Origin of the sequence: Prevotella sp. oral taxon 317 str. F0108, from assembly GCF_000162415.1 — a bacterium.
GTDB lineage: Bacteria > Bacteroidota > Bacteroidia > Bacteroidales > Bacteroidaceae > Prevotella > Prevotella conceptionensis.
The window spans coordinates 917,508-958,967 of the sequence record NZ_GG740072.1 but is presented as its reverse complement, the minus strand read 5'-3'; the positions used below and the strand labels follow the sequence as shown (position 1 = coordinate 958,967).

At 55.1% G+C, this 41,460-nt stretch carries 47 protein-coding genes; 37 read left to right on the top strand and 10 right to left on the bottom strand.

Features of this window, described 5'->3' with window-relative positions:
- Positions 1 to 514: 514 nt before the first annotated feature.
- Positions 515 to 739, top strand: coding sequence for a hypothetical protein (locus HMPREF0670_RS03500; protein WP_009229789.1), 225 nt, complete (start codon positions 515 to 517; stop codon positions 737 to 739).
- 435 nt (positions 740 to 1,174) lie between these two features.
- Here HMPREF0670_RS03500 and HMPREF0670_RS03495 read toward each other — a convergent pair whose 3' ends face one another.
- Positions 1,175 to 1,849 carry a helix-turn-helix transcriptional regulator gene (locus HMPREF0670_RS03495; protein WP_009229788.1) on the bottom strand — a complete coding sequence of 225 codons (675 nt, stop codon included), beginning with the start codon at positions 1,847 to 1,849 and terminating at the stop codon, positions 1,175 to 1,177.
- Between the two features lie 101 nt (positions 1,850 to 1,950).
- On the opposite strand from HMPREF0670_RS03495, the gene HMPREF0670_RS03490 reads away from it, so the two are divergent.
- From HMPREF0670_RS03490 to HMPREF0670_RS16185, 12 genes are all read left to right on the top strand, one after another.
- Positions 1,951 to 2,166: a hypothetical protein gene (locus tag HMPREF0670_RS03490; protein WP_009229787.1), complete on the top strand. Its 216-nt coding sequence runs from the start codon at positions 1,951 to 1,953 to the stop codon at positions 2,164 to 2,166.
- Positions 2,167 to 2,179: 13 nt separating this feature from the next.
- The gene (locus HMPREF0670_RS03485; RefSeq protein WP_009229786.1) at positions 2,180 to 2,638 is read left to right on the top strand and encodes a hypothetical protein; all 459 of its coding nucleotides are present in this window, start codon (positions 2,180 to 2,182) and stop codon (positions 2,636 to 2,638) included.
- 43 nt (positions 2,639 to 2,681) lie between these two features.
- Positions 2,682 to 3,083: a hypothetical protein gene (locus HMPREF0670_RS03480; protein WP_009229785.1), complete on the top strand. Its 402-nt coding sequence runs from the start codon at positions 2,682 to 2,684 to the stop codon at positions 3,081 to 3,083.
- A 9-nt stretch (positions 3,084 to 3,092) separates the two neighbouring features.
- The gene (locus HMPREF0670_RS03475) at positions 3,093 to 5,105 is read left to right on the top strand and encodes a hypothetical protein (protein WP_009229784.1); all 2,013 of its coding nucleotides are present in this window, start codon (positions 3,093 to 3,095) and stop codon (positions 5,103 to 5,105) included.
- Between the two features lie 147 nt (positions 5,106 to 5,252).
- Entirely contained in the window at positions 5,253 to 6,128 is an 876-nt protein-coding gene (locus tag HMPREF0670_RS03470; RefSeq protein WP_009229783.1) for an ATP-binding protein, read from the top strand.
- Positions 6,128 to 6,790, top strand: coding sequence for an AAA family ATPase (locus HMPREF0670_RS03465; protein ID WP_009229782.1), 663 nt, complete (start codon positions 6,128 to 6,130; stop codon positions 6,788 to 6,790). Before HMPREF0670_RS03470 ends, HMPREF0670_RS03465 begins: the two co-directional genes overlap by 1 nt.
- Before the next feature lie 276 nt (positions 6,791 to 7,066).
- Entirely contained in the window at positions 7,067 to 7,372 is a 306-nt protein-coding gene (locus HMPREF0670_RS03460) for a DUF4406 domain-containing protein (protein ID WP_044077860.1), read from the top strand.
- A complete protein-coding gene (locus HMPREF0670_RS03455; RefSeq protein WP_009229780.1) occupies positions 7,369 to 7,989 on the top strand; it encodes a hypothetical protein in 621 nt (206 codons plus the stop codon). The genes HMPREF0670_RS03460 and HMPREF0670_RS03455 overlap by 4 nt, the downstream gene beginning before the upstream one ends.
- A 13-nt stretch (positions 7,990 to 8,002) precedes the next feature.
- Entirely contained in the window at positions 8,003 to 8,275 is a 273-nt protein-coding gene (locus tag HMPREF0670_RS03450) for a hypothetical protein (protein WP_044077859.1), read from the top strand.
- Positions 8,276 to 8,306: 31 nt separating this feature from the next.
- Positions 8,307 to 8,789, top strand: a complete 483-nt coding sequence (locus HMPREF0670_RS03445) for a hypothetical protein (RefSeq protein ID WP_009229778.1) — start codon at positions 8,307 to 8,309, stop codon at positions 8,787 to 8,789.
- Positions 8,770 to 9,417, top strand: coding sequence for a DUF3164 family protein (locus tag HMPREF0670_RS03440; RefSeq protein ID WP_009229777.1), 648 nt, complete (start codon positions 8,770 to 8,772; stop codon positions 9,415 to 9,417). Before HMPREF0670_RS03445 ends, HMPREF0670_RS03440 begins: the two co-directional genes overlap by 20 nt.
- A 187-nt stretch (positions 9,418 to 9,604) precedes the next feature.
- The gene (locus tag HMPREF0670_RS16185; protein WP_009229776.1) at positions 9,605 to 9,895 is read left to right on the top strand and encodes a hypothetical protein; all 291 of its coding nucleotides are present in this window, start codon (positions 9,605 to 9,607) and stop codon (positions 9,893 to 9,895) included.
- On the opposite strand, the gene HMPREF0670_RS03435 is transcribed toward HMPREF0670_RS16185, so the two are convergent.
- The 7 genes from HMPREF0670_RS03435 to HMPREF0670_RS03405 form a co-directional block, all read right to left on the bottom strand.
- Positions 9,837 to 10,328 (bottom strand): hypothetical protein, encoded by a 492-nt coding sequence (locus HMPREF0670_RS03435; protein WP_009229775.1) that lies wholly within the window; start codon positions 10,326 to 10,328, stop codon positions 9,837 to 9,839. The genes HMPREF0670_RS16185 and HMPREF0670_RS03435 overlap by 59 nt on opposite strands.
- A complete protein-coding gene (locus HMPREF0670_RS03430) occupies positions 10,309 to 10,884 on the bottom strand; it encodes a phage virion morphogenesis protein (protein WP_009229774.1) in 576 nt (191 codons plus the stop codon). Before HMPREF0670_RS03430 ends, HMPREF0670_RS03435 begins: the two co-directional genes overlap by 20 nt.
- Positions 10,885 to 10,960: 76 nt before the next feature.
- On the bottom strand, positions 10,961 to 12,316 hold the full coding sequence (locus HMPREF0670_RS03425) for a phage minor head protein (RefSeq protein WP_009229773.1): 1,356 nt from the start codon (positions 12,314 to 12,316) through the stop codon (positions 10,961 to 10,963).
- A 68-nt stretch (positions 12,317 to 12,384) separates the two neighbouring features.
- Positions 12,385 to 13,722, bottom strand: coding sequence for a DUF935 family protein (locus tag HMPREF0670_RS03420; protein ID WP_009229772.1), 1,338 nt, complete (start codon positions 13,720 to 13,722; stop codon positions 12,385 to 12,387).
- A gap of 24 nt (positions 13,723 to 13,746) precedes the next feature.
- Positions 13,747 to 14,187, bottom strand: a complete 441-nt coding sequence (locus tag HMPREF0670_RS03415; RefSeq protein WP_009229771.1) for a phage protein Gp36 family protein — start codon at positions 14,185 to 14,187, stop codon at positions 13,747 to 13,749.
- A 1-nt stretch (position 14,188) separates the two neighbouring features.
- Positions 14,189 to 15,730, bottom strand: a complete 1,542-nt coding sequence (locus tag HMPREF0670_RS03410; protein WP_009229770.1) for a hypothetical protein — start codon at positions 15,728 to 15,730, stop codon at positions 14,189 to 14,191.
- Positions 15,727 to 16,176, bottom strand: coding sequence for a YfeC-like transcriptional regulator (locus HMPREF0670_RS03405; protein ID WP_009229769.1), 450 nt, complete (start codon positions 16,174 to 16,176; stop codon positions 15,727 to 15,729). The genes HMPREF0670_RS03410 and HMPREF0670_RS03405 overlap by 4 nt, the downstream gene beginning before the upstream one ends.
- Positions 16,177 to 16,344: 168 nt before the next feature.
- Here HMPREF0670_RS03405 and HMPREF0670_RS03400 point away from each other — a divergent pair, with 168 nt between their 5' ends.
- The 24 genes from HMPREF0670_RS03400 to HMPREF0670_RS03295 all read left to right on the top strand — a co-directional run bounded on the left by HMPREF0670_RS03400 (position 16,345) and on the right by HMPREF0670_RS03295 (position 37,297).
- Entirely contained in the window at positions 16,345 to 17,454 is a 1,110-nt protein-coding gene (locus HMPREF0670_RS03400; RefSeq protein WP_009229767.1) for a head maturation protease, ClpP-related, read from the top strand.
- Positions 17,455 to 17,494: 40 nt separating this feature from the next.
- Positions 17,495 to 18,400 carry a hypothetical protein gene (locus HMPREF0670_RS03395; RefSeq protein WP_157579535.1) on the top strand — a complete coding sequence of 302 codons (906 nt, stop codon included), beginning with the start codon at positions 17,495 to 17,497 and terminating at the stop codon, positions 18,398 to 18,400.
- Between the two features lie 14 nt (positions 18,401 to 18,414).
- Positions 18,415 to 19,599, top strand: coding sequence for a DUF2586 domain-containing protein (locus HMPREF0670_RS03390; RefSeq protein WP_009229765.1), 1,185 nt, complete (start codon positions 18,415 to 18,417; stop codon positions 19,597 to 19,599).
- A gap of 54 nt (positions 19,600 to 19,653) precedes the next feature.
- Positions 19,654 to 20,061 carry a hypothetical protein gene (locus tag HMPREF0670_RS03385; RefSeq protein WP_009229764.1) on the top strand — a complete coding sequence of 136 codons (408 nt, stop codon included), beginning with the start codon at positions 19,654 to 19,656 and terminating at the stop codon, positions 20,059 to 20,061.
- Between the two features lie 21 nt (positions 20,062 to 20,082).
- Entirely contained in the window at positions 20,083 to 20,367 is a 285-nt protein-coding gene (locus tag HMPREF0670_RS03380) for a hypothetical protein (RefSeq protein WP_009229763.1), read from the top strand.
- 11 nt (positions 20,368 to 20,378) lie between these two features.
- Entirely contained in the window at positions 20,379 to 20,540 is a 162-nt protein-coding gene (locus tag HMPREF0670_RS16180; protein ID WP_009229762.1) for a hypothetical protein, read from the top strand.
- Entirely contained in the window at positions 20,533 to 22,302 is a 1,770-nt protein-coding gene (locus HMPREF0670_RS03375) for a tape measure protein (protein WP_009229761.1), read from the top strand. Before HMPREF0670_RS16180 ends, HMPREF0670_RS03375 begins: the two co-directional genes overlap by 8 nt.
- A 93-nt stretch (positions 22,303 to 22,395) precedes the next feature.
- The gene (locus tag HMPREF0670_RS03370; RefSeq protein WP_009229760.1) at positions 22,396 to 23,022 is read left to right on the top strand and encodes a DUF6046 domain-containing protein; all 627 of its coding nucleotides are present in this window, start codon (positions 22,396 to 22,398) and stop codon (positions 23,020 to 23,022) included.
- A gap of 25 nt (positions 23,023 to 23,047) precedes the next feature.
- Positions 23,048 to 24,001, top strand: a complete 954-nt coding sequence (locus tag HMPREF0670_RS03365; protein ID WP_009229759.1) for a hypothetical protein — start codon at positions 23,048 to 23,050, stop codon at positions 23,999 to 24,001.
- A 62-nt stretch (positions 24,002 to 24,063) separates the two neighbouring features.
- Complete coding sequence (locus tag HMPREF0670_RS03360) at positions 24,064 to 24,528, top strand: hypothetical protein (RefSeq protein ID WP_009229758.1); 465 nt, start codon at positions 24,064 to 24,066, stop codon at positions 24,526 to 24,528.
- A 3-nt stretch (positions 24,529 to 24,531) separates the two neighbouring features.
- A complete protein-coding gene (locus HMPREF0670_RS03355) occupies positions 24,532 to 24,837 on the top strand; it encodes a hypothetical protein (protein ID WP_009229757.1) in 306 nt (101 codons plus the stop codon).
- 12 nt (positions 24,838 to 24,849) lie between these two features.
- The gene (locus HMPREF0670_RS03350; RefSeq protein WP_009229756.1) at positions 24,850 to 25,341 is read left to right on the top strand and encodes a phage holin family protein; all 492 of its coding nucleotides are present in this window, start codon (positions 24,850 to 24,852) and stop codon (positions 25,339 to 25,341) included.
- On the top strand, positions 25,338 to 25,781 hold the full coding sequence (locus tag HMPREF0670_RS03345) for an N-acetylmuramoyl-L-alanine amidase (protein WP_009229755.1): 444 nt from the start codon (positions 25,338 to 25,340) through the stop codon (positions 25,779 to 25,781). The genes HMPREF0670_RS03350 and HMPREF0670_RS03345 overlap by 4 nt, the downstream gene beginning before the upstream one ends.
- Before the next feature lie 11 nt (positions 25,782 to 25,792).
- Positions 25,793 to 26,242, top strand: coding sequence for a hypothetical protein (locus tag HMPREF0670_RS03340; protein ID WP_009229754.1), 450 nt, complete (start codon positions 25,793 to 25,795; stop codon positions 26,240 to 26,242).
- A complete protein-coding gene (locus tag HMPREF0670_RS03335; protein WP_044077660.1) occupies positions 26,227 to 26,502 on the top strand; it encodes a hypothetical protein in 276 nt (91 codons plus the stop codon). The genes HMPREF0670_RS03340 and HMPREF0670_RS03335 overlap by 16 nt, the downstream gene beginning before the upstream one ends.
- Positions 26,503 to 26,512: 10 nt before the next feature.
- Positions 26,513 to 27,361: a hypothetical protein gene (locus HMPREF0670_RS03330; protein WP_009229752.1), complete on the top strand. Its 849-nt coding sequence runs from the start codon at positions 26,513 to 26,515 to the stop codon at positions 27,359 to 27,361.
- Positions 27,351 to 27,860: a hypothetical protein gene (locus HMPREF0670_RS03325; RefSeq protein WP_009229751.1), complete on the top strand. Its 510-nt coding sequence runs from the start codon at positions 27,351 to 27,353 to the stop codon at positions 27,858 to 27,860. The genes HMPREF0670_RS03330 and HMPREF0670_RS03325 overlap by 11 nt, the downstream gene beginning before the upstream one ends.
- Positions 27,853 to 28,677 carry a hypothetical protein gene (locus tag HMPREF0670_RS03320; RefSeq protein ID WP_009229750.1) on the top strand — a complete coding sequence of 275 codons (825 nt, stop codon included), beginning with the start codon at positions 27,853 to 27,855 and terminating at the stop codon, positions 28,675 to 28,677. Before HMPREF0670_RS03325 ends, HMPREF0670_RS03320 begins: the two co-directional genes overlap by 8 nt.
- Positions 28,678 to 28,679: 2 nt before the next feature.
- Entirely contained in the window at positions 28,680 to 29,399 is a 720-nt protein-coding gene (locus HMPREF0670_RS03315; protein WP_009229749.1) for a hypothetical protein, read from the top strand.
- A 3-nt stretch (positions 29,400 to 29,402) separates the two neighbouring features.
- Entirely contained in the window at positions 29,403 to 29,570 is a 168-nt protein-coding gene (locus HMPREF0670_RS15550) for an MFS transporter (RefSeq protein WP_083786783.1), read from the top strand.
- Positions 29,571 to 29,572: 2 nt separating this feature from the next.
- Positions 29,573 to 35,344 carry a hypothetical protein gene (locus tag HMPREF0670_RS03310; protein ID WP_009229748.1) on the top strand — a complete coding sequence of 1,924 codons (5,772 nt, stop codon included), beginning with the start codon at positions 29,573 to 29,575 and terminating at the stop codon, positions 35,342 to 35,344.
- 11 nt (positions 35,345 to 35,355) lie between these two features.
- Positions 35,356 to 35,652: a hypothetical protein gene (locus HMPREF0670_RS03305; protein ID WP_009229747.1), complete on the top strand. Its 297-nt coding sequence runs from the start codon at positions 35,356 to 35,358 to the stop codon at positions 35,650 to 35,652.
- 174 nt (positions 35,653 to 35,826) lie between these two features.
- Positions 35,827 to 36,687, top strand: a complete 861-nt coding sequence (locus tag HMPREF0670_RS03300) for a DNA adenine methylase (protein ID WP_009229746.1) — start codon at positions 35,827 to 35,829, stop codon at positions 36,685 to 36,687.
- Positions 36,659 to 37,297 (top strand): thymidylate synthase, encoded by a 639-nt coding sequence (locus HMPREF0670_RS03295; RefSeq protein ID WP_044077855.1) that lies wholly within the window; start codon positions 36,659 to 36,661, stop codon positions 37,295 to 37,297. Before HMPREF0670_RS03300 ends, HMPREF0670_RS03295 begins: the two co-directional genes overlap by 29 nt.
- A 160-nt stretch (positions 37,298 to 37,457) precedes the next feature.
- Here the strand turns inward: HMPREF0670_RS03295 and HMPREF0670_RS03290 are convergent, their stop codons facing one another.
- Together HMPREF0670_RS03290 and HMPREF0670_RS03285 are read right to left on the bottom strand one after the other, a co-directional pair.
- Complete coding sequence (locus HMPREF0670_RS03290) at positions 37,458 to 38,243, bottom strand: RagB/SusD family nutrient uptake outer membrane protein (protein WP_009229744.1); 786 nt, start codon at positions 38,241 to 38,243, stop codon at positions 37,458 to 37,460.
- A gap of 10 nt (positions 38,244 to 38,253) precedes the next feature.
- Positions 38,254 to 41,343, bottom strand: coding sequence for a SusC/RagA family TonB-linked outer membrane protein (locus HMPREF0670_RS03285; protein WP_009229743.1), 3,090 nt, complete (start codon positions 41,341 to 41,343; stop codon positions 38,254 to 38,256).
- Between the last annotated feature and the right edge of the window lie 117 nt (positions 41,344 to 41,460).

Genomic DNA, 41,460 nt, shown 5'->3' with positions numbered 1-41,460 from the left:
TTTACGGGGCATAAAACGAAACGTACATAATACGAGGATGCCGTAAAATCGTGATTAGCGTTGATTGATAGAGAGTTAGGGATGTAAAAGGGCGTTGGGCGAAAAAAAACGAAGCGTATATAATGTAACATTGATGCGACATTCGTGTTACATGCGAAGGGTGGATGATAGGGTTTGATGGGGCGAAATGTTACATGGGGATGATTTAGGGGCGTTTTGGGGCTGTTTTTAGGGGGTGTGAGGCTGTTTTAGGGGCTTTGGGGCATTTCCTTTGCGGCTTTGGGGCGTTTCCTTTGCGGCTTTGGGGCGTTTCCTTTGCGGCCTTGGGGTGGTGTTTGAATGGCCGTAAATGGATGTAAGAGTGAAGGGGGATGGTGCTTTTTCACTCTTTTTTATTGGTGCTTTTCGCTCTTTTCTTTTGTCGAAATGTTCTATATAAGTATTATTTGGTATATTTGCATTGAAAAAGTGCCGTTACCTGGCAAAGGTTAAACGAATAAATAAAGGAGACGATATGGCAAAGGTTATACATGTGCACTTGTTGCAACAAATTGATGGCGTAAAGCGGCGTGACTGGTATTTCAGCAGCTTGTCGGCCGTGTTTACCGTATTCACCCCCGAGCAGGTGGGTGTGACGAAGAATTATCTGTTGCATGCGGGGTTGTCGGGAGGTGGCGTAATCATCAATAAACGCGCTGTTATACGGCAATCTACGCTTATCGGGTGCAGTCGTGGATGAGTGCTTGGGATGGTGTTTTTAGGGCATTAGAACGCCATTAGAGGGGCGTTTTGGTGTGGGTGACTATTGGGCGGCTTTCGGGCCGCCTTTTTTGTGCCTTTTCGGGTCGTTTTTGGGTCTTTCTTGGGTTAGGAGGGACATTAGGGGGGACAGTTAGGGGGGACAAAATAAAAAGTTAGGGGGGACAAAAACGCGTATTTGCCTAGCTAATGTTGAAACGGAGTTAAATACCCTGTTCGTGTGTTTCGGGGCAAAAACGTGTGAATTGATGTTGAGTTAAACCCCCACCCTTTTAAGCGTTGGCATTTTTATACGTGTTGATTATCAAGTATTTAGCGTTTTTACTGCCTGTTTCTGAGGGAGGGGACACCTAAAAGGGGGGCGCGGGCGTGCTGGGAGGAGGTGGCGAGGGGTGTCGGGAGGTGCTTATTGTGGCTAAAAGAACTTAGCTACACCACCCAGGACTTCAAAAATGTTTATAATATCTGTGATGGGGAATTCCTGCTCGTCAAATCCCTTATCGTTTATGGGGACATAGCGCAACATCTGTGGGTTATTCGATTTCCGTAATATCTTAACCGTGCGTTTGGTCTTCAATACCACGGCGTATATCTTTCCGAACTGAATATCCTGAACTAGGCATTGGCGCAGCCCTATAATGTCCTGATGCCCTATGCGAGGTTCCATTGAGTGCCCAGAAATGTTACACCACACCTGCACACGTTCGAACCCTGGTATATATATGTGTCGGTCAGGATAGATGGTTTGGTCATTAAAAGAGTCTGTGAATCCACCTTGGAATTCAACATCGTAATAGGGCGCACCTTCGTTAGAAGAAATGGGTTGCTCAGTGGACGAAACTAACTCATGTGTATCAGATTCTGATTTGAGCATATTGCCCTCGCCAGTAAGAAGCCACCCTACATTTACATCTGGGGCGTAAGCGAGAAATCTTGAAATATTATCCTCGCTTATGCCATTATTCTGGCCTAATATGCCTCGGGTTGTACCCGATTCTTTGTAAAATTCATAGGGTGTGATACCCTTAGAAGATAAATAAAGCGAGATATTTCGCTTTACAAGTGATTTTTCTTGCTTATTTTCTTGCATAGTCGAGAAATCTTGTTTATCTTTGCAACGTGTTCAGAATAGAACACGCGCCAAAGATACTAAAAAAGGCGCGATTGTACAAATTTTAAAACTTAAAGAAGATGAACGGAAATATCGAGATAAAGGAATGGTCAACCAACGACTTCAAGGGGAAAGTGGCCCAAAGGCTGATGACGGACCGTGTGCGGTTCTGCTACGACCCCGAGCAGGGCATCGTTTTCACCGCCCCCGAGGAATACGTGAAGGAACTCATATATAAGCTGATGGTTTGCGACGGCGTGAAAAGACGCCCCAATATATACGAATACAACAAATAAAGGAGATACGAATATGAATACAGAAAGACAAAACAGCAAGTTGGCTATGCTCGCCAAAGACGTGGAGGGCAAGCTGGCAACCATCACCGCGACGATGCAGAGGGTAAAGGGCGTGATGGAAGTGGACTACGAGCGGTTCTTCCGCTGGCATTCCGAAGAGGCTTACAGGATGAACATGTGCCGGTTCGAATACGGCCGGCTGCACGCCTGCCTGCTGACCGGCGACCTGGACAAGGTGCGCCAGTGGCTGCGCCAAAATGCGGACTGCATAAAGGAACTGCTTTTGGCCGAGGGTGCCAGAGGTTACAGCGTGAGCGCATCGGGATTGGCCAACGTAAACGCCTTGGAGGCCAAGCGCGAGCTGCGCAAGCAATACCTGTCGATGCTTGACTTTATCGGTAATGGGGCAGAGAATGAGAGAGACGGGCTGAATAGGGAGTCGTGGCTGGATGCCGCACTTAAAGAGATATAGGCTCAACGCTTAATATTGAAAACAAAATAAAAAGGAGCAGGATATGAAAAGGAAGATAGTGGTGACCGCCGAGGTTAAGCAGAAGCTTATGAAACAGTTCGGGGCTGGGGAGCGTAGCTTGTTCAACGCACTTACGTACGACGAACGGCGCGGCAACTCGCCCACGGCCAAGCGCATCAGGGAGTCTGCCATGAAGAACGGCGGCGTGGCGATGGCCGACGACTGCCTGGACATGGAGACCATCCACCTGGCCGACGGCACGATGCGTCAGTTTTTCCCGCGCGGCACGGTGATGACCGTTTTTCGTAACGGGGTGGTGACGATAGAGAAGAACGGCCGCCTGGTGAAGAAGGAGCAGTGCCCCGGACTGATAGACGATTATGAGGAGCTGCAACGCCTGGCCGCAAAGGTGGACGGCGCGGAACGCGTTACGGTGCTGAGGTAAAGGAGGCGCATGGCTATGGTAGAGTATTACGAAGGCCGGCTGTGCATCCCTGCGAAGGAGCTGGTGGAGCGGGGACTTGTGAGCGAGGCCAACTACAAGAAGATGGCGATACGCAAAAAGTTCGACGTCGCCCGCACCGCCCGCGGCCTAGGCAACTACGCCCTTGTGGCCGTGGACACGCTGCCGGCTGCGATGAAGGAGGCCGTGAAACGCGCCTACCCCAACCTGCGCATCGTGCGGCTGGTGAACTGGGTGCGCGAGAACTACGACTACGACCAGCACGCATACGCCTTTTTCTCCGACCCCGCGCAATGCGGCGTTGAGCTGCCCCGGCGGCACGTGAGGGAGTACACCGTGAACGCGGGCGTGATAAGCGCGGCCGTGGCCCTGTACAACAGTGCGAAGGCACAGCACACGGTGATGGGCGAGGCCTACGACTGGGACATGATGGCCGAGGCCATCGACGTGCTGAAACAAGAGTACGGCCACACGTTGCCCACATCCACCCTGCGATTTCGCAAAAAGGTGGCCGAGTTCAAGAAGAAGGGCTACGCGTGCCTGATAAGCGGGAAGTTCGGCAACCAAAGCGCGCGCAAGGTGGACCACAAGACGGAGCGGCTGATACTGGGGTTGGCAATTTTGCCCAACAAGCCCTTCAACAGCAACGTGTACGAGATGTACCTGAGCTTTGTATGTGGCGAACTTGACGTGTACGACCCCGATACGGGCGAACTGTTCTGCCCCGACGACTTTACGCTGAAGAACGGCGAGCCGAAGACGCTAAGCGAGGGCACCATCAACAACGTGTTGAACGCACCTAAGAACAAGCTGATTGTGGAACATGCGCTATCCACCTATACCACGTTCATGCACGAGCAGATGCCCCACATGCACCGCCACAACGGGCAGTTCTCGCTTTCGCAGATAACGATGGACGACGTGGACCTCACGCGCAAGCTGAAAGACACCAAGCAGCGCGTACACGCATACTACGCCTACGATGTGGTGAGCCAGTGCGTGCTGGGTGCTAGCTACGGCCGAAAGAAAGACGAGAACCTCGTGGTGGATTGTTTCCGCGACATGTTCCGCACCATAGCTCGCCACGGATGGGGCATACCGGCAGGCATCGAGGTGGAAAACCACCTGATGAGCCAATACCGCGACGGATTTCTGCGGGCAGGTGAAGTATTCCCATTCGTACACTTCTGCGCCCCGCAGAACTCGCAAGAGAAGTACGCCGAGCCGCTGAACGGAGCAAAGAAACGCAGCATCATACACAAGAACCACACGGGCATCGGCCGTTTCTACGGCAAGGGCAAGTGGAGGCAGGAATACAAGAAGGTGAGCGACGAATGGAACGACACCTACGAAGACCGCGAATACTTCACATGGGAGGAGCTGGTGGCCGACGACCGCGCCGACAGCGCAGAATGGAACAACACGCTGCACCCCGACCAGAAACGCTACCCGGGCATGACGCGATGGCAGGTGCTGGTGGCCAACGTGAACCCCACGCTACTGCCATACGACGCACGGACGTTGGCACGGCACATCGGCGCGGCTGTTGAGACGAGCATCCGCCGCAATTCAACCGTGCGCGTAGCTCACGAAGACTGGTGGCTTAGCAGTACAACGGCACTGGAGCGGCTTGCCCCGAACAACTACAAGGTGACGGCGCACTACCTACCCGACGAGGACGGAAGGGCAATGGACGTGTACCTTTACCAGGGCGACCGCTATATAGACAAGGTGGAGCGCGTGGAGACCTTCAACCGCGTGATGGCCGAGCAGACAGACGAAGACGTGGTGAAGTTCATCGAACAGCAGAAGAAGGTGGCAGGGTTTAGGAAATACGTAACCGACAACGCCATCCGGCGCGTGGGCGTGATGAAAACCAAGGTGGAACTGACGGTAGAAGACGAGGAGGATTTGGAAGTGGCCACGCCGCAGGCAGAGGAAGAGCTGCCGCTGCCCCCGATAATGGCAACAGACTGGAGCAGGGCGGGCGTGGATGCCACATGAAAAGGTGATGCGCGACTGGCCAGGCAAGTCAGACAGGTCAGACACGTCGGGCAACCCAACCTTAGAACCCCATTATAACGGCATTGGAACATGCCCCGAAAGAACTCAACTAAGAACTCATCAACTAAGAAATAAAAAAGAATAACGATGATGACAAAAGACACCAAACAGCGGATATTGGCAGCCGTGGCCGCCAACCGCACCAATTACCCCAGCGACGCCAAGCACGCCGCAAGCCTGGGAATTAGCACGAGCGTGTACAGCGCGCTGAAGAACGGCCAGACCGACCGCACATTGAGCGACGCCAACTGGATATCGATAGCCCGCCGGCTGGGCGTTGAGCTGCGCGCCAGCATTGAGTGGAAGGCGGCACGCACGCCGGTATACCAGTTCGTGATGGCACAGTTGGAATTCTACCAGCAGAGCGGCACAAGCGGCATATTGTGCGACATGCCCAATATAGGAAAGACGTTCACCGCACGACTATACGTACAAAACCACGCCAACTCCGTGTACATCGATTGCAGCCAGGTTAAGACCAAGCTTAAGCTGGTGCGCAAGATAGCAGCCGAGTTCGGCGTGAACGCCCGCGGACGATATGCTGACGTGTACGACGACCTGGTGTATTACCTGCGCTCCATCGAGCAGCCCCTCATCATCCTCGACGAGGCGGGCGACCTGCAATACGAGGCCTTCCTCGAATTGAAAGCCCTGTGGAACGCCACCGAGCGCGCCTGCGCCTGGTACATGATGGGTGCCGACGGATTGAAGGAGAAGATAAACCGCTCCATCGAGTGCAAGAAGGTGGGCTACACCGAGATGCTTAGCCGGTATGGCGACCGCTACTCGAAGGTTACGCCCGACGACGGGCGCGAGCGCGACGCCTTCCTAGCCGAACAGGCCCGCATCGTGGCCAAGGTGAACGCTCCGACAGGCACGGACATTGCCGCCATCGTACGACGAACGGGCGGAGGGCTGCGGCGCGTTTACACAGAGATTGAGAAACTAAAACGGGCAAACTGATGGCCAGGACAAGAGCGTACACACCCCGCGAAGTGGGTGAGAAACGATACAAGACCCTGCCCTGGGATGGCGAGTGGCAACGCGTGTTCGGTCGGCCTGCACTCAATGAGCTGTGGTTCATCAGCGGCGCGTCGGCCCAGGGCAAGAGCTCATTTGTTATGCAGCTAGCTAAGAAACTGTGCGAATACGGCCGCGTGCTGTATGTGAGCGGCGAGGAGGGCATACGCCAGTCGTTTCAACGTCGCCTCCAACTTTTCCACATGGAGGACGTGAACCGCCGCTTCTTCATCATCGAAGACACAAAGATAGAGGCACTCACCGAGCGGCTGGCCAAGCACAAGAGCCCCCGTTTCGTGGTGATAGACAGCTTTCAGGTGGCCGAATGGACATACGAAGAGGCAATGGCACTGAAGGCGCGTTTCCCACAGAAGACGTTTATATACGTATCGCAAGAGCACAAGAGCGCACCGATGGGCAAGCCTGCCGTTCGTCTTCGTTACATTGCCGGCGTTAAGGTGCGCGTTTCGGGCTTCGTTGCGCTCTGTATGGGGCGTGAGAACGAGCACCACGGGCAAGGCTTTGTGGTGTGGGAAGAGGGAGCGGTGAGGTATGGGAACGGAAGCCTCACCCCACAGCCCCTCTCCAAGGGGAGAGGGGAGTGAATAGCCTTGTCGCGCACATGGGATTAACAATTAAATAAAGGAGTTATGGGAAATATTCTATACAACATCATTCACCGTGAGCAGGACAAGACAATGACATCTGCCGAACTGAAGGAATACCTGGAAAAGGTAATTGCCGACCTGCCGGAACAGGAGAAGGACATAAGCGTCGATATTACGCTCTGTTCAGATAGTGGAATGATCCGTATAATACGGGGATTTCCAGCGTTTAATGACACATCAGAACGAATTCAACAATATTTAAATAAGAAGAAGATGAATAACAAGATCTACATTAGCGGTGCAATTGCGCACCATGATATCGACGAGCGCAAGGCGGCATTCGCCGCGGCCGCCCATAAGTTGAGAAAGGAAGGCTTTACCCCGGTCAACCCCTTCGAGAACGGACTGCCCGACAGTGAAGATTGGCGACGCCACATGCGCGTGGACATTGGCATGCTGCTGCAATGCGGCCGCATATACATGCTGCGCGGATGGGAACTGAGCAAGGGCGCGAAGCTGGAACTGGACGTGGCCAGCAGCTGCGGAATAGAGGTGATGTTTGAAACGCACAAGCCATGATACGCGGGAAGTGGGGAAAATGGACGCTCACGGACGAGGAGCGGGCGTGGATGGAAGAGCACTTCGCCCATACGAAGAACGAGGAGGTGGCCCGCCACCTCGGGGTGTCGCGGCGAACTGCCGTGCGGCTGGCACGCGGAATGGGTTTGGAAAAGAGCGCGGAGTTCGTACGCACGATGCAGGCCAATGCCGTGCATCATGCCGCACGAGCCAACCGCGGGCAGGGTAATGCAGGCAAGGCCAATCTGCTGAAATACGGTAAGGCCTACCAGTTTAAGCCTGGGCAGGGCGGCAATAAGCGGTTCATGTCGCCCGAGGCGTTCAAGGAGATGCACCGCCGCAAGGGCATCATCAGGCGCGAGACGGTACGTGCCGAACGCCGCCGCGTGGCCTTCGGGCTGGAACAGAGAACCGCCCTACGCGTGGTTAAGGCACCAAAAGCGAAAATATACCTGCGCCACGAGCTTCGCAAACGTGGTTATGTGGTGGCCCACGCATCGTCGGATGCCACGATAACCACCAACACGCGCAGGTCGGCCATATTGGAGCAGCGGGCAGAGAAGATGGGAATTAGGTTTTATCCAACAGAGAAACAGAATGATAAAAAAGTTTTTTAAAAGGAACAAGACAATGAAACAGACATTCGAAACGATGATGGCGCGCCTGCAAGCATGGCACGAGAGGCGCGCAAGGAGAATGGAGGCGCGGCTCGTGAAGCGGCTCGACAACGAATCGCGACGCCGCCTGCAGCTGATAGAGCACAATGGGATAATATATTTGAGTGTAGACGGCATACCCCTCTTGGGGGCAGCCGACTTGGCCTGCGGCCTTACCGAAAGCCTGGCGCAGGCAAGGGCCAACTACGCCGACTACCGTGAAGAGGGGATATGGGCTAAGAGGTAGACACATTCAAACAACATTAAAAGCAAGCAATATGCCCCCCGAATTCAATTACCGCCAGTTCTATGCGCTGCTCGCCCGAATGCCCTACGCGGATAAGGAGACGCTCGTGTACCAGTACACCAAGGGCCGTACCGATCACCTCGGGCAGATGCACCTCGACGAGTACCGCGTGATGTTGCGCGACATGAAACGTGTGGCGGACGACGAGGACACTACACGCGAGCTGAAAAAGCGGCGCAGCGCGGTGCTCAAGCTGATGCAACAGCTCGGTGTGGACACCACCCAATGGCCTTGCGTGGATGCCTTCTGCCTGCATCCGCGCATCATGGGCAAGCGCTTTTGCCGCATTTCAGTCGACGAACTCGAAGCTCTGGCCGTAAAGCTGCGCGCCATCAAGCGCAAGGGCGGGCTGAAAGACGAGAGCCCCAATGCGGCACAACCAACGCTGAAAGTGAAATACAAGTTTACAATTAACAACAAAAACAACAAGAACAATGAAAAAGGAAATGCTTGAGGGCTTATCGCCCGAGGAAAAAAAAGAATTGCTGGCCACGTTGCAGAACGAGGCCAACGAGGAGAAGAACAACCGCCGACAGGCCTACGAAGAGCTGCGTGAGAAGTTCGCGCAAGACGTGCAGGCACGGCTGAACGATGTGGTGACGGCCGTTACCGCGTTCCGTGAATGGCTGGAAAACGAGAGCCGCGCCTTCCGCGACGTGATGGCCGAGTACGGTCAGCTGCGCAGCGAGAGTCAGGGCGGTTTCACGATGACCGTCGCCGATTTCCGCCTGACGGTGGCCGCCAACAAGGTGAAGGGCTTTGACGAGCGCGCCGACATGGCAGCAGAGCGTTTGGTGGACTACCTCAAGCGTTATGTGCAGCGCACGGAGAAGGGAACGGACGATCCCATGTACCAGCTTGCCATGACGTTGCTGGAACGAAACAAGAGCGGCGACCTCGATTATAAGAGCATATCGAAACTGTACGACCTCGAGACACGATTCGATGCCGAATACGCCGAGATTATGCAATTGTTTAAAGAAAGCAATGTGATTCAGCGCAACGCGCAGAACTTCTACTTCCACCGGCGCGACGATGTCGGAGTCTGGCGTAAAGTGGAGCCAAGCTTCTGCCGGATGTAGTAATGGTGAAAGGGTGAAAAGGTGAAAAGATGGCTCACGCCTAGTACTCGTCAACCTGTCAACTCGTCAACTTGTAGGCTTATCGCCCACAATTCTTTATATACCAACGAAGAAAGTCCCCACAACGCTTGCTGTTGCGGGGACTTTTCCGTAATTTTGCATATTATTGTTAACGCGCACAACGATTATGGCAAGGGGTAGAAATAAGGAACTTATATTGGAACGCGACCGCAAGTTGTTCGAGCGGTTCTACTATTGGAGCGAAGTCCGCCGACTTCGTTTCGACGACACGATAGCGAAACTCTCGCACGAGGAGTTCTTCCTGGCCGAGGCCACCACGCTGCGCATCGTGCGCCGCATGCTGATGGATGGGGCGACCGTAGACGGTAAGGCCGTGGAGAAGAGCCGGCGACAGGGGTTCAGGTCTTCAACCGCACGGAGAGAGCCGTGCGGGCAATTGTCCTTGTTTCCCGAGTAGCCTCCGAGAGGGCGCAGGTGTAAGTCTCCTCGTACACCTTGATGCCGTGGTTGAATGTGAAGAACCGCGAGCGGGTGCGTATCAACGCCCCCTCGCCCGATGGCCGATAGCCCTGCAACAGCGCGTGCAGGGCTTTTCTTTTTTCCTCGCGCTGCATGATGCGGTCTGTCGTATGGCTGCCAGCGTGCGTGTCGTCGTAGCAGTCGAGTATGAGGCGCACGCGCACCTCGCACGTGCCGCGTTGTGTGAGGTCGCCCGTGTCGGTCCAGTCGGTGCCGGGCAGGTCGATGAGTACGGCGGGATATGTCAGCGGATACATGTCCAGGTTATCGTTGTCCAGAGCCTCCAGCTGTCCGTAGTCTTCGTCCACCGTTCGTGTCCACGGCAGTTCGTGGGCAATGTGGGCGATGGTGTTAGCGAGTATCGATTCCATTTCCTATCTCCATTAATGCGTTGAGTATCATTTTCTGTATTTTAACGTTGAGTTCGTGGCTCGGGCCGATGAACTGACGGCGCGGGATGTGTATGGCCGTCTTGCGCGTCAGGGCCAACGCACGCCACGCCTGCGCCATCGGCGGCAGTTCTTTCGGCATTTTCTCGCCCTTCTTCACTTTGGCCAGCGAATACACCATGTGCCAGGCATAGCGGCGCATCTTGGGCGTGATGCCGATGTTGCCGCCCTCGTTGTGTATGAGGGCATAGGGCCTGGGGTTGGTTACCATCACCGCGCCTGGCATGGCCACGGCATCTATGCTGCGCATCAGGTTGTCGGTGGCCGAAGTCAGCGGCTTGTATGGCGAGCCCGCATCCTGCCGCCGTGTCTTCTTCCACGGGTGCAGGCCGCCGTTGGTGAAACCGCCATTGCGAAAGTTCTGCCGAAAGTGGTTCTTGGCTAGAACCGCCGCCTTGCGGGGTATGTCGGTTCGCATGGCCTGCTCCACCTGCTGTGGGGCGCGGGCGATGATGTCGGCTATTTGCTTGGCGTTCATTATTTTTCTTGTTAAAAAGTTTGTTCGTAACGAATAAAGTTGTATCTTTGCAACAGCCCATTAGGGTTAGCATGTGCTACGGCACGTTGCCTCGCGGGGGAACTTCGGTTTCCCCGTTGTTATTTACAAAGATTCCATCCTTGAACATTAATCTCATTTTACCTTTCTCATAAACCCAAACCTCCCGTATGTCTGCCTTAACGTTCCGCCTGGCTATGATGTTTTTCCTGATGAACCTGTCACTACATCCTTTCGTGTTGTTTATCACAATGTATGGCGATTGTTCCATTCCATGCGACAACATCCTCCCCACTTTCTTCTTACTCCACGGTCTGACAAAGCTTTCGTATTCATAAAAGACACCATCTACACGGAAGTCAGGGCACTTGCGTTCATACTTTGTGCCGATGAGTGACCCATATATCTGCTTGTATTCTTCCGACTTGAAATGTACAGACGGCGTTATTTCCACCTTGTGACCATCTTTAGCGAAAGATTGGGCAACTTCAATGATGTCGTGGTAGTCGGTCTTTTGCTTGTCCACCAGTTCATGAATAGATAGTGTGCCGCCATTCTTATATTTGTTTTTCAATATAAAACCGTTGCTGCCGGGCAGTTTCCCATCAATGTACGGACAATTAAAGCAATCCTTCTTGTGCGCCACGAACACGGCCCGAATGCGGTTCTTAACCCCACGCGGCTTGTAGAATGGGCATTGGGCGCACTTTTCGGGGAAGTACGGGTGCGTGTCGTTGATTAAGTGCCCGTCCTTGCCGGGGTTGTTGTCCAACCCGCGCTGCGGCTGCGGTGCGGGCATGTCCTCCACCACGTCGGCAGGCGTGGCGGGGTCGTCCGTAGCTTCGAGCATGCACTTGCAGTTCCAGCGGTCTTGCGGATGGTGTTTCTCCCAAAAGGGATGCTCGACGGGCAAGGTGAGTTTCTTTTCCCAATATGAGCGGTGCGAGGCCTCGGCATCGGGCGACGTGGTGGGCATCCAACGGAGGTTGGGGAAGATGTCCTTGTTCTCAACGAACTCCTGCCAGTCGGCCGCGGCATGTGCGCGCAACACGGCCGTATTGTATTCGGTGCGCAGCCACGCGCCCGTGTGGTGCGAGGCAATCGTCCGAACGTCGTTCGACCATTGTTCGAATGGTTTTATATTGCCGTTCGAATCCCGCAGTTTGTCGGCCATCGCCTTGCCCATAGCGTGCACCTTGAAGGCGGCGAATACTTCATTGCCGTGGCGCATGGCATCAAGAAAGCGGTCGTTGTGTCGCGGTTGGTATTCTCCACGCGTCAGGCCCTCGGCTGCCGCCTCGTTCATTGTGCGTTGCAGTTCGCGCCACATCTTCGGTTCGATTTCTTTGGAGGTGTCAAAACCCTCGTAAATGGTGTGCAGGAAGTCGCCCAGCAGGTCGGCCGAAACCTCCACGCCACCATCGGCATTATGGATATGCGCGTGGCATGCGCACCGTCCGCCACCATAGTAGAGGTTGTCGATTAGAAGTCGTTGTCCGCCCCGATGGGTGTCGGGGCTAGGCCGAAAAAACGGCGCAGGGCGTTTGTTGGGGCTTTGCGTGTGGGCGGTTCGGGAGTTGTGGGTTCTTCGCCCTGGTGTGCAAGCTGCTGACGCAAGGCCGTACGTTCCTCTTCCTTCTTCGCCTTAAGCTCGTTGTAGTTCTCGGGTTTGGCAACGCCGAATGTCTCGTACAGGTAGTCGTCGTCGATAGGCAGCCCCATGTTAGATAACTTCTGCACGATGTCAATCTGCTGCGCGGTGTCCACCTTCTCTTTCTTGGCGTAGACGAACTCACCCCCGTCGGTGTTGAAACCAAGTTGTGCGAAGATGTCGCGCATCTGATAATTGAGAATGTCGAGGATGAAATCGCGGTCGTCGGCGTTCATCTCGTCCTCCTCCTCCTTATGTATCGTGCCAAGGGCCTGCGTGCCGGTACTCTTGGCGTCGGTGGTGAGGGTGTTGCCCAGCACGCGGATGCTAATCTTGCTGTCCCAATATTCAGCAAAGGTGCGGTACAGCTCGCTGCTGCCGGTCTTGTTGCCCGCCTCGATTAGGTTCAGGTCGCTGTCCTTCGGATGGATGTAGACGGCATTGGTTCCCTGTTGTCGCGCCTCGCGGATGAGCGTGCGGCGTGCCTCTTCGTCGCCGGCATCATAGGTGTACTCGCGTATGGGCATGCCGAAAATGTTGCAGAAACGGGCCCAGTCGCCCATGTTGCCCTTCTTGTACAGCACGGCGGGCAGAATCTCGGCGAATATGCCCAGTCCGCGCTCGCTTCCCACGAACAGCGTGTGGCCGTACTCCTCGACGGGCACTCCACTGATGTCGCCCTGGTGGCGAAGCACCAAGCCGCGGATGGGGTCGTAGTTCTTGCGGCTGATGCTGTCAAATCGGATATTGCCGTCGTCTTCTTCCATCCGAAACTGTACGAGGGTGAATCCCCAGAACTCGGATAGTATGAGTTCCTTGCGCAGCTCCTTGAACCAGGGCGAGCGGAGTTGCCTGTTTATCTCCTCGTCGGGTTTCCCATCGCGCTGAAATTCGATGGGTATCTGCGTCACTCCACGCAGCCGTTTGGCCATCACGCCCGTGAGGTGGAGGTCGAAGTTCGCGCTCTCGTACATGTCGTACAGGCGCACGCGGTTGCTGTAATCGATGCCGCGCGCCGAGGTGACGGCATTCATGTAGTGCTGCAAATTGAAGTGGAACAGCTCGGGCATCTGCAGCACCACGTCGGGCTGGCGTTCTCCAGGTGCGGCGAGCATCCCACCCTGCGTTATTCGGCGGCCTTGTGCGCGCCTTTGTTTCAATGTCTTCATCTTGTAATCCTTTTGATTGTCCGTTTATAAGAGCGTGGGGCGCACTTCGTCGGCCTTTATCTGCCATCGGCTCTTGTCCTCAATCTCCTCGGCTGGCAGCAGCGGTGCGCCGTCGATGGTCACGTCTCCGCGCATCACGCCCTTGAGCCACTCCACCGCCCGGTTGTAGCGGTCTTCCCTACTCTTGGATATCTTGTAGGGGTTGTGCTGACAGAAAATGTGGTAGATGGCGATGTCCAGCGCGAACATCAGCACCAGGGCGTGGCGGTCGGTGCCGCGTGCGGAGAAAATCTTGTCGCAGTCGTACTTTTTGTTCAAGTACGACCGCATTTCCAGCACGGCGCGGTCTTCGCATATCTCCACAATCTGCGGGTCGTAGTCGGCCGTGCCTTGGCGCAACAGACTGTCCAGTATCTCGCGATGTATGCTCGCGTCGTAGTCGGTTATGTCTATGAAATTGCTCATGTTACATCATAAATGGGTTGTCCTTATTCATATCCTCATCGTTAAGCGCGATGGTGTAAGTGGGTTCCAGCTCGCCCGTCTTCTGGTCCACCGTCGTCACCCCGCCCTCCACGGCGTCGGGGCCGTCGGCAGGGTATGGCAGGGTGAGCTCGAAGAGCTTGAACTGGTTCATCAGCTCCTGCATGTGGGGGTTGTCCTTTTCTTCCTCATTGAAAACCCACGTGCCCAGACGGTCGAGCGGCTCCAGGTTGGCCTCGATGCGCGTTGCCTTGTCCGTCTTCTTGCGCGTGTCCTCGCGAATGAAGAGCTGCACCTTACGCTTGGCGCACTCGTCGCGCAGCAGGGGCTTGAACACCTGCTGATAAAAAGGGTCTTGCAGCTTGTTGTTCTCGATATACCAGTACACGTTGGCTCGGCCCGCCACATACTTGTCCAACTCAAAGTACCAGCCTATGAAGTTGGCGTTGGTCTCGCGAGCGAGAAAGCCCTTTATCACGTAATAAACGCCCTTGTACTTTCCAACGAGCCACAAGGCTTTGGTGCTGCTCGCCTTCTTACGGCTGTCCGAATAGGCCGGGTCGCCGTAGCCTATCAGGAAGCGGAACTTCTTCAAGGGCGGCACCTTGCCCCAGGGCAGGTTCTTGAATATCTTGCCCTCTGCCACGGGGTTGTTGAAGTACTCGCCCTGCTGGGCGCGCACCGAGATCTTCGAGAGGCTTCGGTCTATCTGTTCCTCGGTATTCTTCTGCGGCCAGGTGCTGTGCCCGTGCTTGTCGCGTATGTTCACGATGTCCCAGCTGTTGGCCAACGCTCCTGCGCGCGTTATGCAGCAATCCTTAGCGATGATGTTGCCGCACCACAGCACCAAGGTCGGCTCGGATATAGAGCGCGTTGGGTATAGTGCCCGCTCGGCCCACTGCCATTTCTTGTCTAGTGTTGCTGGGTTTCGGCAGTCCTCATCGGTATCGTAGTCGTCGAAGTACAGCACGTCGGGGCGTATGGCCTCGTTGCGCATGCCACGCGGCGCAGAGCCTGCACCCAGGGCGATGAACTTCGCCCCGCACGCGCAAGCGAATTCCGTGTTGGTCCACGCCCCGATGGTTTCCTGCTTGCCGTAAAACTGCATCAGGCGCGGGTTCTTCTCAAAATTGGCCTTGTAAGGTGCGAGCAGGCGTTCGGCCGCATCGATGGTGGCCGCCGCCAATGCCACGAACCGCTTGCGTTTGGTGAGCGTGAGGTACATCAGCACGAACATCACCACGGTGCTCTTGGCCAGCTCGCGGCTCCAAGAGAGCACCTCGTACCATTCGTCATTGGCTATGATGCGCCGTATGGCCTTGATGTGGAAGGGTGCGAACTCGTATTTGGCGTACGCCGGGAAGAAATAGCGTATCCACTCCACGGGGTCGCGTTCCAGTTCCTTTCGCCGGCGTTCTACCTCATATCGCGACAGACCCTCGTCCACCGGCACGTCCTTGGCCAGCCCCTCATGAAACCTGCGCCACAGTTCCAACGCCTGCTTGTCCGTATGTTTAGCTTTCATCCGCGTGTGGTTTGGTCTTTAATGAACGCGTCGAATAGGTTGTTGAACTGCTTGGCCGCCTCGACGTCTAGCGGGCGCAGCCATGTTAGGAAGCGCATGCCCACGGACACGCAGTCACTCACGCCAACATCGTTCTGCAACTTGTTGATGGCATTGGCCAGCTTGGCCAGCGCGTCGGCCTCGGCGGGCGTGGCGTAGCGTTGTCCCTCATCACGCGCGGCGATGGCGTTGTTGACCTCTATTATCTGCCTGTTCCATTGTGAGATGATCTGCGCGGGGGTGATGGCCACTGATGCCTTCACCTCCTCCCAGTTGCCCTCGCGTATCCATCGGCTGACGGTCTGACGGGTGGAGCCAACCTTATCGGCAATTTCCTCTTGGGTGTAATTTCCGTCCAAAAATAGTGAGCGTGCAATGCTCTTCTTATCGATATTTGTCTTTGCCATCCATTTCTAATTTTGTATGCAAATTTCCCCCTTTTTTCACTAATCGTAAAATTGCAAATTAACCATATACGCCTGAATTGCAATGGTGTACGTTCCGTATTACACCATATTTTTACGATTTTTTAGGCTCGTTTTTTCAGTTTAATTTTGCCGAAAAATCAAAATACGGTGCAAAAGAAATTCTTCAATATAATCCCAGGTGACGGAGAGGTCGCCATACTGCTCTACGGTGATGTGGGCGACGGGCAGCGCGTGGACAGCGGCCGCGTGGTGGCCGAACTGATGGCCTTGCAATCACAGTACTCCAAAATCGATGTGCGTATCAACAGCCGCGGCGGTGACGTGTTCAGCGGCATCGCGATATATAATGCATTGCGCACGAGCAAGGCGGACATCACTGTCTATATCGACGGAGTGGCGGCGAGCATCGCGGGCATTATCGCCCTTTGCGGCAAGCCCCTGTACATGTCGCCATACGCCAAGCTGATGCTGCACGCCGTGAGCGGCGGCACATGGGGCAACGCATCGGAGCTGCGCCAGATGGCCGAGGTTATGGAAAATCTACAAGGCGATCTCGCCTCGATGATTGCCGGACGGTGCGGGATGAAGAAGGACGAGGTGCTGGCCAAGTACTTCGATGAGAAGGACCACTGGATTTCCGCACAGGAGGCACTCTCGATGAAACTCATCGACGGCATATACGACATGGACGGCGAGGCGGTGAACGCTGGCTCGACCGATGAGATATATACATATTTCAACAACAGGCTGAGAAATCAGCCACAAAACAAAGACAGAGGAATGGCATTATTAGAATCATTGAAGGGCATCCCCTCGTTCGCCAACTTGGCCGACGAGAATGCCGTACTCGCGCACGTTCGCGAATTGGAGAACAAGGCCGCCAAGGCCGATGCCCTGGCGCAAGCCGTGGAGGGCTACAAGAAGAAGCTGCAGGATGTGGAGGACAAGGAAGTTGTCGCCATCATCGACAAGGCGATTGCCGAACGTCGCATCACCGCCGAGCAGAAGGAATCCTTTATGGCATTGATGAAAACCGACCGCGAGAACACGGAGAAGTTGCTTGCGAGCATGAAGGCACGTCCCTTCCGCCGCATAGTAGACGAACTCCGGGATGAGACCGGTTCGCCTGCCAATTTGGCCGGCAAAAGCTGGGACGAGCTGGACAAGGCCGGCAAGCTATCGGAGCTGCGCAATGCGGACTTCGAGACGTTCAAGGCCAAGTACAAGGAGAAGTTCGGCCTCGACTACAAGGAATAGGACGACATTATAACAACATTAAAACAGCAATAGAATGGCATTGAATATCAGTATTTGGCAGACTACGCTTGTCGAGAACTTCTACCCCGACAACAGCTTTGCATCGAAATCGGTAGACGACTCCGCGTTCGTCCATGCGCATAAGGTGATCATCCCCAACGCAGGCGCGCCGTCGAAGGTTCAGAAGAACCGTACGGTGAAGCCCGCATCGGTGAACCAGCGAACCGACCATGACTTGGAATATGAGATTGACGAACTGACCACCGACCCCATCTACATTCCGAATATCGACACGGTGGAACTGTCGTATGACAAGCGCAACTCAATAATCAGCAATGATCGCGAACAGCTGCGGAACGCTGCGGAAGAGAACATTTTGGAACGCTGGGGTCTTGGGGTTCCCTCAAAAAATGTGTTATTCACTACGGGTACGACGGAGCGCGAAGCACACACTTCGGAGACCGCGACAGGCAAGCGCAAGTGCATCACCAAGGCTGACTTGCTGAAGATCATGACACGCATGGATGCGGACAACGTGCCAAAGGAGGGACGCCACATCCTGCTCGATGCGTACATGTACGCCGATTTGCTTGAAAACCTCTCGGAATCGGATAAGTGGATGTTCCAAAACTCCGCTGACGTGCAGCGCGGCATAGTCGGCAATCTCTGGGGCTTGAACGTCATGACACGCAGCCAAGTTCTGCGCGTGAAGACCGACAAGAGCCTCTTGAGTTGGGACCAGGAAGCCGTTGCGGGAGAGATGGCCGCTGCGCTGGCTTGGCACGACAAGTCGGTGAGCCGTGCGATGGGAGAGGTGAAGATGTTCGACTCTACCAACAATCCCCTCTATTATGGCGACATCTATTCGTTCTTGCTCCGCACAGGCGGTTCCGTTCGCCGTTATGACAAGAAGGGTATTTACCTTTTGGCCGAGGCAGCTAAATAAGAAAGGAGTGGCGTATGTTACCTAGGATTAAGATACAATTCCTCAACGGCCAGCTGGGCACCGTTGGTGAGAGTCCCGACGGCCTGTTCGCCCTGGTGTGCGGCGCGGCGGCCGTGGCCAAGACGTTGGAACTGGACAAGGCCTACACCCTGCATTCGTTCGATGAGTTGGCCAAGCTGGGCGTTACCCCCGAGAACAACCCCCGCCTGCATAAGCACGTGAAGGAGTTCTATGCCGAGGCCGAGGAGGGTACGAAACTCATCATCTTCCCAGTGGACAAGACGAAGACGTTCACTGAACTGCTCGACAAGGATACGGGCCTTGTTAAGGAACTCGTCACAGCGCAGAACGGTGCCTTGCGGGGCATATTTGTGGCCGGCGACGGCCGCGAGGCCACCCTCACCACCAATGGGCTGGATGACGACCTCCTTACCGCCTTGCCCAAGGCGCAGCAGCTGGCCGAATGGGCCACGACGCAGCTCTACGCCCCGCTCTTCATTGTCATCGAGGGGCGCGGCTACAAGGGCGGTGCGGTGAAAGACCTGCACGGCGAGGCCTACAACCGCGTGGGCATACTCATCGGCGACACGGTGAAGGCATCCGAGGGCGCGGCCGTGGGCGTAATGGCCGGCCGCCTGGCAAGCATCCCCGTGCAGCGCAACATCGGCCGCGTCAAGGACGGTGCATTGAAGCCCATCGCCATGTACATCGGCGACAAGCCGGTGGAAGAGAACGCCTCGGCCGTGAGCGACCTGTACGATGCGGGCTACATCACCCCTCGCAAGTACGTGGGCAAGGCCGGTTACTTCTTCACCGACGACCGCCTGGCCTGCGTCCCCACCGACGACTACGCGCACATCACCGCGCGGCGTACCATCGACAAGGCCTACCGCATCGCCTATGCCGCGCTGCTAGACCTGATGCTCGACGAACTGCCCGTGAACGAGGACGGCACATTGCAGCACGGTATCATAGTTGCGTGGCAGCAGATGATGGAGAATGCCGTAAATCGCGCCATGACGGCGCAGGGCGAACTCTCCGCAGATGCCGACGGTGCGGGCTGCAAGGCCTACATCGACCCGAAGCAGAACGTGCTGGCCACGTCGAAAGTGGAACTCACGCTGAAGGTGCGCCCGTTCGGGTACGCACGCTATGTTGACGTGAAGCTGGGGTTCCAGGTGGAAACGGCAGGTAAGTAACATTTCGTGGGTGGGCATCGAGCCCACCCGCCTCACAAATCAAATCAAAAGGCAATGTTCAACAGCAGAGAATACGAATGGGCGGACATCAGTGTTGTGATGGGCGGACGGCCCGTTACCGGCATCCGCGGCATCAAGTACAATATCAAGAAAGAGAAGGAACTGCTATATGCGAAGGGCAACCGTCCGCACGCAGTGCAGAGCGGCAACTACGACTATAGCGGTGAGATAACGCTGTTGCAGAGCGAATACCTCGCCTTGCGCGAAGCCGCCAAGGGTGACATCCTCGCCGCCCAGCTCGACGTGGTGGTGGCATACGGCAACCCCACACGTGGCGACACCATCAGCACCGACATACTGGTGGGCGTGGAGTTCACAGAAGACAACACCGAATGGAAACAAGGGGACAAGTTCCAAGAAAAAACCATCCCCTTTGTCTTCATCGACAAGAAACAGGCGTAAAACCAATTAAAGCTACACGATATGAAATATACGAAAGAACAGATAGAAGAGTGGAAGCGTAAGCACGGCGACCTCTTCGAGATAACCGTCGAAGGCAAGGGCTGCATCCTGCACCGCCCCACGCGCCAGGACCTGAGCTACGTCAGCGTGCTCAAAGACCCCATCAAAATGAGCGAGACCATGCTCAACCAGCTGTGGGTGGTGGGCGACGAAGAAATTAAGACCGACGACTCGCTCTTCCTGGCGGCCATACAGAAGATGCAGGAGGTTCTGGAAGTGAAGGAGGCCGAAATAAAAAAGCTTTAGAGGATGCCGAGGTGGACGTGTCCGACGGGTTCGACATCCTCTTCTTCAACACCGTTATGCGCTACTACCTGCACCTCGACCCCGATACGCTCTCGGACGAGGAATGGGCGCACACATATAAATACTTAGGTGAAATAAGAAAAGCGGAAGCAAAAGCGAAAGGCGATGGATAACGTACTGAAATTCCTCATCAAGCTCAAAGCCGACAAAGGCAATGTCGTGTCGGTGGCAAGAGAGACGGAGCGGCAGCTTGACAGCATCAACCGTAAAGCATCTGTCGTTGGGCGTGGCTTGAGAAAGGCGTTCTCGTTGGAAGGATTCAAGGGCTCACTCATGGCCATTCCAGGCATGCAGTTCCTGATGAACCCATACACGATGATTGGCGCGGGCATCGGGGCGATGGTTCGGCTGGGCGCGCAGGCCGAGAGCGTGAACGTGGCCTTCACAACGCTGGTGGGCAGTGAAAACAAAGCCGCCCAGATGTTGGGGCAGATCAACGACTTCGCCGCACACTCGCCCTTCGGCAAGATGGACCTCACCCAGAGCGCGCAGACCATGCTCAACTTCGGCGTGGAGACGGGCAAGGTGCTGCCGCTGCTGCGCCAGCTGGGCGACATATCGGGCGGCGACAAGGACAAGATGTCGGCCCTCTCGCTGGTGATGGGCCAGGTGTCGAGCACGGGCTATTTGATGGGTCAGGACCTGCTGCAGTTCATCAACGCCGGGTTCAACCCCATACAGGAACTGTCACAGATGACAGGTATATCCGTCGACAAGCTCAAGGACAAGATGGCGAAGGGGCAGATAACGTACCAAAACGTGGAACAGGCCATAGCCCATGCCACAGGCGCGGGCGGCAAGTTCAACGGCATGATGGACAAGCAGAGTCAGACACTGGCGGGCAAGTGGAGCACGCTGATGGACACCGTGCAGCAGGGCGCAATAGACCTATCGCAGAGCGTGAACACGCCCATTGCCGAGGTGGTGGACAAGATAACGGCGGCCATCCCCAAGGTATTCGCCGTCTTTCAGGCCGTTTTCTCGGCCATCTCCGCAGGCATCGGGTTCGTGGTGCGGTTCCGCACGGCATTCATGATCCTGGGCGGTGCGGTGCTGGCGGTGTGGGCCGTCTTCCGCACGTACACGATGGCATTGGCCGCATATCAGGCCATCACCACGCTGGTAACGGCCGCCACGAAGATATGGACGGCCGCACAGTGGCTGCTCAACGTGGCCATGACGGCCAACCCCATAGGGCTCATCGTCGCAGGCGTGGCCGCGCTCATCGCCGTCATCGTCTTTTGTTGGACGAAGTTTGCGGGGTTCCGCGCATTCTTGATAACCATGTGGGACGTGTGGCGCAAGTTTGGCGACTTGATTAAGACCTACGTGGTGGACCGCATCAAGGAACTTATCCGCGGCGTAGGGCTGCTGTCCAAAGCATTCTCCAAGCTGTTCTCGGGCGACTTCAAAGGCGCAGCCGCCGACTTCGCCGCTGGCGTGAAGAACGTCTCCGGCGTGAATAGCGCGGTGCAACTGGTGAAGAGCACCGCAGCAACCGTTCGCGGCATCGGCGGCACGTTTCAGAAGAACCTGGCCGCAGAACGCGCCAAGGACAAGCAGAAGGAGAAGAAGAAAGGCGAACGTTCGGCCATCTCAACGCCAGGGCTAAAAGGCAGTGCGGCGGTCGGGGATGTGGTGTTCGGCGCAGGCAAGGGCACAGACAAGGCCGGCAAGGGCAAGGAGGGCCGCCGCTCGGCCGAGGAGATCGCCACAGGCGGCCGACGCTCCACCAGCATCACGATGAACATCTCCAAGTTCTTCGACACGCTGCATGTGCACATGACGGATAAGGCCGACACGGCCGAACTGGAGCGCATCGTGGTGCAAAGCATGAACCGCGCGCTGGCCATCGCCACCAGCACCGACCGATAAGCCGGGACTAGTCAGACTGGTCGGACTGGTCTGACTGGTCTGACAACCACAACAGCAAGGCTTTTGCCTTAACCCTTAACTCCCGAAAGATTTATGAATAACGTAACGCGCTTTGCGCTTGAGAATATGGCACTCCGCATAACGGGCGGCAAAGTACCTCCCTACTGGCTGTTCCGCGATGCGGGCATCCGCCAGGTTGACGAGGGCGACTACTCTGCCATCCGCGCCATGAGCGACGCCGAACTTGCCGACATGGTTCGCACCAATGCCCTTGGGCTGCCAATGGCCATGCCGTTGAGCCTGAAGCTCGAAGAGCCAGGCGCACAGGAGTGGCTACTGCCATTCGAACCGATGATAAGCCTCACGGGCAAGAACATCATCAAGCGGCGGCAGGTGAACAAGGGCGTTATCCGCGGCTCGATAAAGGAGCGATGGGCGCAAGACGACTACGACATCACCATCGAGGGCGTGCTCATCGGCACCGACGGCCGCTACCCTTCGGCCGACGTGGCCCGGCTCAAGAACTTCTGCGAGGCGGCCTCCGTCACGGCCCTATCGCCGCTATTGGAGGTGTTCGGCATCTCGCGCCTGGTTATCGAGAGTTGGGAAATGCCGTTCACGGCAGGCGAAGCCAACCAGAACTACAGCATACGTGCATACAGCGACGACGTGTACAAGCTGCTGCTCGGCACGAACGAATACGAACTCATGAACTCATAACCTCACCAACTCAAGAACTCTCCACATGTACACAATGGCATACGATATTATCATCGGACAATACAAGCTGGGCATGCTCGCCGCCGTTAGTGTGCACAAGAGCGTGGAGTTGCTGGCCGACACATGCGAAATAACCCTGCCTGCGGCCCAGCTCAACCAGGCACTCGACGTGGAGAGCCGCATAAGGCGCGGCGATGTCGTGTTGGTGAAGTTCGGCTACAAGGAAACGGGACTGACAGAGGAGTTCCGCGGGTGGCTACAACGTATCGCCACAGATGGCGGCGACATAAAACTGTTCTGTGAGGACGACCTCTTTACTTTCAGGCGAGACCTCCCCAATGAGGTTCTCAAACAGGTGCCGCTCTCCGAGCTGCTAGCCCATATAATAAAGGGTGTGGGCAAGGACTATAAGGTCAATTGTACCTACACATGGACTTACGCCAAGTTCGTCATCCACGACGCCACGGGCTACGACGTGCTGAAGAAGGTGCAGGAGGAATGCGGCGCGGACATCTACCTGCAAGACGGCGCGCTGCATGTACATCCCCCCGGCGAGGTGACGGGCACAGAGCGGCGATACGACTTCGCGCTCAACGTAGAAGATGCCGACCTCACCTATCGCCGTGCCGAAGACAAGAAGGTGCGCGTTGTGGTGAAGGCGTTGATGCCCGACGGTAAGGTGAAGGAAGTGGAAGTGGGCAGCACAGGCGGCGAGAAGGTGGAGGTGAAATGCCACGCTTCGGACACCGCATCGATGCAGGCGCGCGGCGAGGCCGAAGTGCGCCGCCGAAGCTTCGACGGTTACGACGGCAGCATTACCACTTGGCTCGTGCCGCAATGCGTGCCAGGCGATACGGCCACGCTGCACGACGCCGACTATCCGCATAAGGACGGCACATATTACGTGCGGGCCGTCACCACGGAGTTCTCCGAAAACGGCGGCGTACGAAAAATAGAATTAGGCTTCAGATTAAGCTGACCGCAGATAGCCCAGCGGGCGCGAGCCATCTTTTCACCCTTTCACTTTTTCACCCTTAAAGAATGGACAACTACAAGGAACTGGCGCAATTGGTGCGCAGCGCAGCCGGCAAGGCCCAACTCACACTGATGCAGGGCATCGTGCGCAAGGTTAGCGGCTTGACGTGCGAGGTGGAGATTGGTGGCATCGCCGTTCCCGACGTGCGGTTGCGCGCCTCGGAAGCTGCGGACGGCGGGCAGATGCTCGTAACGCCAAAAACAGGCAGCGCGGTAATCGTCGGCAGCCTATCGGGCGACCTCACCCAGCTGGTGGTGCTGGCCGTGGACCAAGCTGAGAGCATAACGATAAACGGCGGCAAGCTGGGCGGCCTGATCAACATCGAGCCGCTCACACAGAAGATAAACGAACTGGTGCAGGCGTTCAACGCCCACACCCACCAGGGCTTTCACGGGCCGACTGGCCCACCGCTCAAGCCGGCACAGCAGCTGAATAAGAGCGATTACGAAGATACGACGATAAAACATTAGGCAATGAACGGCATACAGCTGACGGACTTCGCTCCCGCCATACGCGTGCGGCGAGACGAACAAGGCAAGATAACCTCGGGGCTGCAAGTTGGCAACACGCTGCGGCAGAACCAGGCACTCATACTGGCACTGAACAAGGGCGAACTGAAAGAACGCCCCTCGGTGGGATGCGGCATCGCCGACATGCTGATGGACAACGACCCGCTATACTGGCGCACCCTCATACGCGAACAGCTGGAGATGGACCGCCAACGGGTGAACAACATACGCATTACGCCGAAAGGTATCGAAATCGACGCAACATATTAAAAACAACATAACATGATAGAACATTTCTTACAAAAACTTTCCGAGGCACTCTCCACAGTTTGGGGGTGGCTCCTGTTCCTCGGCCTCGTGGTGATGAACTTCATCGTGGGGTATGAAAAAATGGTGGGTTTCACCGTCATGGCCATCGTACTGGATGCCGTCTGGGGCATCGCCGCGAGCCTGGTACAAAAGCGATTCGCACTGAGCGAATTGGCGCGAGACACCTTCGCCAAGCTCGCCGTATACGGCACGGCCGTATTCGCATTCATCCTGGTAGACAAGTTGGCGGGCATAAGCGGCGGGCTGACGACGAGCGTCATCTGCATCGGCATCATTTTGGTGGAATTGTGGAGCATGTCGGCTAGCATGCTGATATGCTTCCCACACATGCCCTTCTTGAAGATATTGAAGAGAGCCTTGGCTGGGGAGATAGCCAGCAAGCTGAACGTAAAGCCCGAAGACGTGGCAGAGGCATTGGAGAACTTACATACAAAACAGGAATGAGAACGATAAAGTACATCGTGGTGCATGCCACAGGTGGTTCGCAGCGAACCACCATCAAGGAACTGATGATGGAATTCGCCAGGCTGGACTGGAAGGCACCAGGGTACCACTATGTGGTGCATGTTGACGGCAGGATAACCCAGCTGCTTGGTGAAGAGAAAGTGAGCAACGGCGTGAAAGGTTACAACCACATGCTCATCAACGTGGCCTACATAGGCGGACTGGACGCCAAGGGAAAGTACGCCGACACGCGCACGGCTGAACAGAAAGAGGCCCTGCGCAAACTGCTGGGCATGCTTCATAAGAAGTATCCGGCCGCCGAGATACGCGGGCATCGCGACTTCTCGCCCGACCTGAACCACAACGGCATCATAGAGCCCTGGGAGTTCATCAAGGCCTGCCCCTGTTTCGATGCCAAGAAAGAATATAAGGACATCTAACCCCGAGAGCAATGAGACACCTATTATATATACTTGCATTAATCATGCTGCTGGCTTCGTGCCGCACGACGCGGACGATAACCCGAAACAGCGAGGTGGACGTTCGCCAGCGCGACTCGCTCGTGCTGCGCGACAGCGTTGTGCTGCGCTACGTCACCGCCACGCGCGACAGCGTGACCATCCGTGACAGCGTGGTGCTGGTGAAGGACAGTTCGGGCAGGGTGATTGCCACTGAGAGATACCGCACCAGCGAGCGCACACGCGACACCCATGCCGACAATTCGGTCACGGCCACACGCGACAGAACGCACGACAAGGGTGTCAGCGCGCATGTGAAGGAAAGGTCGACGGACTCGAAATCCGGCTGGCCTACCCTAGGTACGATAATGGACATCGTGGGGTGGATAGCCTTCGTATTGTTCCTCATACTATTCGCACGCAAGTTATGGAGGCGACGGTAAGGGACGGCCAGTCGTTGGCCGACATAGCCGTACAGGAATACGGCGCATTGGAGGCGGTGGTGCGGCTGGCGATGGACAACGGCATGGCCGTGAGCCAAGCACCGCCTGCGGGAATGCGCCTTCGCCTGCACGACGGCGAGTACAACCGCCCCATGCGCCGCTATTGCCAGGCGCACGGCATCGCCCCGGCCACGCTGCGCGGTGATGGCGGAATGAGGGCGCGCATATTCAACGAGACTTTCAACGATACATTCAACTAAACCCAACTCAATGGCACGCACGATAGCAGAGATAAAGCGCACGATGACCGATGCATTCATGGCCAACGCCACGCTGCGCGAGGCATACGGACTGGCGGAAGGCGACACCTTCGAGGGCAGTTTCTCGGCGGTGAGCCTGGAGAGCATCCTTTTCTTCATCGTGGCGGCATGCTGCCACGTGATGGAGGCATTGTTCGACCGCCACCGCCTGGACGTGGACGAGAAGATAAGCCGCGCCGTGGTGGCCAGCGTGCCGTGGTACTATAAGGTGGCGCGGCAGTTCCAGTACGGCGATGCCTTAGTCTTCGACGATACAACCTCGCAATGGCGTTACCCCACCACAGACGGGAAGAAACGGCTGGTGCGATACGTGGCCGTGCGCGATCGCGGCACAAGCATACAAATACTGGCATCTGCCGACAAGGATGGGCTGCCCGAACCGCTTTCTGCCGATGTTCTAACGGCGTTCAAACACTATATGAACCGCGTTAAGATTGCGGGTGTGGTGCTCAACGTTCGTTCGCTGCCCGCCGACAGCATTCAGGTGAGGGCTACGGTGCAGGTGGACCCGCTTATCCTTAGTGCGAACGGAACAAGGAATGGGGAAGAGTCAAGACCCGTTGAAGATTCGATAAATGCCTACCTGCGCGGTATCACTTATGGCGGAACATTCAACAAAACACGTCTTGTTGATGCCATCCAGGGCGTAGAGGGCGTTGTCGACGTGACGTTGGCCGAATGCCTGTACAAGGCGGCCGCCGATGCCGACTATCGCCCCGTGGCGGGAAACAACTATACGGCAGTGGGCGGCAGTTTCGTTGCAATTGGACTTCAAAACTCTATAAGATATGTGGTATGACGTAGACTTCACCCGATGGGCCGTGCAGCTGCTGCCGCCCATACTGCGCAGCCGCGTGCTGGTGGCACTGCTCCGCATCATCATCATCCCCCTGGCCTATCTGCACCGCCTCTTCACGGATTATCGCAAGAAATTGGCCGAAAGGCTCGACATCACGGCCAGCGTTCAGGATATCGAACGCGCGCTCAACCGTCGATTCTTCTTGCGAAACAGGCAGATATACATAGAGTCCGAATCTGACGACCGGCATCCGTGCCTGTATTTCCATGCGGAGGGCAAGCCGCCCACATTCCTAAACCCACGCATGACGTTATGGATGGCCGGCGAAGTGCCAAGCAAGCCAAACTTCACAATATTTGTCCCCAGTTTTCTTGTCTCGTCGCTCAATTCAGAAGAAGACCGCCATCATGGACGCCACCTCGCGGAGATTATACGCATTGTTGAACGATATAAACCGGCTGGCCGACGCTATGCCATAACGATATACGAATATGAATAGACTTGTTTTTAGTGAGGGTGGGCAGCCCTTATTCCTCGATGACATCAAACTTTTGCAAGACAACGATGCAGGCTTCAACCGCCAGCTCTTGAATGCCATAAGCGGGAGGTCTTCCGTATTCTTGCTTCAAGCATTGGACATGAAGATCTTGTCCGTAGACCAGGAAAAGTTTACAACGACGGCCAAGGTGTACGCAGGCTCAATTGTCATCGCCGGTGACATAATAGACTTCCCCGAAACAACGGTGACTGTTAAGACATGGCACGACCCTTTATATGTCTGCATTAAGGAAACGGAACACGAGGAGCGAGAATTTGAGGATGGACAGACAAGGCCATGCAGGCAATCAACACAGGCATACGTAAGCACAAGTAAGGATGGTGTGAAAGCTGCCTATAACGCCTTCGAACTTCCAACCCTGACAGGACTTCTGCGGCGCAGCGTTGGTATTGAAGGGGCATTCGTATGGAAAGACATTCCTGTTACCTTCTTCAATGGATATGGCGGACAAGTACAATACATGGAGCAGAACGGCTCCATACGTGTGAAAATCAAAGTAAGTAGCAGAAATGGGGATTGGAAAAATTCATCAGATGGACTTCTCTTTGAAGTAGATCCTGTGATAGGCTCTTTTCTGAACCGGAAATGGAGCACAACCTTTGGTGCGGGAGGGGATAACGGCTCATTTCTATGCGCGTTGGAATTTTACGATGGTAAATGTTTCCTCCATGACATAAGGGGGGCTTCTGGAAATGACGGGGCAACTTGGTCTCCAATAGTATGCCCTGTTTCCGTCATTTTTGAAGTAGTAGAATAAGTATGGAAGCAACAATATACGAACTCCAAGCCCGCGCCCAAGCCCTACGCGAGAAGACGCAGGAAGGCAGCATCACCCCCGAAGAGGTGGGTGGGCTCATTGCCGACACGCTCGCCCTGTTGGCAGATGTGGAACAGACGGCGGGAAGTTTGCGCGTGAGCAAGGTCTACGCCTCCAAGGCCGAGATGGAGGCGGACACCGCCCCAGAGGATGCGCACCACCAGCCACTCAAGGCTGGGCAGCTGGTGGCCATACACGCCGAAGGCGACAGCCCGGACAATGGCAACATCTACGTTTACCTCGCGCCAGGTTGGAAGCTAATCGGCAACCTCAACCGCGTGGCCATCGGCGAAGACCTGGGGCAGGCCTATCCTGGCACGAAAGGCAAGAGGCTGGCAGAAGACTTGAACAACGAGCGTATCGAGCGAACCGACAACGACGCCGCCCTGCAACGCGCCATCGCCAATGAGACGGACAGCCGCAGACAAGCCCTTACCGAACAGGCCGAAGTCCTGCGCCGCGAGACCAACAAGGCCGTGGCGGACGAAGCCACAGCCCGCGACAGGGAACTAACGTCCATCAGGCAGAGCATCCGCGATATGCAGGGCAATATCGGCAGCGTCGAGGGATTCAAGCACGCGTTCTTGACGGAAGAAGAGTATAATCGCAAGCAGCAGGCTGGGGAACTCGACCCCGACCGCTGCTACTTCATTGAGGAGTAGGACATGATAAGCAAGGACAACCGCCCAACGGCGGCCGTATATTACGGCACGAGGGCGATAACCGCCGTATATCGTGGCGCGCGGCTCGTATGGACTGCCATACGCAGCTGCTTCGGCTCAGGCGTGTGGATAAGTGAAAAGAATTGGGTTGACAACGAAAACTGGAAATAGACATGGCCAACGGAATAGACAAGAAGATAAACGACCTCGCCACAGCCTGGCAGGGATACAAGGGGACGCGCATCGAGGAGTTCTTGAAAGAATACCTCTCGAAGCTCGACGGCGCAAAGTTCGGCTTCGTGAACATAGAGAGCGGCGAGAACTCGCTGCAGACGATACGGTTCTTCCGCGACGAGCATGCGTATGCCGATTGGTTTGCCGACCGCACGGCGAACGCCGACCGCGTGCTGGGCGAATTTTCACTATACAGCAACAAACCGGTGGAAAGCTACACCATGCGCGCCATCATCACGCGCTACCCCGCCGCCAACATGGCACGTGGAGCGCAGAACGCCGTGAGCTTGGCGTACAATTGTTATTGGGGCGACAACCCTGCCGACCGCGACACGCAGGACGGAACGGCGACAGTAGAGGTGAACGGCGTGGCAGCTCCCGCACTGACGCGCCAGCTCAAGGCCAGCGGCACGGCCACGGCCAACGTCTACACCTTCGAGTTGGGCGACCTGCTTACGGCCGAGACCAATGAGGTGAAGCTGCGCGTGACCAACGCGCACGGTGCGGAGAAGGTATTCACCTTCAACATCAACACGTACAGCCTCACGTTGGAGTTCGACCCCGCATACGACGAGAGCCAGGTGCAGACGTCGCGCTGGTCGCTGCGCGTGCTGTGCCAGGGCGTTCCAGCAACGGTGTATTGCCGCATACAGGACGGAGCGCGCACCGACACGCTAACAAAGAGCATCCACAATTCATCGGGCGAGTTCGTCGTCGATGAGCAGGACCGCTATGGCAGCGGCGCACACGCCATCACGCTGTGGGCCGAGAACAAGGAACTGGGCCTCCGTACACCCAACATCACCACCACCTACATCAAGGCCTCTTCCGGACCGGGCGGCGTGGCCGCGCTGTGCTTCGGCAAGGGCATTCCCGCTACGGCGCGCCAGTTCAGCGTGGCAAGGCTGCCCTACTACTTCTACTTGCCTGACGAAGATGCCGGTACGGCCGTATCGGTGAAGGCCGAGCTGCTGTACGGTGGCGGACAGCACGTGCGCCAGCTCTCCGTTCAGAAGGTAACGTTGAACCCGGATCATGGCAGCGGCCTGCAAACGCTCAATGTGGCGTTCGACGAGGCAGAATATCTGCCCGAGGTGACGGTGCGCCTCTCTGTTGGTGGCGTGTCGGCCGAGTGCAAGATAAGGGTGCAGGGGTTGGGCGTTGACCTCGCTCCTGCCGACGAGTGCAAGGTGTACTTGCCAATGCGCGGGCGTGCCAACGGCGACGAAAGCGCACAGAACATCGTGGCCACATATCGCGGACGGCAGACGGCACGATTGGTACGTTCGGACAACTTCCGGCTAGACGACAACAACGGCTTTATCGACGGACAGGGCATGACCATCCTCGCGGGTAAGAGCGTCACGCTGAAAGACTTCCTGCCGTTCGGCTCGGACTTTGGGGCGAACGGTTCTAAGCAGGGTCGCACCATAGAGATGGAATTCGAGAGCGGCATTTGCTCGGACGAGAATGCCGTCATCGTCGACTGTATGGACGGCGGGACGGGTTTCCGCGTGTATGCCAACCGCGTTGAGCTGGGCTGCGCGACGGGCAACGTGATAACCTACTACCCTGAACAGAGCCGTGTACGCCTGGGCGTGGTGATAGACGGCACCACCACCCACACGCGCAACAACCTGGGTGGCGGCAGCGTGGCCGAAAAGGACGTGAACCTGGCCTACCTCTATATGAACGGCGTTATCGTGCGCATGTTCGACTACGCCACGGCATTGTGGAAACAGGGCGCACCAAAGGAACTCGTGATTGGCAGTCCGCAAGCGGAAGTGAAGCTTTATTCCATCCGCATGTACGACAAGGCCCTGAACTTCACCCAGATGGTGGGCAACTACGCCTACGACACGCCCGACATTGAGGACGTGACCGACCGCGATGGGCGGTTCGTGCGCTTCGGCAAGGTGAGCATCGCCCGGCGCAACGACATCCTCAACAGCGTGGGCGACATACACAACCCCGATGAGATCGTGTCTTATAATAAGGTACGCAAGGCCCTGCCCGAAACGCCCATCGCCGTGTGGGACATTGAGAACCTTCCCTACAACAAGAATAACCCCAATGTGCCCATCACCGGAACGGAATTCATTAACCCGCAATGGGACAAGGCGCGCGATGGCTGGGCAGGTGTCCCATTCAAGGTTGGTCCGCACGCATTCAACGCCGACGGCACGTCGAGCAATGGCTACCCTCTTCCGTACAAGAACTGGGCGGAGATATTTGAAACGTTTTCGGGCGACCCCGTTACGCTCACACTCGATCCTGGACATAGTGACGAGCAGTCCACCTCGTACAGCATCACGCGCGGCGTGGCCGAGGGCGAGAAGGAGATGGTACACAAGGTGAATTTCGCCAGCTCCGAGGGAATCTTCAACGTGCTTGCCATGAACCTATTCCAGGAGATACTGCTGGGCTGCGCGCGTAACGACATGGACCTCTATACGTCGTTCCAGCGTGCACAGGCCATGCAGGGCACGGAAGTTACCTACCGCAAGAGCCTGAGCGGACTGTCGGAAATCGGCTTCCGCAAGACGGCGGCCACGTCGGCCAAGGAACCCACCTTCCTCTCCATATATAATATGATAAATAACAAGTACAGCGCATCTTTCCTCGGTTTCCCGAAGAAAGACCACACCAAGGCGCAGGTGTGGGAGATTGACGAGAACGTGAACTTCTTCAACCGCGAGATGACGCTGCACGAGCTGCTGGCCGATGGCACGGTGCGCCAGAGCAACGGGACGGACAGCGCAGGGCCGATGTATTATGCTCGCGTGCCGAAGAAGTCGCCCACCAACAAGAAGAACAAGCTAGGGCAGGTGAAATCGGCCACCGACGACATCGAGGCTGCCAACAGGGAGTTGGCCGTCATCCGCCGATTCCACAACTGGGTGGTATCGTGTAATCCCCACCTGCCCGAGCGGTATAAGGCCGAACACGGCGAATACAAGCTGCTCGACCAGCCGGTGATGTACAATGGCGTGACGTACGACCGCGACACGCCCGCATATCGTCGCGCGCGGTTCGTCAACACCTACCGCGATTATCTCGTGAAGGACGATGTGCTGTTCTACATTGTGTTCTGTGTGTTCTTCCTCGGCATGGACTCGCTCGACAAGAACATGAGCATTGCCTTCGACGACATCGAGCTGAACCCCGACGGCAGCGTGAAGGTGGCGCACGCACGCCTTTTCCTTCGCGACACCGACACGCAGAGTCTGTTCAACAACTCAGGCGCGCTGTTCTACAAATACTGGGCGGAGTGGAACGACGCCTACAACCCCACCACGGGTAAGACGCAACCAATAGCTGGCGAAACCTACGACCGCGACAACCATGCGTGGCTGCCCAAGATGGACGAGGGCTACTCGCCCGTGTTCAACGGCCGCCTGTCGGGACTTATCGACCTGGTGTGGCAGTGTTGGGGCGACGACCTGGCCGCCATGTATAAGAGCATGCGCGACAACGGACTTGAATCCTCCAACATTTTCCGCCGCTACACAGACTTTTGGAAACAATGGTGCGAGAACCTTTACAACGCCGACGCGATGGGCTATGCCAATACTGGACACTTCACAAAGGCCTACGGCGACAAGCTCATGCTCATGCTATACTTCTTGCAAAAGCGTAGTCGTTACATGGACAGCAAGTTCTGCTGTGGCGCAAGCGTGGTGAACAACCTGCGCATGCGCCTATACGAACAGGGCAAGGGTCTTGCCATCAAGCACTATTCGCCCCTGTACGCCTCTGTGCAGTGGGGTGCGAACAACTTCGCCACGGTGCGCAATATCGACGGAGGCTATGCTTTGATCCCCTTCGGTTTCACCAATCCCCAAAACGCCACCTTCGACATCGACGATGCAGACATGATTACCGACATCAAGACATTCACGCGGCGCGTGGGCGGGCAGGTGACGTATTCGGGCCTCGAGGGGCTTGGAGACTTCGAGTTCGACGCAAATATGCAGCTCTTGCGGCGACTAGAGGAACTGGTGATGGACTATGCGCCCCAACGTCCCAATACGCGCGAACGCGGCACGGCCTTCGACCTGTCGAAATGTGTCATGCTCCGGCGCGTCATCGTCCGCAACGTGAAGAACCTCGCCAAGGTCATTCAGTTGGGAAGTGGCGTCTTGCAGGAGGTGGATTTCACAGGCACGCCCATTAAGGGAGTGGCAATGCCCGAGAACGGCACGCTCACGCGCCTGGTGCTGCCCGACACCATCGAGGAACTGACGCTGCGCGGATTGGACGCGCTTGAGCCGGGCGGACTGAATTTGGGCGGGCTGGCCAATGTGAAGAAGTTCCGCTACTCTGCCTGCCGCAAGCTCAATGGATTCGACCTCTTGCAACGCATCTATGCAGCGGGCGCAAAACCCACCGACATCGAGATGGACGGACTGAATGAAACGCTCGCATCGCTTGACACGCTTGACCTGCTGGCCGCAGCAGGGGCAAAACTCAGTGGGCGTATAACGCTGCGTGGCGTGACGCCCGACTTCCGCGCAAAGCTGCGCTACGTGCAGGCCTGGGGCGACGTGGACAATTCCCGCAACCCGCTACACCTCGTGTACGAGCGAATACCAGTGAACTCGGTGACCATTTCGGGAGACATATATGTGCAAGAGGCAGGTGTTGCTTGGTTGAATATCTCGCCAGACAATGTACGTGCCAACAGCGTGCGCACCATTGAATGGAGCATGGCGGCTAACCCCTACGCCACCCTCGACGCGCGTACGGGTCGAATGGCCGTTACGCGTGTCGGCGCAGACGAAACGGCTAATGCACAAGTGACGGTAACCGTCACTGTGGACGACGGCCGACAGCTCACCGCCACCGAGACGGTGTACTTCTACAAGCGAGCTCCGCAAGCGGGCGACATCGTCTACGCCGACGGATCGTGGAGCGATAAGCATAATAAAAATAAGACACCAATAGGTGTGTGTTTCTACGTATCTGCCGACGGAAAGGACCGTCGTATGATGGGGCTGACACGACTGAACTCTTTTAATACGTCGTGGGGCACATCTGGAAACTATATTGATCGGCTGGCAAAGCTTGCTAGCGAGCCGGCACGCGATATCTCCGTAGTGCGGGGCATGAAAAAGAATTGGCCAACGGAAATCGCGGACGACTGGATGACGCTTGAAGAGCCGTTGCTGGACTATCCGAGGGGAGCCAAGATCCCATACGGAATGTACAACACCCTGTGCATAATCCGTCAGCGCAATGACATCTTGCAGGACGAGAATTACAAGCTGGACGTACCGCATGCATCGGCAGGTGTCTCGGAATTTGAAGACGTTAAAAGATGTGCTTTGAAATACTTCAATGAAAATCAGATATACGTCTACTATGTGCCGGCCAGTCTTAGCTATGCCTATTCTCCGGCCGTATTGAAGGGAGAGACTCTCTCCAATCAATTCGCACCACATAAATGGCGTCTTCCATCAGCGGCGGAGGCAAAAGCCATACTTGTCAGCATAGCCAACGATTACACCTCAGACAGGAACTTTCTCAAGGCGGCAGTTTCCTATGGCCTGATTGAACAGTTGGTGATTGATGGTAGTGTGTACGTGAAGTCTTTGGAAACTTCACAAGAAACATCCGCACAAGAGAGGCTCGTAGGCGTGGAGTGGACTGTAAGGGGCTGGGTGAAATGGGGAGTGTGCACGTACGTCTTCCCTATATGCAACTTTTAATTTAAAATGAAATGGAAAAGGTCATTAGAATTATTGAACGAGGCGTTGTAAAGGTTCTCCTGTTTCCTTTTGGACGTGAGGAACCCATAGAACTCACAGCTTGCGGGCTTTGCAAGAACAAGATCATTGCAGCTCTTGTCAGGCTGAAATACAGCCAAGAGGAGGTGGAGGCACTGCTGTGCGAATATGTAGCATGCCCCACCGACAAGGCTGCCAAGCAGGCGTTCGACGGGCTGATAGCCTATCGGCGCGAATGCGAGGCGGAAGCCGACAAGTTGATGGAAGAATACGAGAAACTGCAGACTTAGTTCTGCATGGGTTGGGGACAAAAAGCCCCCGACCATTGTTAAAGTAACGCCAATCACTTATAACAAACCGCAGGAGCGTGTGGTCGGGGGTATATCCTCGTCCACGCTCCTGCGGTTATATGTTTATAAGTGATTGGCAATACAAAGGTAATAATAAAATTCAGGATAACAACAATGACACACACAATTTATCAACAAGCACCCCTTCCTTTTATGGGGCAGAAGAGAAAGTTCGTTAAGGCATTTAGGCAGATTTTAAAGAGTTACCCCGACAATGTAACCATCGTCGACCTGTTTGGTGGTTCCGGTTTGCTCTCGCACGTGGCCAAGCGCGAAAAACCGAATGCCACGGTGGTATATAACGACTACGACAACTATCATCGTCGTATCGCTGCCATTCCACGTACCAATGCGCTGCTGGCCCGCATTCGTGAAGTCACCGAGAGTTTGCCACGTGGTAAGGTGATACGCCAGCCGCACCGCGACCGGATATTGGAAATCATTGCCGAAGAGGAACAGCGCGGCTTTGTCGACTACATAACCTTGTCGCCCTCGCTCTTATTCTCTATGAAGTATGCCAACAAGATGGACGAACTCGTCAAGCAAACGTTCTATAACACGGTCCGGCGAAACGACTATTGTGCAGACGGCTACCTCGACGGCCTGACCATTGTGCACAAGGACTACAAGGCCCTCTTCAACGAATACCGCGACAAGCCCAATGTCCTCTTCCTTGTCGACCCGCCTTATCTCTCCACCGAGGTCGGCACGTACACAATGACGTGGAAGCTGGCAGATTACCTCGACGTGCTCACCATTCTCCAAGGGCACGACTACGTGTACTTCACTTCAAACAAGTCACAGATAATCGAACTGTGCGAATGGATAGGACAGAGCCGCATCGACCGCAACCCATTCGAATGTGCGCACCGCGTGGAAGTGAACACCACGATGAACTACAACAGCAGTTACACAGACATCATGTTATATAGGAAAAATGAAAACGATGAACAAATACTACAGCCTGCTGGATAATATATTGTCTGACGGGCACAACCAAACAAACAAGAAGGGCAACATCACATATTTGCTCAACCAGCAGCTGACACTCACCCCGGCCGACCTGCTGGATATATTCGAAAGCCGCAGCATCGCACGGCGCAAGCTGCGCAACGAACTCGACCTGTTCATGCAGGGCGAGCGCGATGTGGCGAAATATCGCAAAGCCGGCATAACGTGGTGGGACTATTGTGGAAGCATACTTGTGAACAGCTACCCGACATATTTCGAGAAACTGCCCGCCCTCATCGCGCGCATCAACCGTGAGAAGCGAACCAGCAAGAACTACGTCCTCTTCCTAGGCTCAACCGACGCCGAGAGCAACCAAGCACCCTGCTTGAGCCTCGTGCAGTTCCAGATAGACGATGGCCAACTGGTAATATCCGCCTACCAGCGCAGTTCCGATGCCAACCTCGGCCTGCCCTCAGACATCTACCACCTCTACCTGATGTCGCGCCAGATAGAACTGCCCCTGAAGTCCATCACCCTCTTCCTTGGCAACGTCCACGTCTACGAGAACAACATCGGCCGCACCCGCGCCCTGCTCGATGGTGACGAAGGCGTGAAGTTCGATCTGAACGTATAGTGGCCTACACGTGGAAACATGATAAAACGGCATCCGAACACCTTTCTAATGGTGTCCGAATGCCGTTTCTTTGTATCACCCAAGAGCGTTTTCGTGGTACGCTTCGTTTTATTTTTGCATACGCTTCGTTTCCAAATTCAGTAACGCTTCGTTTTGCGGATTATAGATTGACGAGGTTTTGCCCGCTAACGTTTTTCCATTGCGCATAATCGGTGTTTCCATTAAACAACGGACTGGCTGCTAACAACAATGTTTTTGCCCTCACGGCTAAAGCCATTATAGATGTCGCGCGCCCCCAATCCTGGTTGTTTTCATAAACAGCGGGAAGATGTTTAGACACATCGAGCAATTCTTTATCTATCCAATCCACCACATTGTCTACGGGTGTTTGTTCCAACATCATCTCGTTTGCAGGATCGGTTGGCGAAACTAATCTGCCCGGCGCAAAGGGTATCGCACCGTAGGCCTCTACCATCAGCGAGTAATAGTAGGCATTAAGAAATCTTACCTCGTTCTTCATCTGCTCCACATAGTCCTGTGTGAGTCCTTCGCTGGGTATCACACGCACATTATTAAGGAATATAAGTCCAGTACGTATGCGCTTAGGCAATTCCACCCAGTAGTTGGCATTCCAGGTCGACGAGGGGTTCCAGTTGCCTGTTGTGTAGGCATAGGCCTCGTTCCATCCATAAGGCGACCACTCAATAGGAATCACCATGTCGTCGCTCATGATGTTGTAGCCCTGGTTAGTCATGTATCCCCACATGGGGCTGGGTATGCCTGCATAAACGCTTGCAAGCCAGTCCTCAGTGCGTATCTTGTCCGAGAATACCATTTCCATATTCAGTTGGTCGTCGGGGCTCTTGTCTAAGAAGTCACAACCAGTCAGGCTGATGAGCGAGCATCCCACAACCGCAGTCGCTATGATTTGTTTAAAGGTTTTCATATTTGTAACTTTAATTGTTGAAATTGAAAGAAACACCAAGCGACACCGATTTCATGACGGGATATTTAAGTCCGTCGTTACTGCCGATTTCGGGGTCCCACATTTTAAACTTAGAGAAAGTGAGAATGTTGTTGCCACGCAAGAAAATTCTACACTCGCGTATCTTTGCGGCATGTGTCCACTGTTCGGGTAGTGTAACACCCACTTCGATGTTCTTTAATCTGAGGAAGCTCATATCTTTAAGCCACCATGTAGATGGTTGTTCATTATTCTTGTATGTTGTTGTGCTCATTCTTGGCCAAAAAACATCTTGTCGGGGGTTGGCCTCAGTCCATCTGCTGTCGATGTTCGACCAGATGTTGCCTGCCCCAATTGATGAAGCGGGAAGCCATGTCTCACCGCCAAGTATGCGATGCGTTTTGCCTACGCCCGAAAAGAACAGGCCAAAATCGAACATCTTGTATCTTACTGTTGCGCCAAAGCCATATACCAGTTGTGGGTCGATTGTCCCCCCGATGGCTGTTTGGTCCAAGTCGTTAATCTCGCCGTCGTTGTTTAGGTCGCTGTATTTGATGTCGCCAGGCCTAAGACTACTTTCGGCACTGTATCTTTGTGTGGCAATACCTTGTTTAAGCTTGCCGTCCGCTTCGAAATCGTCTTTTGTGAAAAGTCTTTCGGCCACCAGTCCGAAGAGTTGAGAAACGGGCCTGCCTGTTTTCGAACGATACGTGCCCTTCACGGCATCGGCTTCGTCTATTTCCACAATTTTGTTATGCGCATAAGTGAAGTTGGCCAATGCAGACACTTCCCAATCTTTACCGAAACGTCTGCGGAAGTTTAACGACATGTCCACACCGCTATTGTCTACCTTTCCAAAGTTAGACCATGCTGCATTAATGAAGCCCGCTTCGGCAGGGACGTTGGTTCGTTTCATGAAAATGTCACTGCGTCTTTCCTTAAATAGGTCCACGCTCAAGGTTATGCTATTGGCCAATAGTCCAATGTCAAAACCTAAGTTTGTTTTTGTAACTTTCTCCCAAGTTAAGTCTGGAACGCCGACGTCGCCCTCGGCACGTCCTAGGCGGTGAAGCAATCTGTCGCTGCCGAAGTAGTATTCGCCATTGTTGGCAATGGTTGATAGGTAGGCAAAACGCCTGCCGTTAATGTTGCTGTTTCCGGCTAATCCCCAACTGGCACGTATTTTAAGCAGCGAAAGCACCTTGGTTAGCCTTTGCATAAACTTTTCTTGCGTTACAATCCAGCCTACTGCCACGGCAGGGAAGAAACCAAAGCGCTTTCCTGGCGCGAAGTTCTCAGACCCATTATAGCCAAAGTTAAATTCGGCCACGTAGCGGTCATCGTAGGTGTACGATGTTCTGCCTGCAAATCCTTGCGTGCGGAAAGGCAAGAAAGAGCCGTCGTCGAAATTCTTGTGATTATATAGCAGCATGGCGTTAACGGCGTGCTTGTTGCCGAATGTCCTATTATAGTTTACCGTTGCTTCTACATACACGCTTTGGTTACCCCACTTGGCGTCTTTGGCATACCCTAAGAAATCTTCACCATTGGCTTGGATGCTCGTTATCAGGTTTCCTTCGTAATCTCTGCCCGTTGCCGGGTGGTAATAGTCGGGATTTTTAGCGCGGGTTACACTATTGGCCGAGAACTTATCGAAGGCATAGGTGAGTTTTAAGCGCAGTCCAGGCGTAACGAATTTCAAATCTTGTTCAATGGAGGTTAGTGCTTCAACATTGCTGTGGTTCAAGCGTTCGTAACCTCTCTGGGTAAGCATTGCCCACGGGTTTTCCTTGTTAATTATTCTAGGGATTTTCCCATCTGCATATACAACAGGGTGTATGTAGGGCGGAATACGCATGGCATAGTAAAAGGCTCGCGAGTCTGAAATGTCGCCCGGCGGTGCGTTGCGCGATTGCAGGTAGCCGCCGATGTTGATGCGTAGAATGGTAGAGCTTGTTATGTTGATGTCTACATTCGACCTCACGGTGTATCTGTCCACCTTCAACGACGAGTCCCATGCCTTAGTCTTGTCTCTGGCCAGAATGCCATTCTCATTATAGTAGCCAGCAACAAGGGCGTATCTTAGAACATTCGATCCCCCATTCACGCTCAATGTGGCACGGGTGTTGTCGGCGTGGTTTTTCGATATAACATTCCACCAGTTTACGTCGGGATACAGTTCGGGGTCGGTTTTGTCGCGATAGTTTCTTAGTGTGGCCTCGCTTACGTATGGTGCCATTCCGTCTTGGCTGTACATTTCGTTTACCAGTTCTAGGTATTTCACACTCCCAACATACTGTGGTATGCGTACGGGTTGGCTTAGGGCATGTTCAAAGCGCACGCTGACCTGCGGCTTGCCTATGCTTCCTCGCTTGGTTTCAACCATAATCACGCCGTTGGCACCCCTTACGCCATACACTGCGCTTGCTGCCGCATCTTTCAGCACCGAGAACGAAGCCACCTCGTCGGGGTCGATGTCGTTAATCGAACGTTCTATGCCATCGATAAGTACCAAAGGTTGCGTGTTTCCGGCAAAGCTACTGATACCTCTAATCCAAAAGTCAGAGTTGTTATTCCAAGGGTCGCCGCTTCTTTGAACGGCGATAATGCCAGGAACCATTCCTGCGAATCCGTTGCTCATCGAACGCGATGATACTAGATTGAGCTTTGAAGGCTCCAGATTGTTGATGGCACCCACAACCGAAGCCTTTTTTTGTGTGCCGTAGCCCACCACAACAACTTCGTTCAAGGCCGACACGTTCTCTTCCAACGCCACATCTATGACGGCAGATTTGGTTACGCGTACGGTTTTCTCCTTAAACCCCATGTAAGCAAAGCGTATTGTAACGCCAACAGTTGGAAGTTGAAGGGTGTAGGTTCCGTTAATGTCTGTGACGGTAGCCACCTGTGGGTTGTCTGCTTGAGAGACCGTAACCCCAATGAGGGCGTCTCCCTTTGCGTCGAAAACGCGCCCTGTAACCTTTGCTCCGCCTTGGGCAAAGAGCTGAGCTTGCATGAAGAAGATGCAAAGTAACAAGAGCAATTGGCGTTTCGGAGCTTGTCTGAACACATTAATTGTCATATTCTATAGGTTTTAATTGTTTCTGTCTTATCGTCCTTTACTTAAATGGTGTGTAGGTTTTGTCCATGCAGTGAAACTGCCAGTGGTTGATTGTTGTTTAAGGACAGGTCTTTGTTA

Coding starts and splice junctions, on each gene's coding strand:
- HMPREF0670_RS03500 (WP_009229789.1), top strand. CDS start 515: ATGGCAAAGGTTATACATGTGCACTTGTTGCAACAAATTGATGGCGTA.
- HMPREF0670_RS03495 (WP_009229788.1), bottom strand. CDS start 1,849: ATGCAAGAAAATAAGCAAGAAAAATCACTTGTAAAGCGAAATATCTCG.
- HMPREF0670_RS03490 (WP_009229787.1), top strand. CDS start 1,951: ATGAACGGAAATATCGAGATAAAGGAATGGTCAACCAACGACTTCAAG.
- HMPREF0670_RS03485 (WP_009229786.1), top strand. CDS start 2,180: ATGAATACAGAAAGACAAAACAGCAAGTTGGCTATGCTCGCCAAAGAC.
- HMPREF0670_RS03480 (WP_009229785.1), top strand. CDS start 2,682: ATGAAAAGGAAGATAGTGGTGACCGCCGAGGTTAAGCAGAAGCTTATG.
- HMPREF0670_RS03475 (WP_009229784.1), top strand. CDS start 3,093: ATGGCTATGGTAGAGTATTACGAAGGCCGGCTGTGCATCCCTGCGAAG.
- HMPREF0670_RS03470 (WP_009229783.1), top strand. CDS start 5,253: ATGATGACAAAAGACACCAAACAGCGGATATTGGCAGCCGTGGCCGCC.
- HMPREF0670_RS03465 (WP_009229782.1), top strand. CDS start 6,128: ATGGCCAGGACAAGAGCGTACACACCCCGCGAAGTGGGTGAGAAACGA.
- HMPREF0670_RS03460 (WP_044077860.1), top strand. CDS start 7,067: ATGAATAACAAGATCTACATTAGCGGTGCAATTGCGCACCATGATATC.
- HMPREF0670_RS03455 (WP_009229780.1), top strand. CDS start 7,369: ATGATACGCGGGAAGTGGGGAAAATGGACGCTCACGGACGAGGAGCGG.
- HMPREF0670_RS03450 (WP_044077859.1), top strand. CDS start 8,003: ATGAAACAGACATTCGAAACGATGATGGCGCGCCTGCAAGCATGGCAC.
- HMPREF0670_RS03445 (WP_009229778.1), top strand. CDS start 8,307: ATGCCCCCCGAATTCAATTACCGCCAGTTCTATGCGCTGCTCGCCCGA.
- HMPREF0670_RS03440 (WP_009229777.1), top strand. CDS start 8,770: ATGAAAAAGGAAATGCTTGAGGGCTTATCGCCCGAGGAAAAAAAAGAA.
- HMPREF0670_RS16185 (WP_009229776.1), top strand. CDS start 9,605: ATGGCAAGGGGTAGAAATAAGGAACTTATATTGGAACGCGACCGCAAG.
- HMPREF0670_RS03435 (WP_009229775.1), bottom strand. CDS start 10,328: ATGGAATCGATACTCGCTAACACCATCGCCCACATTGCCCACGAACTG.
- HMPREF0670_RS03430 (WP_009229774.1), bottom strand. CDS start 10,884: ATGAACGCCAAGCAAATAGCCGACATCATCGCCCGCGCCCCACAGCAG.
- HMPREF0670_RS03420 (WP_009229772.1), bottom strand. CDS start 13,722: ATGAAGACATTGAAACAAAGGCGCGCACAAGGCCGCCGAATAACGCAG.
- HMPREF0670_RS03415 (WP_009229771.1), bottom strand. CDS start 14,187: ATGAGCAATTTCATAGACATAACCGACTACGACGCGAGCATACATCGC.
- HMPREF0670_RS03410 (WP_009229770.1), bottom strand. CDS start 15,730: ATGAAAGCTAAACATACGGACAAGCAGGCGTTGGAACTGTGGCGCAGG.
- HMPREF0670_RS03405 (WP_009229769.1), bottom strand. CDS start 16,176: ATGGCAAAGACAAATATCGATAAGAAGAGCATTGCACGCTCACTATTT.
- HMPREF0670_RS03390 (WP_009229765.1), top strand. CDS start 18,415: ATGTTACCTAGGATTAAGATACAATTCCTCAACGGCCAGCTGGGCACC.
- HMPREF0670_RS03385 (WP_009229764.1), top strand. CDS start 19,654: ATGTTCAACAGCAGAGAATACGAATGGGCGGACATCAGTGTTGTGATG.
- HMPREF0670_RS03380 (WP_009229763.1), top strand. CDS start 20,083: ATGAAATATACGAAAGAACAGATAGAAGAGTGGAAGCGTAAGCACGGC.
- HMPREF0670_RS03375 (WP_009229761.1), top strand. CDS start 20,533: ATGGATAACGTACTGAAATTCCTCATCAAGCTCAAAGCCGACAAAGGC.
- HMPREF0670_RS03370 (WP_009229760.1), top strand. CDS start 22,396: ATGAATAACGTAACGCGCTTTGCGCTTGAGAATATGGCACTCCGCATA.
- HMPREF0670_RS03365 (WP_009229759.1), top strand. CDS start 23,048: ATGTACACAATGGCATACGATATTATCATCGGACAATACAAGCTGGGC.
- HMPREF0670_RS03360 (WP_009229758.1), top strand. CDS start 24,064: ATGGACAACTACAAGGAACTGGCGCAATTGGTGCGCAGCGCAGCCGGC.
- HMPREF0670_RS03355 (WP_009229757.1), top strand. CDS start 24,532: ATGAACGGCATACAGCTGACGGACTTCGCTCCCGCCATACGCGTGCGG.
- HMPREF0670_RS03350 (WP_009229756.1), top strand. CDS start 24,850: ATGATAGAACATTTCTTACAAAAACTTTCCGAGGCACTCTCCACAGTT.
- HMPREF0670_RS03345 (WP_009229755.1), top strand. CDS start 25,338: ATGAGAACGATAAAGTACATCGTGGTGCATGCCACAGGTGGTTCGCAG.
- HMPREF0670_RS03340 (WP_009229754.1), top strand. CDS start 25,793: ATGAGACACCTATTATATATACTTGCATTAATCATGCTGCTGGCTTCG.
- HMPREF0670_RS03335 (WP_044077660.1), top strand. CDS start 26,227: ATGGAGGCGACGGTAAGGGACGGCCAGTCGTTGGCCGACATAGCCGTA.
- HMPREF0670_RS03330 (WP_009229752.1), top strand. CDS start 26,513: ATGGCACGCACGATAGCAGAGATAAAGCGCACGATGACCGATGCATTC.
- HMPREF0670_RS03325 (WP_009229751.1), top strand. CDS start 27,351: ATGTGGTATGACGTAGACTTCACCCGATGGGCCGTGCAGCTGCTGCCG.
- HMPREF0670_RS03320 (WP_009229750.1), top strand. CDS start 27,853: ATGAATAGACTTGTTTTTAGTGAGGGTGGGCAGCCCTTATTCCTCGAT.
- HMPREF0670_RS03315 (WP_009229749.1), top strand. CDS start 28,680: ATGGAAGCAACAATATACGAACTCCAAGCCCGCGCCCAAGCCCTACGC.
- HMPREF0670_RS15550 (WP_083786783.1), top strand. CDS start 29,403: ATGATAAGCAAGGACAACCGCCCAACGGCGGCCGTATATTACGGCACG.
- HMPREF0670_RS03310 (WP_009229748.1), top strand. CDS start 29,573: ATGGCCAACGGAATAGACAAGAAGATAAACGACCTCGCCACAGCCTGG.
- HMPREF0670_RS03305 (WP_009229747.1), top strand. CDS start 35,356: ATGGAAAAGGTCATTAGAATTATTGAACGAGGCGTTGTAAAGGTTCTC.
- HMPREF0670_RS03300 (WP_009229746.1), top strand. CDS start 35,827: ATGACACACACAATTTATCAACAAGCACCCCTTCCTTTTATGGGGCAG.
- HMPREF0670_RS03295 (WP_044077855.1), top strand. CDS start 36,659: ATGAACAAATACTACAGCCTGCTGGATAATATATTGTCTGACGGGCAC.
- HMPREF0670_RS03290 (WP_009229744.1), bottom strand. CDS start 38,243: ATGAAAACCTTTAAACAAATCATAGCGACTGCGGTTGTGGGATGCTCG.
- HMPREF0670_RS03285 (WP_009229743.1), bottom strand. CDS start 41,343: ATGACAATTAATGTGTTCAGACAAGCTCCGAAACGCCAATTGCTCTTG.